Source organism: Metabacillus sp. RB-C-LZQ-3-1, from assembly GCF_058315175.1.
In genome coordinates this window covers 346,030-403,700 of sequence record NZ_JBZFLI010000003.1, presented here as the reverse complement: position 1 = coordinate 403,700, position 57,671 = coordinate 346,030, and the positions used below count along the sequence as shown (strand labels likewise).

Annotated in this window: 48 protein-coding genes and 1 other annotated feature (1 of these 49 running past the window's edge); of the genes, 6 read left to right on the top strand and 42 right to left on the bottom strand. The window is 36.2% G+C overall.

Annotated elements, in window-relative coordinates; genetic code table 11:
• Positions 1–405 precede the first annotated feature (405 nt).
• The 9 genes from AC4GZ8_RS07270 to AC4GZ8_RS07230 all read right to left on the bottom strand — a co-directional run bounded on the left by AC4GZ8_RS07270 (position 406) and on the right by AC4GZ8_RS07230 (position 11,027).
• On the bottom strand, positions 406–849 hold the full coding sequence (locus AC4GZ8_RS07270; protein WP_491081151.1) for a hypothetical protein: 444 nt from the start codon (positions 847–849) through the stop codon (positions 406–408).
• A 114-nt stretch (positions 850–963) separates the two neighbouring features.
• Positions 964–2,211 carry a glutamate-5-semialdehyde dehydrogenase gene (locus AC4GZ8_RS07265; RefSeq protein WP_491081150.1) on the bottom strand — a complete coding sequence of 416 codons (1,248 nt, stop codon included), beginning with the start codon at positions 2,209–2,211 and terminating at the stop codon, positions 964–966.
• A 14-nt stretch (positions 2,212–2,225) separates the two neighbouring features.
• On the bottom strand, positions 2,226–3,326 hold the full coding sequence (gene proB, locus AC4GZ8_RS07260; protein WP_491081149.1) for a glutamate 5-kinase: 1,101 nt from the start codon (positions 3,324–3,326) through the stop codon (positions 2,226–2,228).
• 100 nt (positions 3,327–3,426) lie between these two features.
• Positions 3,427–3,652: a binding site (T-box leader), on the bottom strand.
• A 56-nt stretch (positions 3,653–3,708) separates the two neighbouring features.
• Positions 3,709–5,049, bottom strand: a complete 1,341-nt coding sequence (locus AC4GZ8_RS07255) for an MATE family efflux transporter (protein WP_491081148.1) — start codon at positions 5,047–5,049, stop codon at positions 3,709–3,711.
• A 421-nt stretch (positions 5,050–5,470) separates the two neighbouring features.
• Entirely contained in the window at positions 5,471–6,040 is a 570-nt protein-coding gene (locus AC4GZ8_RS07250; RefSeq protein WP_491081147.1) for a TetR/AcrR family transcriptional regulator, read from the bottom strand.
• Positions 6,041–6,055: 15 nt separating this feature from the next.
• Entirely contained in the window at positions 6,056–6,766 is a 711-nt protein-coding gene (locus AC4GZ8_RS07245; protein WP_491081146.1) for an MBL fold metallo-hydrolase, read from the bottom strand.
• Between the two features lie 142 nt (positions 6,767–6,908).
• Positions 6,909–8,585 carry a glycoside hydrolase family 13 protein gene (locus AC4GZ8_RS07240; RefSeq protein ID WP_491081145.1) on the bottom strand — a complete coding sequence of 559 codons (1,677 nt, stop codon included), beginning with the start codon at positions 8,583–8,585 and terminating at the stop codon, positions 6,909–6,911.
• 178 nt (positions 8,586–8,763) lie between these two features.
• Positions 8,764–9,783: a LacI family DNA-binding transcriptional regulator gene (locus tag AC4GZ8_RS07235; RefSeq protein ID WP_491081144.1), complete on the bottom strand. Its 1,020-nt coding sequence runs from the start codon at positions 9,781–9,783 to the stop codon at positions 8,764–8,766.
• Positions 9,784–10,043: 260 nt separating this feature from the next.
• A complete protein-coding gene (locus tag AC4GZ8_RS07230; protein ID WP_491081143.1) occupies positions 10,044–11,027 on the bottom strand; it encodes a DUF3231 family protein in 984 nt (327 codons plus the stop codon).
• A gap of 174 nt (positions 11,028–11,201) precedes the next feature.
• On the opposite strand from AC4GZ8_RS07230, the gene AC4GZ8_RS07225 reads away from it, so the two are divergent.
• Complete coding sequence (locus AC4GZ8_RS07225; RefSeq protein ID WP_491081142.1) at positions 11,202–12,044, top strand: dimethylarginine dimethylaminohydrolase family protein; 843 nt, start codon at positions 11,202–11,204, stop codon at positions 12,042–12,044.
• A gap of 56 nt (positions 12,045–12,100) precedes the next feature.
• Here AC4GZ8_RS07225 and AC4GZ8_RS07220 read toward each other — a convergent pair whose 3' ends face one another.
• Entirely contained in the window at positions 12,101–12,943 is an 843-nt protein-coding gene (locus tag AC4GZ8_RS07220; protein ID WP_491081141.1) for an aldo/keto reductase, read from the bottom strand.
• Positions 12,944–13,012: 69 nt separating this feature from the next.
• Positions 13,013–14,194: an MFS transporter gene (locus AC4GZ8_RS07215; RefSeq protein ID WP_491081140.1), complete on the bottom strand. Its 1,182-nt coding sequence runs from the start codon at positions 14,192–14,194 to the stop codon at positions 13,013–13,015.
• 197 nt (positions 14,195–14,391) lie between these two features.
• Between AC4GZ8_RS07215 and AC4GZ8_RS07210 the strand changes: the two genes are divergently transcribed.
• A complete protein-coding gene (locus tag AC4GZ8_RS07210) occupies positions 14,392–14,760 on the top strand; it encodes a winged helix-turn-helix transcriptional regulator (protein ID WP_491081139.1) in 369 nt (122 codons plus the stop codon).
• Positions 14,761–14,809: 49 nt separating this feature from the next.
• Here the strand turns inward: AC4GZ8_RS07210 and AC4GZ8_RS07205 are convergent, their stop codons facing one another.
• The 12 genes from AC4GZ8_RS07205 to allC form a co-directional block, all read right to left on the bottom strand.
• Positions 14,810–15,337: a chromate transporter gene (locus tag AC4GZ8_RS07205; RefSeq protein WP_491081138.1), complete on the bottom strand. Its 528-nt coding sequence runs from the start codon at positions 15,335–15,337 to the stop codon at positions 14,810–14,812.
• A complete protein-coding gene (locus AC4GZ8_RS07200) occupies positions 15,334–15,909 on the bottom strand; it encodes a chromate transporter (RefSeq protein ID WP_491081137.1) in 576 nt (191 codons plus the stop codon). Before AC4GZ8_RS07200 ends, AC4GZ8_RS07205 begins: the two co-directional genes overlap by 4 nt.
• 297 nt (positions 15,910–16,206) lie before the next feature.
• Complete coding sequence (locus AC4GZ8_RS07195) at positions 16,207–16,656, bottom strand: Lrp/AsnC family transcriptional regulator (protein ID WP_491081136.1); 450 nt, start codon at positions 16,654–16,656, stop codon at positions 16,207–16,209.
• Positions 16,657–16,929: 273 nt separating this feature from the next.
• On the bottom strand, positions 16,930–18,510 hold the full coding sequence (gene ggt / locus AC4GZ8_RS07190; RefSeq protein WP_491081135.1) for a gamma-glutamyltransferase: 1,581 nt from the start codon (positions 18,508–18,510) through the stop codon (positions 16,930–16,932).
• A 101-nt stretch (positions 18,511–18,611) separates the two neighbouring features.
• Entirely contained in the window at positions 18,612–19,991 is a 1,380-nt protein-coding gene (locus AC4GZ8_RS07185) for an allantoinase (protein ID WP_491081134.1), read from the bottom strand.
• A 34-nt stretch (positions 19,992–20,025) separates the two neighbouring features.
• Positions 20,026–20,982 (bottom strand): YfcC family protein, encoded by a 957-nt coding sequence (locus AC4GZ8_RS07180; protein ID WP_491081132.1) that lies wholly within the window; start codon positions 20,980–20,982, stop codon positions 20,026–20,028.
• Between the two features lie 50 nt (positions 20,983–21,032).
• Positions 21,033–21,467, bottom strand: coding sequence for a hypothetical protein (locus AC4GZ8_RS07175; RefSeq protein WP_491081131.1), 435 nt, complete (start codon positions 21,465–21,467; stop codon positions 21,033–21,035).
• Positions 21,468–21,588: 121 nt separating this feature from the next.
• Entirely contained in the window at positions 21,589–22,962 is a 1,374-nt protein-coding gene (locus AC4GZ8_RS07170; RefSeq protein ID WP_491081130.1) for an NCS1 family transporter, read from the bottom strand.
• A 269-nt stretch (positions 22,963–23,231) separates the two neighbouring features.
• Positions 23,232–24,092, bottom strand: a complete 861-nt coding sequence (locus AC4GZ8_RS07165) for a fumarylacetoacetate hydrolase family protein (protein WP_491081129.1) — start codon at positions 24,090–24,092, stop codon at positions 23,232–23,234.
• Positions 24,073–25,263 carry an amidase gene (locus AC4GZ8_RS07160; RefSeq protein ID WP_491081128.1) on the bottom strand — a complete coding sequence of 397 codons (1,191 nt, stop codon included), beginning with the start codon at positions 25,261–25,263 and terminating at the stop codon, positions 24,073–24,075. Before AC4GZ8_RS07160 ends, AC4GZ8_RS07165 begins: the two co-directional genes overlap by 20 nt.
• 113 nt (positions 25,264–25,376) lie before the next feature.
• Entirely contained in the window at positions 25,377–26,576 is a 1,200-nt protein-coding gene (locus tag AC4GZ8_RS07155) for a pyridoxal-phosphate-dependent aminotransferase family protein (RefSeq protein WP_491081209.1), read from the bottom strand.
• A 54-nt stretch (positions 26,577–26,630) separates the two neighbouring features.
• A complete protein-coding gene (gene allC / locus AC4GZ8_RS07150) occupies positions 26,631–27,878 on the bottom strand; it encodes an allantoate deiminase (RefSeq protein WP_491081127.1) in 1,248 nt (415 codons plus the stop codon).
• Between the two features lie 203 nt (positions 27,879–28,081).
• Here allC and AC4GZ8_RS07145 point away from each other — a divergent pair, with 203 nt between their 5' ends.
• Both AC4GZ8_RS07145 and AC4GZ8_RS07140 read left to right on the top strand, forming a co-directional pair.
• Positions 28,082–29,701: a PucR family transcriptional regulator gene (locus AC4GZ8_RS07145; RefSeq protein WP_491081126.1), complete on the top strand. Its 1,620-nt coding sequence runs from the start codon at positions 28,082–28,084 to the stop codon at positions 29,699–29,701.
• A 121-nt stretch (positions 29,702–29,822) separates the two neighbouring features.
• Entirely contained in the window at positions 29,823–30,986 is a 1,164-nt protein-coding gene (locus AC4GZ8_RS07140) for an iron-containing alcohol dehydrogenase (protein WP_491081125.1), read from the top strand.
• 181 nt (positions 30,987–31,167) lie between these two features.
• On the opposite strand, the gene uraH is transcribed toward AC4GZ8_RS07140, so the two are convergent.
• Genes uraH through AC4GZ8_RS07125 form a run of 3 tightly spaced genes read right to left on the bottom strand, consistent with a single transcriptional unit; the run spans position 31,168 to position 34,354 of the window.
• Positions 31,168–31,521, bottom strand: a complete 354-nt coding sequence (uraH, locus tag AC4GZ8_RS07135) for a hydroxyisourate hydrolase (protein ID WP_491081124.1) — start codon at positions 31,519–31,521, stop codon at positions 31,168–31,170.
• Between the two features lie 13 nt (positions 31,522–31,534).
• Positions 31,535–33,016: a factor-independent urate hydroxylase gene (pucL, locus tag AC4GZ8_RS07130; protein ID WP_491081123.1), complete on the bottom strand. Its 1,482-nt coding sequence runs from the start codon at positions 33,014–33,016 to the stop codon at positions 31,535–31,537.
• 27 nt (positions 33,017–33,043) lie between these two features.
• Entirely contained in the window at positions 33,044–34,354 is a 1,311-nt protein-coding gene (locus tag AC4GZ8_RS07125) for a nucleobase:cation symporter-2 family protein (protein ID WP_491081122.1), read from the bottom strand.
• 310 nt (positions 34,355–34,664) lie between these two features.
• On the opposite strand from AC4GZ8_RS07125, the gene AC4GZ8_RS07120 reads away from it, so the two are divergent.
• On the top strand, positions 34,665–35,042 hold the full coding sequence (locus tag AC4GZ8_RS07120) for a VOC family protein (protein ID WP_491081121.1): 378 nt from the start codon (positions 34,665–34,667) through the stop codon (positions 35,040–35,042).
• Positions 35,043–35,237: 195 nt separating this feature from the next.
• On the opposite strand, the gene AC4GZ8_RS07115 is transcribed toward AC4GZ8_RS07120, so the two are convergent.
• The 3 genes from AC4GZ8_RS07115 to AC4GZ8_RS07105 all read right to left on the bottom strand — a co-directional run bounded on the left by AC4GZ8_RS07115 (position 35,238) and on the right by AC4GZ8_RS07105 (position 39,524).
• The gene (locus AC4GZ8_RS07115) at positions 35,238–37,427 is read right to left on the bottom strand and encodes an alpha-galactosidase (RefSeq protein ID WP_491081120.1); all 2,190 of its coding nucleotides are present in this window, start codon (positions 37,425–37,427) and stop codon (positions 35,238–35,240) included.
• A 314-nt stretch (positions 37,428–37,741) separates the two neighbouring features.
• Entirely contained in the window at positions 37,742–37,900 is a 159-nt protein-coding gene (locus AC4GZ8_RS07110) for a hypothetical protein (RefSeq protein ID WP_491081119.1), read from the bottom strand.
• Between the two features lie 145 nt (positions 37,901–38,045).
• A complete protein-coding gene (locus AC4GZ8_RS07105) occupies positions 38,046–39,524 on the bottom strand; it encodes a SulP family inorganic anion transporter (protein WP_491081118.1) in 1,479 nt (492 codons plus the stop codon).
• 260 nt (positions 39,525–39,784) lie between these two features.
• Here AC4GZ8_RS07105 and AC4GZ8_RS07100 point away from each other — a divergent pair, with 260 nt between their 5' ends.
• Positions 39,785–40,204, top strand: a complete 420-nt coding sequence (locus AC4GZ8_RS07100) for a universal stress protein (RefSeq protein ID WP_491081117.1) — start codon at positions 39,785–39,787, stop codon at positions 40,202–40,204.
• 57 nt (positions 40,205–40,261) lie between these two features.
• On the opposite strand, the gene AC4GZ8_RS07095 is transcribed toward AC4GZ8_RS07100, so the two are convergent.
• From AC4GZ8_RS07095 to AC4GZ8_RS07035, 13 genes are all read right to left on the bottom strand, one after another.
• Positions 40,262–41,023, bottom strand: coding sequence for a polysaccharide deacetylase family protein (locus AC4GZ8_RS07095; RefSeq protein ID WP_491081116.1), 762 nt, complete (start codon positions 41,021–41,023; stop codon positions 40,262–40,264).
• 462 nt (positions 41,024–41,485) lie between these two features.
• On the bottom strand, positions 41,486–42,940 hold the full coding sequence (locus tag AC4GZ8_RS07090; protein ID WP_491081208.1) for a glycoside hydrolase family 32 protein: 1,455 nt from the start codon (positions 42,938–42,940) through the stop codon (positions 41,486–41,488).
• A 69-nt stretch (positions 42,941–43,009) separates the two neighbouring features.
• Entirely contained in the window at positions 43,010–44,383 is a 1,374-nt protein-coding gene (locus AC4GZ8_RS07085) for a sucrose-specific PTS transporter subunit IIBC (RefSeq protein ID WP_491081115.1), read from the bottom strand.
• 235 nt (positions 44,384–44,618) lie between these two features.
• Entirely contained in the window at positions 44,619–45,440 is an 822-nt protein-coding gene (locus tag AC4GZ8_RS07080) for a PRD domain-containing protein (RefSeq protein WP_491081114.1), read from the bottom strand.
• Between the two features lie 291 nt (positions 45,441–45,731).
• Positions 45,732–47,315, bottom strand: a complete 1,584-nt coding sequence (locus AC4GZ8_RS07075) for a response regulator transcription factor (protein ID WP_491081113.1) — start codon at positions 47,313–47,315, stop codon at positions 45,732–45,734.
• Between the two features lies 1 nt (position 47,316).
• Positions 47,317–49,113: a sensor histidine kinase gene (locus tag AC4GZ8_RS07070; RefSeq protein WP_491081112.1), complete on the bottom strand. Its 1,797-nt coding sequence runs from the start codon at positions 49,111–49,113 to the stop codon at positions 47,317–47,319.
• Between the two features lie 83 nt (positions 49,114–49,196).
• Entirely contained in the window at positions 49,197–50,480 is a 1,284-nt protein-coding gene (locus AC4GZ8_RS07065) for an ABC transporter substrate-binding protein (RefSeq protein WP_491081110.1), read from the bottom strand.
• A gap of 96 nt (positions 50,481–50,576) precedes the next feature.
• Positions 50,577–51,404 carry a carbohydrate ABC transporter permease gene (locus AC4GZ8_RS07060; protein ID WP_491081109.1) on the bottom strand — a complete coding sequence of 276 codons (828 nt, stop codon included), beginning with the start codon at positions 51,402–51,404 and terminating at the stop codon, positions 50,577–50,579.
• On the bottom strand, positions 51,404–52,294 hold the full coding sequence (locus tag AC4GZ8_RS07055; protein ID WP_491081207.1) for a carbohydrate ABC transporter permease: 891 nt from the start codon (positions 52,292–52,294) through the stop codon (positions 51,404–51,406). The genes AC4GZ8_RS07060 and AC4GZ8_RS07055 overlap by 1 nt, the downstream gene beginning before the upstream one ends.
• Before the next feature lie 252 nt (positions 52,295–52,546).
• On the bottom strand, positions 52,547–53,779 hold the full coding sequence (locus AC4GZ8_RS07050) for a dicarboxylate/amino acid:cation symporter (protein ID WP_491081108.1): 1,233 nt from the start codon (positions 53,777–53,779) through the stop codon (positions 52,547–52,549).
• A gap of 175 nt (positions 53,780–53,954) precedes the next feature.
• Complete coding sequence (locus AC4GZ8_RS07045; RefSeq protein ID WP_491081107.1) at positions 53,955–54,707, bottom strand: DeoR/GlpR family DNA-binding transcription regulator; 753 nt, start codon at positions 54,705–54,707, stop codon at positions 53,955–53,957.
• A 272-nt stretch (positions 54,708–54,979) separates the two neighbouring features.
• Complete coding sequence (locus AC4GZ8_RS07040; protein ID WP_491081106.1) at positions 54,980–56,686, bottom strand: PucR family transcriptional regulator; 1,707 nt, start codon at positions 56,684–56,686, stop codon at positions 54,980–54,982.
• A 456-nt stretch (positions 56,687–57,142) separates the two neighbouring features.
• On the bottom strand, positions 57,143–57,671 hold the end of the coding sequence (locus AC4GZ8_RS07035; protein WP_491081105.1) for a BCCT family transporter. The gene runs 1,022 nt beyond the window's last position; 529 of the gene's 1,551 nt are visible here — the last part of the coding sequence; its start codon lies beyond the right edge, outside the window; its stop codon occupies positions 57,143–57,145.

Below are 57,671 nucleotides of genomic sequence, written 5' to 3'. Positions count from 1 at the left end.
GTAAGTTTGGTATATGATAGAGGAAAGAACATATACTAACAGACGATTGGTGCACACACACCAACCGCCTTTTAAGCTTTAGTTACTCCGCAGTGTAAAGTTGCGGTGGCTGAGGCAAGTAGAACACAGACTAGCTCCACTACCCTCATCGCCAAATGTCAGGGTGGGCTAGTCGTTTTTATTATTCCCGCTGTTTCTTGTTGCGACAATAATCGAAACGACCAAAGCAGCAAAAGCGATCATTGTATCCAATTCATCTCTTGTGATATACACGGCACCACCCCCGATCTGCCTCGGGAGTACCACCGCTGCCCATACCCAGCACAGTAACTTACTAAATTATACCATATCCACATCAAAATCCCGTTATTATCCCATCTATAACGTAAAATCACATCTTTTGTCTTATTTATCGGATCGAATAAAATGCAAATGCCATCTAATAAAGAAAAACGATGCAACATAATAAGGAGCTGAATACCAAATTTTCCAATCGAAAAAATGAATAAATTCCGTATAAATTAATAACCCTTCAAATAAAAGGGAATATACTAGCCATGCCAAACAATATAAAATAAAACTGCTCATTTTTTGGGGCATAAAATTCAGAAAAATAATCCCATAAGATGCTCCTAAGGTGAGTTCAAGAAAATGAACACTTAACTGAATACCTCCACCATTTAATTCATAAAAACGAAAATACAAACTCAAAATGAGATCTGAACTTATGTTAATTAATGCTACAACAAACCAAGATATATAAATTTCTTTTTTCGTTAAATGTTTTGGCATGAAACGAATAATAATAAGATTAATAAACAGAGAAAGATAAGGAATTAGCCACCACAATTTCATCACCAACTTTGATCATATCTTTACCATTATGATCCTTCGCTAATGAAAATATAGGTTTTCCAAAATAAAAAATCTCCTAAGGAAAAAACCTTAGAAGATCTTCTACCATTAATGACGGACTTGACCATTTCCATAAACAAAAAACTTACTTGATGTTAAAGCTTGTAACCCCATTGGGCCTCTTGCATGCAATTTTTGTGTGCTTATCCCGATTTCTGCACCATATCCAAATTCAGATCCATCCGTAAAACGGGTAGAAGCATTATGATACACTGCAGCAGCATCGACTTTATTTAAAAACCTTGCAGCATGCTGTTTATTTTCAGTCACAATTGCTTCAGAGTGATTTGTGCCATACGTGTTAATGTGCTGAATGGCTTCTTCAACATCTTTCATCACTTTTACGCTTACTGATAAAGCAAGATATTCTGTGTACCAATCTTCCTCTGTGACAAGCTTTGCTTTTCCAAAGATCCTCTGCACCTTGTCATCTCCGAAAATTTCAACTTGGTGCTCATCTAATTTTTCAAGTAACTTCTTTCCGTATTGTGAAAACCATTTTTCTTCTATTAGAATAGTCTCAATCGCATTACATACTGAAGGTCGCTGTGTTTTACCGTTTATCACAATATTCTCAGCCATTTGATAGTCAGCTGTTTCATCAATAAATACATGGCAATTCCCTGCTCCTGTTTCAAGCACTGGAACAGACGCCTCTCTTACAACCGTATCAATTAAATTTTTTCCCCCTCGTGGAATTAGAACATCTAAGTACTCTTTAAGATGAAAGAGCTCTTTCGCTGTTTCTCTGCTTGTATCTTCAATAAGTTGAATAGCATTAACTGGTACGGCGCTTTTTTCAAGTGCTTTATGAATAGATTGGATAAGAGCTTGATTCGAATAGCTTGCAGAAGAGCTGCCTCTTAAAATAACAGCATTCCCTGTTTTTAAAGCAAGTGTTGCGGCATCTACCGTAACATTTGGACGTGCCTCGTAGATCATTCCAATCACACCAATAGGTACTCTGTTTTTCTTAATAAGCAATCCATTTTCTTTTTCAATTTTTTCAATTGTTTCTCCGATTGGATCTTGCAGTTCTATTAATAAGCGAATTGCTTCTGCCATATCATGGATTCGCTTTTCATTCAGCATAATTCGATCTAAAACACTGTCAGTTAGACCATTTTTCTTTCCAGCTTCAAGATCTTTTTTATTTTCTTCAATAATTGTTTCTTGATCTACTATAAGCTGATCAGCTATTTTAGCTAGTGCTTCATTCTTCTCTTTTGTAGATATATCAACCAATTCAAAACTTGCTTCTTTAGCTGTTTTTCCTTTTAATTGAACCTCACCCATCTGATAATCCTCCTTTATGCTTTTACCCATTTATTTCGGTGAATCACAACGATTGATGATAAAACATCATCTTTGTATAACTCTTCACTTCTTTTCCCCATTGCTTCTTTTAGTTCCTCTGATGAAAAAAGAACTTCCCCCTTGCCAAGTATGCCATTTGGGCCTACAACTTCTACGACATCATTTTTTTGGAATGATCCTTTAATATCATAAACTCCAGCAGGAAGAAGACTTTTTCCTTTATACACAAGTGCATCTTCTGCCCCTTGGTCAACGTAAATGGTCCCAGATATTTCAGAATGAAACGCAATCCATTGGCGGCTATTATTGACTGCTTGAAGACCATCCTCTCCAATGTATGTGCCATCCCCATTGCCAAGCATAATATCAACAAGCTTATTTCTGCCTTTACCTAATCCGATAAATACCTGTACACCTAATGAGAGGGCTGTTTTAGCTGCCATTAGCTTCGACTTCATCCCTCCAGTACCAACCTTTGATCCAGATCCCCCTGCAACCTCCAGCATGTCATCTGTTACTTCTTGTAGAAAATCTATTCGTTCCGCAAATGGGTTTTTTGAAGGATTTGAATCATAAAGTCCGTTAATATCTGTTAAAATAATAAGCTGATCAGCGTGAACAAGACCACTAACAAGAGCTGAAAGCATATCATTATCACCAAATGTTAACTCCTCAACAGAAACTGTGTCGTTCTCATTAATAATTGGTAAAATTCCACGTTCTAATAACTCTGTTACAGTTGCATAAGCATTTTTATATCGCTCCTGTTTTGAAAAATCATTTCGAGTAAGCAAAATTTGTGCAGGAACGATATCATAATGACTGAATTGTTCGATATAAGATTGAACCAATAGACTCTGACCCACTGCGGCTGCCGCTTGCTTTCCTTTTAAAGTAATCGGCCGTGTTGGATATCCTAAACGAGCAAATCCAGCAGCCACCGCTCCAGATGAAACGAGCAGTACTTCATGACCTGCTTCACGAAGCGCTGCAACAGCTTCTACATGATCTGTGAATTTCTCTTGATCGATTTGTCCTTTTGCATTTGTTAAGGAGCTGCTCCCAATTTTGACAACAATTCGCTTCTTATCCATTTCTTTGTCCTCCATTTTAAAAAAGCGTTGGCGCCTATTCAGCCTCTTGACTTCATTCGTGCCATCATTATCCAATTAAAAAAGCTCCAATCATCCTAAAAATAAGGACGAAAGGAGCTTAGCTTCCGTGGTACCACCTTGATTGGATATGATGAGTTTTCATTCACATCCCACTTTGCCCTTTTAACGCCAGGGTTTGCGCCTATGTTTTCATAGGACTCAAAAGGTAGGTTCAACGGATTTTTTATATGAAGTCTTTCAGCTCATAAACTTCACTCTCTGTGATAAAAAGTTCCCGCATACTAGTCCTCTGTTAAAACGTTCACTGTGATTTTTATTTATTATGCCGAGTAATTGACGTACTGTCAAGACTCTAAATTCATTATTTATCTTTAGCCACTACCTCAATTTCATCCCATTTTCCAACCTTATAATAGGCAAAAGCAATGATACTGCTAATCACGAAACTAAGTCCCATTCCCACTGCAATCCCTTGTTCTCCCAGCCAAAGGGAGCACAAATATGATAATGGGTATCTAAGAACCCAAAAAGAAACTAGATTCAAGACCAATACTTGAAACATGGCCCCCGCTGCGCGGACAATCCCATTTAGGATGAAATTAATTCCGAGAAATGGATAGAAAAACGCAATCATTTTTAAATATTCTGTTCCAAATTGTACGGCATCATTTTCTTCAATAAAAAGCCTTATTCCCCATTCAGCAAATATAACCACAATCGTGCTTATCAAGACCATAATCACTAGATTAAACACAACACCATACTTCGCAATGTCATGAACACGTCCCCATTGGTTTGCCCCAATATTTTGCCCGGCCATACTATTAACTGCTGTACCAAGCGCCATAGCAGGTAGCATAATGATACTGTCAAGCCTTTGAGCAGCACCAAAACCTGCTACAACATCACTGCCAAACGAATTCACAACACTCATAATCGCCATAACCCCTGCAGAAATCACGGTCATTTGCAACCCTGAAGGTAATCCAAGCTTCATGATTGTTGACACTTCCTCATAAGAAGGCAGCTTAGGTTTTATAAAAGGAACCAACTTTCTTCTTAACGTATCCCAAATTCCATAAAGAAAGGAGATTCCTTGAGCAAAAATGGTTGCATAGGCAGCACCTGCAATTCCGAGGTCGAATACATAAATCAATAACGGATCTAAAATCGCATTTATGATCACTGCTATCATGACATATCGTATTGGTGTCTTACTGTCTCCTAACGCTCTAAGGACAGTACTAATAAAGTTATAGCCAAATAAAAAAAGAATTCCTATAAAATTGATTTGTAAATACGTTGTCGCACCAGGAATCATCGCTTCAGGGGTGGCCATCCAAATTAAAATCTGTTCTGATAAAAAATATCCAGCAACCCCAAACAAAGCAGATAATGCTGTTAGCACCACAACAAAGGCATTGAGATAATTTATTAATCCTGTTTCATTTTGCTTGCCTTTTTGTTGCGATAAAATGGTGAGTGTTGCATTATTAATCCCGATAATAAATGATAAGATCGTAAAGATAACTGTACTTGAAACAGCTATCGCACCTAGTGCATTGGCGCCTAATAAATTCCCGACCCATAGGCTGTCAATAAATTGATAGGAGATTTGCAATAAATTAGTAAACATTATTGGCAATGAAAACACCCAAATCTGCTTCATGATGCTTCCACTTGTGAAATCATGTTGTTTCATCCTGTAACTTCCTCTCATGTCGAATCAATTGGTTCAACATTCTTCATTACTTTTATGTTATCACAGCTGTTTAGGATCATGCACAAGGTAGGATTGAGTAAAAGGGGGCACGCTCACATTTATGAGCGTGCCCCCTTTTTAGTTGGAAGAGAGTTATATTTTCGATTTTTGACATTTATTTGCGATTCTCGAAAATTATATTCGATTCAGTAAATTTATTTTCGATTCTATGAATTTATTTTCGATTAGATAAATTCCAACAAAAATCGACATATATTATATACGATCTATAGGAATATACCTTGAAATGTTTTAACCCCTAATAACCAAATACAACTAGAGAACAAATTTCTAATAAAAACGTACCCCTATATTGATACCTTTTAAAAGAACCATTTCTCCCATCCCCTTGACTAGCGATCTACTTTTGCTTCATTTTATGAATACCAGCTAGAAAACTATCTATAAGTAAATGCAGACTTTTATCATGATCAAGAGGAAGTCCAAAGCCTCCTTTTTGCTCTAAGGATGAAAATCCATGTAGTATGCTTCGCAGCCCTCTTACGGCATGGATACTCTCATCGTCTTCTAGCCCATACCCACTCAGGATTTGAACAATTAATTCAACAATTTTGCGACTAATTCGTTGAAGCTCTTGGTCTTCTTGGTCTGATGAGTGCAAAGTAAGCTCATAGATTCCTGGATGTTCCCGGGAAAATTCAATATATGCATCTGATAAGGAATGAACAGCCTCATCCGTTGATTTCCCAATTGAAGCTTGTGCCAAGCGATCATATAAAACTTCCAACCCGTGTACAGCTAACTTTTTACGTAATCCTCCCAGTCCTTCAACATGATTGTATAAAGAAGGAGGGCGTACATTTAGGTTTTTGGCTAATGATGCTAATGTGACTGCTTCTAATCCTTCCTTATCAGCTAATTTTGTCGCTTCTTGTAAAATTGTCTGCAAATCTAGTCCCATTCTTGGCATATAAACTTTGACCCCCTACTTTTTTATTTTACGTTCAGCATGCTCAATTGCTCGTTTGATAGCTGCTTGAGGGCTCACGATCATTTCTCCATGACCAACAGCAAGTAATGTTGGTTCAAGTGCGATGATTTTCCTCACACTTTCTAGGGCAAGTTCTTTATTCCATGTTGCCATTGCCGGAAATGGAAAAAATGGTTGAAGCTGCCCGCTTACCGCTATCCCGCCTCTTGTTTGCATAGCATCTCCGGCAATAATCGTTTGATCTCGTGTATCAAAAAAAGAAATCGACCCTGGAGTATGACCTGGTGTTGCAATGACAACGAGAGAATCAATTTGATCCCCTTCGTGTAATAGCTGATCTGGTTGTAAATGGATGTTTTTAGGGATACCGCCTTTAATAGGTGTTTGCTGCTCGTGAGGTTCTAGCCCCATATCTCCTTTTAATAACCTGCTATCCCTTGCTGATATTGAAATCGGCACTTTCGGAAATAATGAATATAGCTTAACAAGAGAGCCAACATGATCGCCATGCGCATGTGTAAGCATAATATTTTTTAGCGGCTTTCCTATTTCATTTATAACCTTTACAATCCCTTTAAAACTATTTGGTATTCCTGTATCAATTAAAGTAAGGCCATTCAATTCCTCCACAAGATAACAATTCACCGGAAAGAATCCTGGTAAAAAAGTTAGTTGGTATAAATTCCCTTTTCTTGTCACTTTCATCTCAATCTCCCCTTTATGATCATTTGCATAAAAACTAACGCTATTAGTTTTATATTAAACTAATAGCGTTAGTTTTCTCAAGCCCTTTTTCTAAAGAAATGATAAAAGGCATATCACACGAAATGATACACCCTCTACAATATTATCTAACTGCATATACTCTTGCTTCAAATGGTTTTAATACCATGTTTTTTACAGGTTTGTGATCCTCTACTTCATAATTTGCTAACCATAAATCTTTAGCATCTAACGCAACATCTAAACCGCCTTCCCAGGTTGCACGTTCATCTGTTAAATTTGTCATAACGACTACTTTTTCTTTGTCCAGCGTACGTGTATAGACATAAATTTGAGGATGATCCTCTAAAAGTAAATCGTATGAACCATAAGTAAAGATGTCATGTTCTTTTTTTAGTTTAATCATTTTTTTATAGAAATGAAGAATTGAACCCTCATCCTGCAATTGGTTTTCAACATTAATCGTTTTATAGTTATCGTTAACACCTAGCCAAGGTTTCCCTGTTGTAAAGCCTGCGTTTGGTTCTCCTGACCATTGCATAGGAGTTCTGGAATTATCACGACTTGCTGCCCAAATGATTTCCATGATTTCTTCATGTGGTACTCCTTCAGCACGTTTAATACGGTACATATTCTTATCTGCAACATCATTATACTCGTCAATTGTGTCAAATTTAACATTCGTCATGCCGATCTCTTGACCTTGATAAATAAACGGAGTCCCTTGCATCAAGAAGTACATGGCAGCTAATGCTGTAGCACTTTCATACCAATATTCCTGATCATTTCCCCATGTTGAAACTCGGCGGGGCTGATCATGATTTTCAATAAATAAGGCATTCCACCCTTTATTTTCTAAGGTTTTTTGCCATTTTGTTAATACTCTTTTTAATCCTCGAATGTCTAGTTTATTTTCCTTTGAAGCATTCCACAATGCTAAATGTTCAAATTGAAACACCATATTAAATTTCCCGTTCTCTGTTCCAACCCATTGATCCAGATCCTCTTCATCCTCTACTTTCACTCCATTTGCTTCCCCAACTGTCATAATGTCGTATTTTGAGAAGGTCTCTTCTTTCAATTCTGATAGATAGTTGTGGATTCCCTTTACATTCATATGTTTGTCAAAGGATGGAACATATTTTAAGCCATATGGATTTGGCATATCCTCTAAGCCCTCTTCCTTATTAATATGACTAATTGCATCAACACGGAAGCCGTCAATTCCTTTATCAAGCCACCAATTAATCATACTGTACAATGCATGACGTACATTTGGGTTCTTCCAGTTAAGATCAGGTTGTTTGGTGGAAAAGATATGCATATAATACTGGTCTGTCTTCTCATCATATTCCCAAGCGGAACCACTAAAGATACTTTCCCAATTGTTGGGTTCTCTTCCATCTACTCCATCCCGCCAAATATACCAGTCGCGTTTTTCGTTATCCCTTGAAGACCGCGATTCAATAAACCATGGATGTTCATCACTTGTATGATTAATCACTAAGTCAATAATTAACCTCATGCCTCGATTATGAACTTCTTCAAGCAATTGATCAAAATCAGCCATCGCCCCAAATTCATCCATAATGGCCTGGTAATCACTAATGTCATAGCCATTATCATCATTAGGGGATTTATACATTGGACAAATCCAAATCACATCAATCCCCAGGTCTTGAATATAATCTAATTTTGATATCATTCCCTGAAGATCACCAATTCCGTCCCCATTTGAATCCATAAAGCTTCTTGGATACACTTGATAGGCAACTGCTTCTTTCCACCAGATTTTCTTCATATTTCGCCCTCTCTTATTTCACATCATATATTCATTGCTTTCCTTAGCATTATACCCACTTACGTTAGTACGTAAGCTTGAATTTCATAATGGCGCTGACAAAGGAAAAGGATAAAAGATAAAAATGTTTAACAAAAACCTACATTTCAATCCGTTATCCTTCTTCAACCTCAAATGTTTATCTTTTTTCACATGACTTTCTTTCAATAAATTTTGTTGGGATCGTTATCCTCTTAGGCAGTGTATCTGGTATTTTTATTTTCTCAATTAAGCAATTCGTTGCCTCGAGCCCTAGTTGATAGATACATATATCAACAGAGGTAATCGGCGGTTTGGAATGCTCAGACAACATAAGGTTATTAAAACTAACAATCGACATATCTTCTGGAACACGAATGTTGATTTCCTCTAAATGACTGATCATTTCATAAGCAATTAAATCATCCTGTGTGACAAGTGCGGTTGGAGGAGATGGTAATGACATAAGAGAATGGATCGCTTCTCTACCACTTTCCTTAATGTATTCCTCATGTACAATATACTCTTCTTTAAAAGAGATATCTGCTTCTTTTAATGCCAGCTTATATCCATTAAGCCGATCAATTGTTACGACAAAGTGAAGGCTCCCTCCTACAAACGCAATGTTGCGATGACCAAGTTGAATGAGGTAATTCGTCACTTGTTTTGTACTGTATATATTATCATTATCAACAAATGAAATTCGTTCCTCATTCTCATAAGGTCTGCCAACAACAACGAATGGAAAATGAGATTTTTGCAAAAAATTCATGGTCTTATCGTTCACTCTTGAATATAAAAGAACAATTCCATCTACTCGACGACCTTGTACCATAGAAACAACTTCATTATAGATTTCATCTTCTGTCGAACCTGTTGAAAGATAAATTCCATATTTATTAGTATGTGCACTCGTACTAATCCCTCTTAAAACTTCTGGAAAGAAAGGATTTTGAAATGCATGATAAGCAGAGTTCGGCATGATCACACCAATCGCTTGCGTGCTTTTAGCTGCTAAACTGCGGGCTTGAAAGTTTGGATGATACCCCAATTCCTCCATCACCTCGCGAACTCTTTTCTTTGTTTGTTCACTTATACGCGGGCTATTTGCAATAACCCTTGACACCGTTGAAGGTGCTACATTCGCTCTTTTTGCAACATCTTTAATTGTAACGATCATTACTGCCTCCTTACCAATTGCAGGCGTTACTATATATCGGAGATTCCTCCGTTTTATTCACACCATTTCCTGCTTCTATCATAATACGTAAAGAGGGATTATGGAAACGATTTCGTTATATATGTTATTTTAACTGATCAAATCAATTGCTTTCGTAATAAAAATTTTCAATTAATCTGGAAAACAAATGCATAATTTTTTATGCGCACAACAATACCAAATAAAAAAGGGCACATTGGCCCTTTTTAATAAACCTGAGATTAAACATCCATTTTTGGAGATTCCTCCAACCACCCTTTTGAAATCATGATTGAAATTCCTTCCCTCATGTATTCATATGTATCCTTACCAAATACACCAAATTTCACATTTAAGTCCCTACGTAAGCTAAATCCAGTACCAAAACCTGATGCTCCAATACTGAAATTACATAAAAGGTGTGCACAATACATCATAAGCTTCTCAGAAAAAGGAGCGACTTCGGAATTTGTAGTAGATCCTCCTGATGGAATCGGAGGTTGAATATCATTTGCAAGTAGAATTTTCTCTGTTTCTGAAATCACACTTTTTGAAAGCTCTTTTCCCCTTATAAAATAATTTTTCACTTCTTCATCTTTTGCACATTGAGAAAAACCTTCCATTAAATTCATGCCAATCACATTTGTTTCAATTGCATGATATAAAAATCCAAATTCAACAACATTTATTTGTCTCTTTTCACCAAATAAATTTGTTCCTTTTAAATAGTTTTTATCTGTAATAAAACTACTTGAGCTTGGCAAGTTTGTTGTAATAGGTGGTGGAAGATGCCCTTTTTCTAAGAGGTATTCTGTAAAAAGGGCATAATATGTTTGTGACAGTTCAGTTAGCTCCTTATAAAGCTTAATAATGTCTTCACGAGTAGATAATATAACATGTAGTGTGTACATACCTAAGCTGATTTCTTTTAAAATCCGACTGAACATGATGTCAAATCCACCAACAAATAATGGTGGAGCATTTAAATGAATATCTTCGCTCGTAAACGCAATGGGAACAACTGCGTTTTCGGCTTGAATGATCCCTTCCAACTTTTTTACTTTTGAATGAAGTTTTTCATGAAGCTCTGATAATAATTGTTTTGCTTTCTTATCATCCGATGTTTGAATAAAATGCTCTAAAATTCTTAATATCATTGTTTTTTTATGATATGTCACCCATACTGCTCCAAATTCCGCCGATCCTATTTTTGGTTTATTATGCAAGAGAAACTAACCTCCCTATATTGCTTACCTATACTTAATATAATTCGATATTCTTAAAAAAATATACAGAACTACTTATCAATGTGGCTCCATTTTTATTATAGAAAGTTAAATAGACATCATTCGTTTCGTTATAGGGAATAGTAAAAAAAAACAACTAGAGGAGGAAAATACATGGCTCATCGTTCAAAATGTTTTTGCATGAATGAATACGATTCACTAAAAAAAGTGGTACTATGTTCTCCTGATTTTATGACAATAAAGGAACCTATCAATGAAACACAAAAACAATATCTAAAAGAAAATATTGATACAAAGATAGCTCAAAAGCAGCATAATGTATTAGTCCAAACATTACGGGATCTTGGAATTGAGGTTCATTTATTACCCCCTCAAAAAAAATTCCCAGAGCAGGTATTTACTCGTGACATAGGATTTACATTAGGACATCAAGTTTTTGTTGCAGATATGGCTCATGATGTACGAATCGGTGAAGAAAAAGAGTTTATTACTTATCTCGAAAATGAAAAAATCACCTATACCAATCTTGTAGGAGATATTATTGAAGGTGGAGATGTCCTTATTGATGGTAAAACCATTTATGTCGGTGTTAGTAATCGGACAAATGTGGAAGCAATTCAACATTTACAATCACTTTTGCCTACATATGATGTTATCGAAATTCCTTTCACGGATACGTATTTGCATCTTGATTGTGTATTTAATATCATCTCTCCAAATGAGGCATTAATTTTTCCTGGTGAAATAGACAAAGACAAAGCACAATACCTAGCTTCACGATATGAACTTATTGAAGTTTCAGAACAAGAACAAGCAACATTAGGAACTAACGTTTTATCAATTGGTGAAAAAAGGATTCTAAGCTTGCCAATTAATAAAGATGTGAATGAAAAACTTAAAGATCGAGGGTATGAAATCATTGAAGTTGATATTACAGAGATTATTAAATCAGGTGGAGCCTTTAGGTGTTGTACTTTACCATTGTTAAGAGGTTAAAAGTCTAAGGGCAGTCTTTATTAGACTGCCCTTAAATTTAAATGCATTCATATTCTTTAAAAATCAAAATTATCTGGATCTGGCCCAACCCGCTTATTTTGATTTAAGGAATTTATTATTTGCATTTCCTCTTTTGTTAGCTCAAAGTCAAAAACCGATGCATTTTCAACAATTCTGTGTTCTTTTGTTGATTTTGGTATCGTGATAACACCGTTTTGCAGATCCCAACGCAAAATAATTTGTGCAATTGATTTTTGATATTTCGTAGCAATACCCCGTAAGGTCGCGTTGTCTAATAACCCACCTTGCATTAATGGTGACCAAGCTTCAAGCTGAATACTATGTTTCCGACAAAAATCTTGAAGTTCTTCTTGTGTTAAGCGGGGGTGATATTCCACTTGATTAATCATCGGTTTGATTTCGGCATCCTTCATTAAATCCTCAAGATGATGAATTTGAAAATTACTTACACCAATTGCCTTTACTTTCCCTTGTTTATAAAGAGTCTCTAACGCTCTCCACGCATCTTTATATTTACCTTCAACTGGCCAGTGAATAAGATATAAATCTAAATAATCCAACCCTAGTTTTTGCAAGCTATTTTCAAAAGCTTTTAGTGTTAACTCATAACCAAGATCATCATTCCAAACCTTTGTTGTCACAAATAATTCTTCCCTAGAAATATTTGCTTCCTTTTGACCTTCACGAATGCCTTCTCCAACGCCTGCTTCATTCTCGTATATAGCTGCGGTGTCAATACTTCGGTACCCATGTTTAATAGCAGTTTTTAGAGCACTCACTAATTCCGGACCTTCCTCTACCTTAAACACTCCAATGCCAAGCCAAGGCATTTTTACTCCATTATGCAATGTTGTTGTTGCTTGTAATCCTTTTATCATAAAAATCTCCTCCAAAAATCGGTAATATTCCCGCCCATTCCACCCATATAAAAACGTTTATTAAGAGCTTTATTGATCCTTTTTTTCTAACAAACGACTGCATCCGGTTAAAATAACTGCGCCAATTACCATGAGTCCACCAATCCAAGCAGTGTGAATCAATCCAATTGAATCTGTAATTATTCCACCTACATAAGAACCGATTGCAATCCCCGCATTAAATGCCGCAATATTAACTGCTGATGCCACATCAACCGCACTTGGAACAAATCTTTCCGCTAATGTGACAACATGCACTTGTAGACCAGGCACATTCATAAATGCAAGAAGTCCCATCAAAATAATGGTCATTAATCCCGCAATTTTGAATGGTGCTGTGAATGTTAGAACAATTAGGACAATAGCTTGGACAATAAACATATAAAACAATGCCTTAAGTGGGTCACGGTTTGCTAATCTCCCACCCATGACATTTCCGATTGCAATGGCTATTCCATATACAAGTAAAATAATGGCAACAACATTTTCTTTAAACCCTGTCACATATTGAAGCAATGGTGAAAGGTACGTAAAAACAACAAATGTCCCACCATATCCTAAAGCGGTAATACTAAATAATAGTAAAAGTCGGCCATTTGAAAGGAGCTTGAACTGATCTTTGAATTTTGTTCTTACTCCCTTCGGCAAGTCAGATGGAACAAGAATGCTGTTAGCAATAAGAGCCATTATTCCAACTACAACAATTGCAACAAATGCTGCTCTCCATCCAAATTGCTGGCCAATAAAGGTTCCTAGCGGCACCCCTGTTACGGTGGCAACTGTAAGTCCAGTAAACATTATCGAAATGGCACTAGCCCGTTTAGTTTCTGGAACCAAATTCGCTGCGATTGTTGAACCAATTGACATAAAAACACCATGTGAAAAAGCCGAGAGAACACGAGCAACAAGTAAAATTCCCACATTTGTTGCACTAGCAGCAATTGTATTCCCTACTATGAAAACAATCATGATCCAAAGCAATAAGCTTTTTCTAGACATACTTGATGTTAGGGACGTTAATATCGGAGCTCCAAATGTCACACCTAATGCATATAACGATACTGTTAATCCTGCTGTTGTCACAGGTATGTGTAAATCATCTGATATAAGTGGCAATAGTCCCACACTAATAAATTCGGTTGTTCCTATTGCAAAAGCACTGACTGCTAATGCCAACAACGCAAGCGTACTTCTTTTTTTATCTAATGACATTAATATCTCCTCCTCAAATAGAAATGTTTGTATGACTTACAATCCGCATGCAGACGATAAAATAAATTGGTGAAAATCAATCGGCAAATGTTATTATGAGATATACATTTCGAAATGAGAAGAACGCACTTTTAAGTACGATAGGTACCAAAAAGTTCTATAGATACTTTTTAGTTCCTATTAAATGGAGGAGAACTATGCAAAAGAAAAAATACAACATCGGAGTTGAAGCAACATTAGAAGTAATAGGGGGGAAATGGAAGTGTGTAATTCTTTGCCACCTTACCCACGGGAAAAAACGCACAAGCGAGCTAAAGCGTTTAATGCCTAACATCACACAAAAAATGCTCACTCAACAATTACGCGAATTAGAAGAAGACGGTGTAATCAACCGAATCGTTTATCATGAAATTCCCCCTAAGGTTGAATATGAATTAAGTGAATACGGAAAAAGCTTAGAACATATTTTAGATGCTTTATGTGCATGGGGAGAAAGCCATTTAACACAAGTATATGGCGATAAAAATGAAGTTTTAGAAGAAGGAATACTAAATAATAAAAAATAACTTTTGCCAAAATAAGTGAAAATCCCAAGCGTAAAAGGCTTGGGATTCTTTATATAAAAAACGCTCCGTAGCCCATTGCACCAACAATAACAAGTGCCGGATGGACCTTTAATTTTTCTAATAATAAAAAACTAGCCACAACAAGAAACAAGGTTTGCCACATTCCTGTATCATGATAAGAAGTAAAGAAAAAACTGAAAGCCATCACTCCAAGTAAAACAGCAATGGCAGGACGAATAAATGTTGTCATTCGTTTCACTTTAGGTGAATCTTTGTATTTATATAAAAAACCTAATAAAACAATCATCAATATAAGCGATGGTGCTACTGTGGCAAAAACACCAATAAAACTTCCTAAAACTCCACCTTGTTGATAACCAATATAGCCTGCCATTTTTGTTGCTATCGGACCTGGCAACGCATTCCCTAATGCAAGCACCTCGCTAAACTCATTCACATTCATCCAGCCATAACGGTCTACGACTTCATTTTCGATTAATGGAATTGATGAAGGTCCTCCACCATAACCTAATATCCCTGGGATAAAAAAGGCAAGAAAGATCTCCCAATATATCATGATGCATTCCCTCTTTCCACTTGATGCTCTTTTTCCGGCTTTTCATCTTTGATCATTATCGCTGAGATTAATAAGACAACAATTAAGATAGCTGGATGTAATCCAAGAACCTCCATTACAAGAAAACTTCCACCGACAAACACTAAAGATTTTACCCAGCCCATTGATTTTTGTGATTTTTTGAAAAAATCCCATGTTAACGTTGCAAGCATAACACCAACAACTGGAACTACCGCAGCTGTCATCCCCTGAACCCATGGGTAATCTTTTATAGAAGTGATTGTTGTTAATAACACAATCATCAAGATAATAGTTGGAAGGATTGAAGATATAATTGCATTGATAAGACCTAAAATACCTGCAACACGATAGCCGATATAACCGGCCATTTTCGTATTAATTGGTCCAGGCAACGTATTTCCTAGAGCCAACACATCTGCAAACTCATCATCATTCATCCATTTATATTTTAGGACGACTTCTTTATGAACAAGTGGAATTGAGGATGGACCGCCACCGTAACCTAACATTCCTGAACGAAAAAATGCTAAGAATATTTGAAGGTGTTTCATTTCTACTCACCCTTTATTATTTAATTTCTTGAAAACATACGAACATCTACTTGCTAATTAGTATCCCCCTCTCCCCATAAAATGTGCCTTTACAATAAGTATGGATCTCATTACTAATTTATGCTGTTTATTTTTCGTTTGTTAGTATTTTTGTATCTATTAACTAACAAACGAAACTTTTTTTTGATCATTTATGATTATATAGTATATTCACAACCATTTCTATACATTTTTTTGAAAATTTCACAAAATAAAAAGAGAATGCCTGCAGAAATAATCTCCATGCATTCTCTACTTTTATAATTTCATGCCGCTTCTGCTTTTAAAGCGTCTAAGCAAAATATGGCTTTCAACCCTTGTAATCCCTTCAAGCGCATACAACTCATTATTAATAAACTTCTCTAATGCCTCGAAATCATCGACTAACACATGCATATGTAATGTGCTTGGCCCTGTCATTTGATAGCAGCTGGACACACATGGATTATCCGCAAGCTTTTGGGCAACCTCAACCAAATAAGCTGGTTCACAATCTACTTCAAAAAATGCCGAAACATTTTTCCCCATTTTTTCCGAATTGATCACAACACTAAATTTTTCAATCACATCATTTTTTATCAGTTGATTCACTCGTTCTCGAACAGAAACTCGTGATAAATCAAGTTCCTTCCCTATATCTGAATAAGACATCCTGCCGTTTTTCGTGAGAAGTTCCAGTATTTTCTTATCAATGTGATCTATTTTCAATAAAAACCCATCCTTTAAGCATTATATAGTTTAAGTATAAATGATATAAGATGAGAGATAAAAGTGAAACATAAAGAAAATGGAGAGTAGATTTTCTAAAAAAGGAGTACTCCAAGAACACACTCCTCTTCGGCTTGCTTAAAATTTATCTTCGATTATGCTGATATATCTTCGATTTTAGGATTTTATCAACGATTATGGAGATTTATCTTCGATTTTCAGGATTTATTTTCGATTAGTCATTTTTCGCCAAAATCCCCTAACTTTAACACATTACCTCCCAACTGCTGCCCCATCACTTCTTGGGTCAACACCACCGTGAACAAAGCCCTGGTCATCGATCAGAATAGCGTTTGCGTGACCCATAATTCCATCAAAATCATCGACTTTAGTAACAACATGACCTGCTTTTGATAATTCCTCAAGAACATCTATGCTCACACGGCCTTCTATTTTCAGCTCTTGTGTTTGTTCTCCCCAAGTTCTTCCCCATACAAATCTTGGGGCGCTAATGGCAGATTGCGGATCCATGCCGTAATCAATCATTCTTGTAAGGATAGCTGTTTGGGTCTGAGGCTGACCCTCTCCACCTTGTGTTCCATAAAGGATTCGCGGCATTCCTTCTTTTAACACCATCGCAGGCATTAACGTATGAAATGACCTTTTTCCCGGTTCAAGACAATTAGCTTGAGTTGAATCTAAAGAGAAAAAGGACCCTCGATTTTGCATCACAATCCCCGTATCCCCTGCAACAACACCTGAACCAAATTCAAAATAAAGGCTTTGGATAAATGAAACAGCATTTCCTTCCTGATCAATAACAGCTGCATGAGCTGTATCACTTCCAACCGAATGGGTTTCAACATCCCTTACACTGTCATACCGAAGCTCTGCCGCCATCTTTTTTCCGTAAGATTTGCTTATTAATCGTTCTAATGGGATATCATAAAATTGTGGATCTGTTAGATGTTTGTTGCGATCCTGAAAACTTCTTTTTAATGCTTCTACTAGTAAATGATAATAATGATAAGATCCTTGCTCAACTGAGTTAAAATCAAAATTTTCTAAAATATTTAACGCCATTAACCCAACAAACCCTTGTGAATTTGGCGGCGCTTGGTATACATCATAGCCTCTGTAGGTTGTCGTAATTGGGTCAATCCATTCTCCTTCATGGTTAGCAAAATCCTCTAATGTTAAGCGGCTGCCTTTGTTTTTCAAGCTTGAAACAATACGTTCCGCCAACTTCCCTTTATAAAAATCATCTCTGCCGTATTCGGCTAGCTGCTTTAATGTTTTTGATAAATCGGATTGGATGAAACGTTGATATGCCTTAGGAATCTGCTGATTCGGTAAAAATATTTGTGCTGTATCACGATCTTCCTTTAACAATTCCTCCCTCTTTATCGTGTTTTCATGTTGATCAGGTGAGAGTGGAAACCCATTTTCAGCATACTCGATTGCAGGTTGCAATACTTCTTCTAATGTTAATCTGCCATATTCTTTTAAAACAGCATCCCAACTATCCACCATCCCAGGAACCGTAATGGCACTTTCGATTCCCCGAATTGGGATCGAATCTTTCCCACCATACAACTCCCGTGTCAAATTAATTCCGGATCGACCACTTCCGTTATAGACTCTAACCTTTTGTTCATTTCTGCTATATGTAAGAAAAAATGAGTCCCCTCCAAGTCCGGTCATATGTGGATACACTACTGCAAGACAAGCACTCACCGCTACAGCTGCATCAAATGCATTTCCCCCTCTTTCTAAAATTGAATTTCCCGCTTGGCTTGCTAAATAATGAGGACTAACGACCATTGATTTTGAACCTACGATTGCTTTGTTCACTCTTTATTCCTCCAATCTATTTAAATATATAACTAGAGTATTCTCGAAAGTAAAAAGCAAAACCTTTTTATTTATCAAAGGTTTTGCTAAACATTTTTTACTTAAATGTTTGCTGTTTCAACCTCAACCGGCTTCACCCAGCCCCCACCTGGAGCAACTTCTAGCACTCTCCCATTCTCATAAACCACATTCCCTCTATTAATAGTCCCGGTTATTTTACATGGAAACGTATGACCTACATAGAGGCTTTCTTTATGCTTTGCATAAAAATTTTCTTCTGTGACCGTAAACGATTCATTTAATGTAACAATCGCAAGATCTGCGTCTCTTCCCTCTGTTATTGCCCCTTTTCGATCTGAAAGTCCAAATCGCTCAGATGGAGCTTGTGCTGTCCATTTTGCCACCAATTCAAATGGAATTTTGTATTTTACAGCAAGCTCAATCATTGATAATAAAGTAAATTGACCACCGCTAATTCCTCCCCATGCCTGGAATAAGTTATGGATCTTGGGATCTTTTAATTCATATGGACATGGAGAATGATCAGAAGAAATCATATCGAATTTTTGATTGATTAAAAGATTCATTAATTTTTCTTGCTCTTCTTTTTCTCTAAGAGGGGGTGCACACTTTGCTACTGTTCCTAGTTCTCTTAAATGCTGGTGATTAAATAAAAGATAATGTGGACAGGTTTCAACCGTTATGTTTAATCCCTTCCTTTTGGCTTGTTCAATTATTTCAATGGCCTCTGCGGAGCTAATATGAACAAAATGGAGAGGACAGCCTGTGACCTCAGAGTAGTAGATAGCTCGCTGTACAGCCTCGACCTCAGCCATAATTGGGCGCGTCTCTAGATAGTCATCAGCTGTAAACTTTCCTTCCTTTTCCTTTTGCACCTTTAACCAATTAGTCACCGCCGCACTTTCAGAGTGCAGGGCCAAGATCTTGCCTAGCTTGGCAATCTGCTTCATTCCATTTAGTAAGGTAATATCATCAACTGCTTCAAATTCTTTATTCCCTGTTGTTGAAAGAAACGCTTTAAATCCGATTGCTCCTGATTCAGCAAGAGCTTCCAGGTCCCCTTCATTTCCCGGGACAAGTCCTCCCCACAAGCTAAAATCTACAAATGACTTTTCACAGCCTAGCTTTGCTTTTTCAAATAAAGCTTCCTCTGTAACTGTGGAAGGAATTCCATTTAACGGCATATCAAAATAAGTTGTACATCCACCTGCTGCCATCATCTGTGAACCTGTGTGAAAACCTTCCCAATGCTCTCTGCCAGGCTCACTAAAATGCACATGAACATCAATCATTCCGGGAAAAACGTATTGGTTTGTTGCATCCCAGATTTTTTCCGCTTTATTCATTAGATTCTTGCCAAGAATTTGAATGAGTCCATCTTTAATTCCTATATCAAGTTGTTCTGAACCAGCGGGTAGAACAACATTTCCGTTTTTGATTATTAGGTCCATTTTTTCCATAAGAACAACTCCCTTTAAAATTTTTTATATAGAATCATCCATTCCACTGAATTACTTGAGCGAATATTAAGAAAATTATTGCGACAATAAACCATATTGAAAACAACGGCAGGTAGAATCGTACCCATTTTTGCCATGAAACTCCCGCTAAAGCAAGTGTTGCCATGAAATATCCAGAGGTAGGGTACAAAATATTACCAATACCATCTCCAAATTGGTAGGCTAATACAGCAGTTTGTCTTGTAACCCCAATTAAATCTGACAATGGAGCCATAATCGGCATCGTCACTAAAGCTTGCCCACTCCCGGAAGGTACTAAGAAATTGAATAACATTTGCACAATAAACATACCGATAGCACTAAAAACTGCCGGGAATTCTCCTACAAACATACCAAGACTATTAACAATAGTATCCATTACTAACCCATCTTCCATCACTACAGCAACTGCTCTGGCAACACCTACAATGAATGCTCCAACTAACACTTCACGAAATCCTTCATTAAACCCTTCACAAAGCTCAGACAACGTTAATCCAGATATGCTTCCAACTATAATTCCCATAACAATGAACATGCCTGCCATCTCTAACATAAACCAACCTTGAGCAAGCACTCCGTAAACCAATAAGCCAAAAAAGACAAAAAGGAGAGCAGAGGCGAGTTTTTGCCTTGATGTAGCCTTATATTCTATGGATGTTGATGCTAAATGGTATTGTGATCTCTTTTTAGAATCTTCTACATATACAAGACTGTCCATTGGGTTTTTCTTAACTTTTTGAGCATACCGAATAATATAAACTACACCGATAAGGACAAAAACAATAAAAGCTGCAATCCTTAGTTCTAGACCAGAGAAAACAGGTAAACCAGACAATTTTTGACCCAGTCCTGTGTTTATCGGATTAAGAAAACCAGTTGTAAATCCAGCTGTGGTGGCTACCAAAGCAATAGCCACAGCAACCATTGAATCATAACCCAAAGCGATCATTAACGGGAGAATGACCGGAACATAAACTAAACTTAATTCCTGAGTTCCTATTAAACTACATACGTCGCAAATAATACTACTAATACAGGAATAACCATAACGCTTTTGGTTGAAAATCTCCTTGTAAGCTTATCTACCCCGATCTCAATTAGACCTGTTTTTTTTATGACTGCAAATAAACCGCCAATGATAAATGTAAAAAAGACGACTTCCCCAGCTGCTACTAAGCCTCTTGGTATGGCTGTCATAAAATCAACTATCCCAATAGGTGACTGTTCAACAGCATGATAGGAATTTGGATCAATTGTCGTCCTATCCTCAGGTCCTGGAACTCTCTCATAAACACCTGCTGGAATTAAATATGTGGCAACAGATGCCAATACAATAAAAATAAATAAAATGACATAAATATGAGGCATAATCACCTTGTTTTTTAACTTTGGATGATGATTTAAATTGATCTTCGAACTACCCTCTACAGACATTTTATCCTCCTTCATGTATATGTTAAATTCTGGTACAATCCCTACCCATAGATGAAAGTCTACAAATAGCTTGACTACAATTGGGTCCTCTAATAATTTAGAAAACCATCTTTTTTAAACCTTATACTGCTTGATCCTCAATACCAGCGTCTTCTTTAAAGCTTTGTTCTAATCCTCCTCTTACATAAGCATCATGCTTCATAATCCATACTTTCATCAGAATTGTATACACAAGTGCTGCAGGAATAATCCCTAACAACCAAGAGAGGTCGACATTAATAAATGAAAAGCAAGTACCAATCAATATTGCAATGATTGCTGCTGGGTTCCAGCCTTTGAATGTTGAAAATAAACTTTTCACTTCATAAAGCTTTGCCACATGATAATTTCCTCTGTGTACGAAATAGAAATCCGCAACCATTACCGCAAAGATAGGACCTAAAAATGCGGAAACAATTGAAATAAATGTTAAAAACGTCGAATCAGTCATAATCCACCATGGACAAGTGAAAACTCCTAATATTCCGACAATTATACATGCCTTTTCCCATGAAATTTTAAAAATATCCATCGCCACAAGAACCGGCGGCATAATATTGGCGACTAGATTTGTTGTAATTTGAGCAATCGCGATAAATAATAAGATCACAATACTCGCAAACAAGCTAGATATATGACCAGAGATGATATCAACTGGATTCCAAATTCCAACTGCTGCGGCCCCAAGAATCCCGACAAATGGTAGCAAAATCATCGGTGGAACGATTCCGACGATATGAGACCCAATAAATGTACCCGTTGAAGCTTTTCGGGGAAAATAACGTGTATAATCTGACACATTCAAGAGTAAAGCGGAGAATTGCCCAATCAATACAGCCATCGCAAGCCAAAAAGGTATACCCCAAGATCCATCAATATTCGCTGTTTGACTTACTTCAAAACCAAACGTAGATAAAAATAAGAAAATTAAATAAACAACACCTAACATGATGACAATGGAACCTACAACTTCAATCCACTTAATCGATTTAATACCTTTTGCCGATAAATAGATTTGTAAAGCTTGAAAAGCAAAAAACCATACCCACACATTACTGAACCCAATGATATCCATAAAAATTTGATTTAGAGCCTGTGCCCCAAGCCAGCTCTGGACTCCATACCAGAACAAAGCAGGCACTGCACGCATTAATGCAGGAATTTTTGAGCCCATCGGTCCGAATGAGGATCTAAGTTGAACGACCATTGGAATCCCATGCTTCCATCCAACTCTTCCATTTAATGCAAATAATAATGCAGCTAAAATGTTAGCCATGATTAATGCAAGAAAAGCTTGTGTTAAATTGAGTTTTCCGAAAGGTGGAATCAAACTTGAACCTAACATAAAGGATCCAACCATTACCGCGTCTCCCCACCACATTGCAACATAAGCTTTTGGACCAAGAATTCTATTTTTTTCACTTAAGATTGGTTTTAAATCGTAATTATTCTCCATAGTGTCTCCTTTACTATAAACTTTTCCCTAGATTACATAACATTAATTGTCAATAAACATAACATACATATAGTTTAATAGAGAGACTCTTATAAATCATTAGAAGAATTGTTATATTTTTCATTTTCTTTTGTACAATTTAACTAATTTTATTAATTTCACACTCAACTTGTTGATAAAAAACCTTACATAGAATTCTCAACTTCCTTTTACAGCATAAAAAAAGAGCAGTGTCCAAATTATTGAACAAACCGCTCTTTTCTCCATTTTTATGAACTAACAGAATTTCTCAATTCCCCTAAACCTTCAATCGTACAATCTACTACATCCCCATCACGTATCACCACTGATCCCGGAGTCCCTGTCATAATAACGTCACCTGGGTGTAGTGTCATAATTTGCGAGAAAAACGAAACGATCCACCAAGGTTGATACATCATATTCAACACAACATTACGATGATGAACCTCACCATTTAGAACTGTCTCTACAGAAATCCGCTTCACATCCTTCACCTCATCTAATGTTGTAAGATAAGGGCCAAAACTAAAAAATGTATCAAAGCTTTTCGATCTCTGTAAAAAACGAGGATTTTTCGCATGGATATCCTTCGCGGTTATATCTAACGAAGTGGTAAATCCAGCAATCACATCAGGAACATCAACTTCCTGTACATTCTTACATGCTTTCCCAATGATAATAGCAAGCTCAGCTTCCGCTGTAACTTTTGTTGATTGCGAAGGTAATGTTATCACGTCTTCTGGACCTATTAAACTACTGTTTGGCTTCATAAAAATAACCGGTTCCTCTTCAGGTAGTTTACCAGATAATTCGACCGCCTTTTCTATATAGTTCATCCCAACTCCCCAAATTTTATCCGGGTGACGGTAAAGCGGAGCAAATGATACATTTTCTAACGCCATTTGGTTTATCTCTTTTATTCCTTTATTTCCTTCTTGCTTATACCAGCTATTGATTTGAGCTATTTGATCATTCTGAAGAATTGAAAAAAGATCTTCACTCCAATTTTCACCAACAGCCTTATTTACATCTTTTATTAATATTATTTTTTGATCAATTAAAATAGCCGCTAATTCCTTACCGCCTGATTTAACGGTTGTTAGCTTCATTCCCTTTTCCTCCCAAAATCTCATTTACCCAATTCAATAATTTAAGATCTTGATGATGATTCGCGATAAACGATAATCCTATCGGCAAACCATCTACTTCAGCAAGAGGGAGTGTGACTTGCGGAACTCCTGCCAGACCGGCTATACAGGAGAGTTGCATCGTTTTAGCACGATACTGCTCGGCTTTTTCACCTCGCAAATGCAAAAGAGGAGCTGGTCCAGGCGCAGTCGGGATCACAAGTATTCCATTATCCCCCAGAAGGGTTGTTATGGATTTTCGGACCTCCGCTAGTAAATTCTCTTGCTTTGAGCTTTCATGACGCTTCAATGTACTCGTCCACTGAAACCTTTCAGTAATTCCTGGACCAAAGGAAGGATTTTCTTTTTGTATCCATTCGCCATGTTCCTCCCAAATTTCTAATCCTTGCAAAATACGAAATGCACTTGACCATTTATCCAAACCTTTCTCTGATAACACAACCCATTCCCGCTGAGAAATTTCTTTGATCACAGAAGCTGCACTTAGTAATTCTTCTTTACATCGCTCATCTAGAAGTTCCCATGCATCAACACTAAAAAACACTTGTTTAAATGGACCCCTTTTTTCTTGGTCATCAATCAAAACCTTTCCAATTCGGTATAATAACTCCGGATTTTTCGTCATCCATCCAACTGTATCAAAACTCTTTGCAAGCGGGATTACCCCCTCAATCGAAACAACACCATGTGTTGGACGAAACCCGTAAATCCCACAATAGGATGATGGAATCCTTACAGAACCACCTGTATCCGTACCTAAAGCAAAGTCTGTTATTCCAGCGGATACAACAACCGCTGATCCACTCGAAGATCCACCTGGTATGCGGTCAGGAGCTTTTGGATTAACGGGTGTTCCATAATGAGCATTCTCCCCATTTAAGCTATACATGATTTCATCTGTATGTGTTGTCCCTTTCAATTTTGCCCCCTGACTAAGCAGTCTTTCAATAACAGGAGCATGACGAAATGATTTTTCATGAGTGTTAAGCCAATCAGGGTTCCCAGCTCCACTTTTATATCCTTCAATTGAAAATACATCCTTTACAGCAAACACTGTACCATCTAATAAACCAGACCCTGTTGGTTCAAATGAAATCTCTTCCTCAACAAATGCATTTAAGTGATGATGCATCAACCATCCTCCTCCAACTCTGAAATAATTAAGAAAAAACCGGATTGTTGCCAAGCACAAATTACGAAAACCTTACTTCCTGATAGTAAAATAAAAACCCCGCTATTTCGGGGCTATTTTGTCATGACATGAACAGATTCGTATACATCAAGTGCAGCTTGCAGCCCTTCACCGAGTTTCAACTGTGCTCCATGGCGGAATAAAACACCTTCTAAGGCTGACAAAACAAATAACACATTTTCTTTTCGGCAACTATATCCCATTGTTCCAATTCGCCAAATCTTCCCATGCAAAGGTCCAAATGAACTCGCAATTTCAATCCCAAATTGTTCGAGAAGCATTTTTCTAACAGACTCACCATCCACCCCATTTGGTATTTTAATACATGTTACCATCGGAAGCTTCCAGTCTGCATCATTAAACAGTTCTAATCCCATCGCCTTAATACCTTCCACTAGTGCTTTTTCATGAAGCTGATGACGACGAAAACGCGCTTGCAAACCTTCTTGCAGGACAATTCGCACACCTTCTCGCAGCGCATACAACATTGAGGTTGCTTCTGTATGATGATTCAATCTTCTCGGTCCCCAATAATCCTGCAGCTGACTTAAATCAAAATAATTACTTCTAATTGGCTGACCTGCACCAAGACGATCCTCATCTGTCGCAATACCTTTTTCCACTTTTTTTCGAGATAAAAGTATCTGTTCAATCCGCTCATTATACGTAATAGGAGCCATACCGGAAGGAACAGATAAGCATTTTTGAGTACCGCCGATCACAGCATCAAGCTGCCATTCATCTACCTTCACATCCGTACCTCCGATTGTCGCAACAGCATCGACGATACACAGGACATCTAATTCACGACAAGCAGGACCGATTTGATCGAGGGGCTGCATACATCCAGTAGATGTTTCTCCATGGACAATGGCGAGAACCTTAGGTTTTACTCTTTTTATTTCACTAATCATTTCTTGCTGATTAAAAACCTCTCCCCACTCACAATGAATTGTATGAATTTCAGCTCCATTTCGCTCAGCAATTTCAGTAAGCAGATGTCCAAACCTCCCGAATATCGGAATAAGTACTTTATCTCCAGGCTCGATCACACTACTTAATACCGCTTCAATGCCAGATCTTGATGTTCCATCAATCGGAAATGCCCATTTGTTTTTCGTTTGAAAAACCTCTCGAAGCATTTCCATTGTTTCATTCATCATTTCTGTAAAAGCCGGATCGAACTGCCCAAGGATCGGCGTACTCATCGCACGCAGCACCCTTGGATCAACCTCAACAGGTCCTGGCGTCATAATTGTTCGTAACGGGGCATTTATTTCTTGATAAGCTGTCACCTTTTCTCCCTCCTAATACGCTAATTTATATAATACTTTTATCAACGTTTGAATACCTTTCTCTAAATCTTCTGTTCTTGTAAACTCCAATGGCGAGTGGCTGATTCCATTTTTACTAGGTACAAACAATAGTAAAGTTGGTATATATTGACCAAAAACCTGAGAATCATGACCAGCACCACTTGTCATTTTTTTATATGGTATATTCTCTTTTTCTAAAATAACTTCCGATAATTCATTTAAGTTTTCACACATTTTCACAGGTTTTTCATTCATCCAATTATTGATTGTTAAGCTTGTTTGCAGCTTACTCGCAATTAATTCAAGCTCTCGGAAGATTTCCTGACAAAAATAGTTCAATACTTCCTCATCACTATGTCGTATATCAAGACTAAAAATTGCCTTCCGCGGGATAACATTCGAGATATTAGGCTCTAAATTGATTTGCCCTACTGTGACAACGAGATCAGGTGACACTTCTTTGCCTTTTTCGATGAGAACTTGAATCATCTTGGCTGCTGCATACATCGCATCCTTTCGCCACGCCATCGGAGTTGTCCCAGCATGATTACTCTCACCATCGACTGTGATCGTGTACCTCCGCTGACCAACAATGTGACTGACAACACCAATGGATTTGGATTCTTTTTCTAAGACGATCCCTTGCTCAATATGCATTTCAATAAAACACTCAAGATCATTTCTCTTCGGTTTGCAGTGGTTACCTTGACCAAACCCGGCTTCATTCATTGCTTTAACAAAGCTTACACCCTGTGAATCTTTCACATTTATGACGTCTTCCAGTTTTTTCGTACCCGTAATATTACTCGAACCCCAGTATGTTAATGGAAAACGACTTCCCTCTTCCTCACAAAGAGATACCACTTCAATCGTTTTCTTCGGAGATCCAAAATGCTCATAAAGATACTGAAGAGCAATAATCCCAGCAATGATCCCATAAGCACCGTCATACTTCCCGCCATCTCTTACTGTATCGATATGCGAACCCGTGAGAATTGCTTTCGCATCCTCTTCTGTACCAGGGAGCCTGCCAAATAAATTCCCTACATCATCATAATACGTTTGCAGGCCAATATCCTTCATATACCTCTTAATACTTTGTTGAGCTTCCTGCCATTCTTTTGAATATAGCAATCTCGTAACACCATTACGTTCACTTCTACCAAAACAAGCTAACCACTCGACCATTTCTTCAATGTGCTCGAATAAGGCAGATGATTTTTCTTCATTTTCAACCAATTCAATCCCCCCTATTCTTTTTTCTATCATTTAATGTTATATTTATTGACATATAAAGTAATATGTTTCTATTTTAAAACAATCGTATCTTAAAATCATGTACATAAATGTAGAAGAATAGATAAATTCTTTAGTCATTTTAACTAAAATTAAATGTAGCTTAATGCTAGATACGTAAATTTTCTAACAAAGGATGACGAAACATGAAACTAAGTGAATTAATGAACTTACCTATTTTTTCCGGAACTACATTGGTCGCCGGGGCACAAGGTTCAAATCGCGAAGTGAACACTGTAAATATGATGGACGCTCCTGATATTATTCACTTTTTAAAACAAGACGAATTACTCGTTACCACTGCTTTTCATTTTAAAGACGATCTCAGCTCATTACTCACACTAATAGAAGCAATGGAAAAACAACATTGTTCCGGATTAGGAATCAAAACAAAACGATTTTTGCAAGAAATACCCGAAGAAGCTATTAACCTAGCAAATAAACTTCATTTACCTTTACTAGAACTTCCTGTTGAGACGTCATTAGGTGATATTGTTAATAAGTCATTAAGTCATATCCTTGATATTCGAACAAACGAGCTACATCAGGCGATGGAAACTCATCAGCAGTTTACAGATCAAATAATGAGCGGGCAGGGAATTCAAAAGATCATTGACAACGTCTCAAACTTAACACAATTACCTGTTTATCTATTAAATGATCATTTAATGCCAATGACCTTTTCAAATCGTACTTATCCTTTATTTTTACATTTAGAGACACTTTTATATAATGGATTTTCTTTTCACCTATCAGCATCATCTTTAACGACCTTTACTTTGTTAGATGAGAAACAACATACCGTGACTTTATTCCCTGTATATACACACAAACAATATCACTATCTTTGTATTTTAGGATTAATCCCCATTTCAGATCGAGCAACGATTTTAACGATTAAACAAGCAACAAATGTAATTGCATTTGAATTAATGAAGGAAAATGCATTAAAGCAACATACAAGACGTATTCAAAATGAGTTTTTCTCCAACTTCATTAATGGCACATTTTCAACCTCAGATGAAATTATCAGTCGCGGAAAAGAATTTGGACTTAAAGATGATCAACGGTATATTTGTGCAGTTGGTGAGATTAGTGAGGAAGATAAAAAACAATCATTTATGCAATATCAAACAGAAACAGAGTCTATCTACGACACGATTGAATTCGAACTTCAATATAGCCAGGAAAAAATCCACCTTTTCACAATGGATCAAACATTTATCCTATTATTAGAACTTAGAGGTGGATGGAAGGAAATTGAACAGCCTTTTTTAACACTATTAAAAAGGATTCAAATGAAAATTTCAGCACGCCTCAAAAAGAACCTTTCGTTCGGGATAAGCATGTACGCCGAGGAGCTCACACATGTGACAGTGTCCTATAAAGAAGCAAAAGATGCTCTTTATCATGGTAATATGTCAGGCAAAAAACAGTTTATTGAACTATATCAACCAAAAAAAGTTCCAGAAATCCTCAGGATGATCCCTTACGAGCAATTAAAGAAATTCTATGATGATACATTTCAGTCATTTACTGATGAAACAAAAAAAGACCACCAAGTCTTGTTGCACACATTATCTGTGTATCTTGAAACTCATTGCCAGCTTTCCGAAACCGCAAAACGTTTGTATGTTCATCGTAACACAGTCATTTACCGCCTAGAAAAATGTGAGGAGATTATCGGAAGAAGTCTAAAAGAACCTGATGAAACACTGAGACTCCGGCTAGCATTTCGTATTAAAGCATTAATTCAAGGTCAGTGAACTTGCATAAGAAATAAAGCTACGAGTTCGTTAAGCTTTGTTTCTTTTATTTTTTCAGTCAGCATGAAAGCGTTGCCTACAATTAACAAAAACGTTACTATCAATATATAGGAGGGATATTATGAGAGATTTTACATTTCAAAATGCAACTAAATTAATTTTCGGTAGAGATAAAGAGCAATTAGTCGGACAAGAATCAAGCCAATATGGCAAAAAGCTTCTTTTACATTATGGAGGGGGCAGCATTAAATCAAGCGGTCTTTACGAAAGAGTTGTTCAATCCTTAACAGAACAAAATATTGAAATTTTTGAGCTCGGCGGTGTACAGCCAAACCCAAGAGTTAATCTTGTAAGAGAAGGTGTTTCAATCTGCAAAGAACATAATATCGAATTTATTTTAGCTGTTGGCGGAGGAAGTGTCATCGATTCTGCCAAAGCAATCGCGGCTGGAGCTAAATACGAAGGTGATGTATGGGACTTTTTTGATGGAAAAAGTACAGTACAGGAGTGCTTACCAATCGGTGTCGTGCTAACAATTCCTGCAGCTGGAAGTGAATCAAGTAATGGAACTGTAATCACAAATGAAGACGGACTATATAAACGCGCAACAGGACATCCATCCATGCGTCCACAGTTTGCCATATTAAATCCTGTTCTTACATACACATTACCGCCATACCAAACAGCATGTGGTGTTACAGATATGATTGCACATATTTTAGAAAGATATTTCACAAATGAAAAGAACGTAGAATTAACCGATCGCCTCAGTGAAGGTGCTTTACGGACAATTATCAATAATGCACATACTGTGTTAGAAGATCCAACAAACTATGACGCAAGAGCAGAAATTATGTGGTCTGGTACAATCGCACATAATGATCTACTCGGAACAGGCAGAGAAGGTGATTGGGGAAGCCATGACATTGAGCATGAAATTAGCGGCATCTACGATATTGCCCATGGCGCTGGTCTAGCCATCGTATTCCCAGCATGGATGAAGTACGTCTACAAACATGATGTTAATCGATTTGCACAATTCGCTAATCGTGTGTGGGATGTTGAAATCAACTTAAACAATTTAGAAAAAACCGCTTTAGCCGGGATCAAAAAAACAGAAGAGTTCTTCCATTCTATCGGTATGCCCATTCGCTTACAAGAAGTAGAAATTGGAGAAGAACATTTTGAAGAAATGGCCAAAAAAGGAACCGAAAGAGGTCCATTAGGCAACTTTGTTAAATTGTACGAAAAAGATGTTTTAGAAATATTGAAGCTCGCTAGATAAAACGTAGCCTCCACCAATAAAAATTAGGTGGAGGCTTTTTTCATGTACATTCATTTTTGCAAGTTTACTAGATAATCTTGCAAACCTGGCTGGATTTTTGCGAATTTCCCAATATTTTTGCGAAAATCATATTAATTTTGCAAATTCACAAATATTTTTGCAAATCATCATGAACAACTATTTAGCTTCCTCTATAAACCTGATAACCCCAGGGTGATACTAATAATGGAACATGATAGTGAGCACCCTCTTCGGCAATTCCAAAACGAATGGATACTTTATCCAAAAATGCAGGCTCTGGCAAGGAGACATCTTTTCCGCGGAAATAATCCCCTATATAAAACAATAACTCATATTCTCCAATGTGCATCTCTTGTTCCGAAAGAAGCGGCTCATGTATCCGACCATCCTGATTCGTTTTAGCTGATCTTATAACAGTAGTTCCAGATTCCTCTAGTCTAGACAACTGCACAAGAACATTAGCTGCAGGGATACCATGCATTAAATCCAATATATGTGTTGTAAGACCCGCCATATCGATCAAATCCTTATTTAGAAATTTTCATCGTTTCGGAAAGTTTTTTGCTAGTTTCGAGATCTTCTTTTGTAACTGCAAAATGTTGAAAACCATAAGGTGGACGAGGTTCAGTATATACCTTACCTTCTGAGTTTGGTATTTCCTCTACAACAGGATCCCACGTATGGTTTTGTGATTGAAAACTCACTTCTCGAAGCTGCGGGAATCTTTCCAGAACCCGGCAACCAATAAGATAGATTAAATATTGTATCGAAGGTGTTTCGAGCTCATGGAATACAGATGTAGCAATATCTCGAACCTGTTCTGCACATACATAGCTATGTGGAGCAGAGCCTGCCGAATCTTCAATATTTTCATATTCCCACCCAATATTTAAATAGATAAAGAGCGGTCGATTACTATCTTCTGGCAGAGTTGTATATTCATCGCGAATAAAACCAACAAATGAATTCCCTCGAACTTTAATCAACTGCAAATCTAGAACACCACTACTTTGATGTACTATATCAATAGTCTCACCATCGCGAACCAGTTCAATTGTCGCTACCGCTTTTTCATTTCGCGAATGCTTAAACACAAGATCACTTTGTGTTAATCCATTGGCAGAGGCTGTTTTAGTTAGTTCAAAAGGAACCTCTTCGCCAATTAACTTAATGGTGTCAATATGATCATACTTTTTCAAAAACTCTTCGGCAACATATTGGAGAAACCCTTCAATTGTCGATCCGTCATAGCTCCCTAAATGTCTCTGCACAAAGTTTTTCATAGAATCTGTCGCAACGACTAGACTATTATCTCCTTCTGTAAATGAAGGCAATAGCTTTTGACCTCCCACTTCCATTTTCACATTGACTCCAAATACAGTATTACTTTTACCTGTAAAATCCGATTCAGGAATTTGTTTTATCCCTTCCAATGGAGCTAGAAATGTTCGATAGGCAAAAACATTACCTTTACCATATGATACAGTTCGTTGTTTTGACATATGAGCACCCCTTATTTTAATTAGATCTTTTAAACGAAAGTAAGCAATCTTTTCAATTTCATTTAACGCCGTTTCAAATTCTTCTGATTCACTATGGTTCATTCTCTGTTGCATAGATTCATAGATTATTGTTTTTGTTTGACCTTTTACAGCCATAATAAACGGAAAACCAAACTTTTCCATATACTGTTTATTCAATGCGGAAAATTGTACAAATTCCTCAGTTGTTAGTTGATTCAACCCTGCTCCAGCCTGCTCCTGCTCAGATGCACCGCTCATTTCAAGACGTGTCCCTAAGTTAGGATGAGCTTGAATTAACGCGAGTTTTTCTTCATAGGTTGCTTCCTTCACAATTAACACCATTTTTTCATGAAGATCTGTTAAAGAGTTAAACGGTCTATATGTCCACGCTTTATCAGGAACCCAAGGAGAATGCTCAAATATATCTTTCAGCAATTCAACAAACTTATCATGACTAACTTTGTTCAATTCATCTAATGTGACCAATACTTTTCCCCTTTTCTATAGAACTTTTTATGCAACAGACTGATCCCCTTCTATTGAAGTAGGTTTCTCTTTTGTACGAATCATAAAAAATAAATTTAATAAAATCGCTGTTAGACTTCCTGTAATAATCCCATCACTCACTATGATTCTAAGTGACTGCGGTAAGCCTGCGAAAAGATCAGGAACAACAGTGGCACCTAAGCCTAATGATATTGAACAAGCAATAACCAACAAATTTTGTTGATCACCAAAATCCACAGACCCAAGCATTTTAATTCCGGAAGAAATAACCATACCAAACATCACAACCGTAGCACCACCTAATACAGCTGGTGGAATTATGGTTGTAAAAGCGGCAATTTTCGGAACAAGTCCTAATGCCACTAAAATAAACCCTGCTGCAACAACGACATTTTTTGTTTTTACTTTTGAAAGCTGAACAAGCCCTACATTTTGAGCGAAGGTATTGTAAGGAAAAGCATTAAACAAACCACCTAACACAATCGCCAATCCTTCCGCTCGATACCCTCTAACAAAGTCCTTTTCCTTTAACTCTTGATCACAGATCTTGCTTAAAGCAAAAAACACACCTGTTGATTCAATCATGATAACAAGACAAACAATGATCATCGTTATGATTGGGCCGATTTCAAAAGACGGAACCCCAAAATAAAATAACTCTGGTAAATGAAGCCACGAGGCCTCCGCAACATCCGAAAAGTCAACTTTCCCCATAATCGTTGCTGCAATTGTACCTGCTATTATACCGATTAACACTGATAAAGCTTGGGCAAACCCTTTAAAATACCTATTCATGAATAAAATAGCTATCAGCACCCCAAATGACAGGAGCAAATTTGTTGCACTGCCGAAATCTTCACTCCCAGATCCTCCCGCCATATTACGAATTCCGGTCGGCACTAAGGATAAACCAATAATCGTCACAACTGAACCAGTTACAACCGGAGGGAAGAGTTTTATGATCTTTCCAAAAAATGAAGCGAAAACAAGGACAAATAATCCCCCGGCAATAATAGCTCCATAAATAGTTGAGACACCATATTGACTGCCAATCGCAATCATAGGTGTTACCGCAACAAATGAACTTCCTAGTACTACTGGCAACCCTATTCCGAAGTATTTTGTTTTCCACGCTTGTAAAAGTGTTGCTATTCCACACGTTAGGAGATCTATTGCAACTAAGTAAGCCAATTGCTCTGATGTTAAATTCAATGCTCTCCCAACAATTAGCGGAACCAAGATCGCACCAGCATACATAGCCAAAACATGTTGTAGTCCTAATGAGAAAATCTTCAGTCCACCATTTTTACTCTCCATACTACTCCCCCTAAGACTTATTTGTTAGTTTTTTTAACATATAATGTTATATTAATTAACATGATAGAAGTTTTCTCTTTAAATGTCATTGTAGGATTTGGAAAAAATCGTCGTATCTATTGTGTTATTTATCTAAATTTCTAGAAAATAGGGAATTTACATTTAAAAAACTAAGCAATTTTTATCCATAAGTCGTTTTTTGAACCATAAATTGTTGTAGCAGTTTACTTTCACAAGAAATGAATCGTATAATTTAATTAACTGACTAGAAAATACATACCTATTAATTCATTGAGATGGAGTGATCGTTTTGATTACCAAAGTAGGTCAAATCATGCTTTATGTTCACAATCAGGATGATGCAGTTAAGTTTTGGACAGAAAAAGTAGGCTTTCATGTAGTTGACGAGGAAGATAATGGTCAAGGAATGAGATGGATTGAAATTGCTCCAACACAAAAAGCAGAAACTAGCATCATACTCCATAACAAGGAGTTCATCGCTAAAATGGAGCCAGAACTAAATCTCGGAACACCCTCATTATTATTTTTCTCAAACAATCTCGATGAATTGCACAGCAAGCTGTCTAATAACGGGATTACGGTAGGCGAAATGGTAGATATGCCAAATGGCCGAGTATTTAACTTTGCGGATAATGAAGAAAATTATTTCGCAGTGTTGGAAAAATAATATCTATAAAGAACAAAAGCGCAATCACCTTGAACAGCCTCGGACAAATAAGACGCAATTTGCCGCTAAACCCTAGAGGAGCTAGGCGCTGGCAGTCTAAAGTTGCGACGTCAATCTCCGAGACTGCACTTGCACTTCCTAGACCAAAACAAAAACGATGATGACATTTACCTGTCATCATCGTTTTTGTTTTGATTAGATCTCTTTTAATCTCCACATACAACTTTTAAAATCACCATTTAAATTAGCTGGTATACTTAACCCGACATATTCTAATTCATCGCCCCCATATACCTTGCCAGTCCCTAATAATTGATAGTTTTTATCACGATCAAGACCTTTTAGTTTCAGCACACTCAACGGTCCATTTGCTTCAGCCAGTATTCGATAATAGAACACGACTGATTCAGTTTTTTCATCATTTACAAATAACCACGCTGTTTCATTCCCTTCAAAAGGACTTACTAATCGATAGAAATCACCATACTGAACAAGACGTCTAATTCCTTTATATGTCGCAACTTGTTTTTTGACTATTTCTTTGTCTTCTTCACTCATTTTCGTTAAATCAAGCTCATACCCGAAGTTTCCAGCCATCGCTACATCACCGCGTATATCCAGTGATGTTGTACGATGAACCTGGTGGTTAGGAACATCTGATACATGAGCACCCATTGAACTAATCGGATAGACAAGACTTGTTCCATATTGGATCTTCAGCCTGGAAATCGCATCAGTATTATCACTTGTCCATGTTTGGGGCATATAATACAAAATTCCCGGATCAAATCTTCCACCCCCGCCTGAGCAGCTTTCAAACAGGATATGAGGAAAATCTGTTGTTATTTTTTCCATCACTTTATATAAACCTAGCATATAACGATGTGCCGTTTCTCTTTGACGCTCTGGAGGTAAGACAGCTGAGCCAATTTCCGTCATATGACGGTTCATATCCCATTTCACATAAGAAACCGGAACCGTTGATAATACATCTGACACCATTTTTATAATTGCATCACAGACTTCATCACGTGAAAAATCAAGAATTAACTGATTTCTACTTTCTGAGCGTCTTCGATTCGGTACATGTAAACACCAATCAGGATGTTCTCGGTATAAATCACTATTAACAGAAATCATTTCAGGCTCAACCCATAATCCAAATTGCATATCTAGCTTTTCTACATTTTTTGCTAAAGAATCTAGACCATCAGGAAGTTTATTTCGATCTACAAACCAATCTCCTAATGATGTTGTATCATCATCCCTCTTACCAAACCAGCCATCATCTAACACGAATAGTTCAATTCCTAATTCTTGCCCAACTTTAGCAATCTCTTCAATTTTATCTGCTGTAAAATCAAAATACGTCGCTTCCCAGTTATTTACCAGAATTGGGCGTTCTTTATCCTTAAACTCTCCACGACATAATCGCGTACGATATAAATCATGGTACGTTCTCGACATATCTCCTAAACCTTGATTCGAATACACCATAACCGCTTCAGGGCATTGAAATGAATCGCCTGGTTGAAGCAGCCATTTAAAATCAAATGGGTTGATCCCTAATGAAACTCTCGTATTTTTGAATTGATCAACTTCCGTATTTGCAAGGAAGTTTCCACTATACACTAGATTAAAAGAAAAAACCTCTCCATTGTCTTCTGTTGTATTTTTCCTTACTAAGGCAAGGAATGGATTATGCTGATGACTACTCGCTCCCCTTGCACTACCAACAGACTGAATACCCCGCCTTAGAGGAGTTCGTTCGATTAGCCGTTCATTGCCCCAAGCTCCTGAAAGATGGAGCAGTTCAAAATCCGCATCTCGGATATCAACATTCACACTTAACGCTCTTAAAACATCAACAGAATCTGAACTATTATTAATGATTCTCGCAGTTCTCGTTATCACATTTTTCTTTTCAAAAACTGAATAGCTCAGTAAAATTTCAACATTAGCAACAGTATCCTCAAGAGTAATTTCCAGTGTTTCCGCCTCTTGCTCATCTTCCACATATGTTGCAGGCAACCCCTGTAATGCAGGCTTTCCCTTAAAAATTTTATGTGATTTATATCTCATATCACTAATAGTTGAACCGTTTCGGAACTGCAGCTGATAGGCTGGTGTTCGAAAATCTGTATTCCCATAAGCCGGGTATTCCTGCGGCAGTGTATCTAAAGAAAAAGTACGATCAGACGGATCTGGATTTCCTGAAAACGCACGATCTAAGTACTGAAGATCATTCGAATGATGATAGTTTTTTACTTTCTTCCCCCAGTAAAGATGTGATAAATACCCATCTCGTATAATTTGCATTACATAACTTGTATCTTTAGCTTGTAAATGAAAAACCTTGCTTTCTTCATTAAATTGTATGCCCACTTATTTTCCTCCCCATTGATAACAAGGTAAAATCTATCTTGTTATTTACTTATTCTTTACTAAACTTTCACTTTAAAAATATCTAATAATACGCTTTCATTCAAGTGTTTTTTTGATTTTTTTTTAATATATTTTCCCTTTTTAAATTCAAGTTAAAATAAGTGAAACTATTTTAGTAAAAACAAACGATTACCTAGTCTCCCCTATCAAGCTACTTCCACTGGAGTCTCGCATATCCCTTCCAATCAACCTAATCAGTTATTGTTCAATGAACTTATTAATAAACAACCTTAGAAAAGAACAAAAAAAGAACCTCAAGATAATTGAAGTTCCCAATACCAGTTATATTTTCTACCCTTTTTCAAAGCAAGAATCGTTTCAGCTGCAGCAAAAGCAGAAAAGGCTGCAGCTCCAACAACACCTAGAGTTAATGCTCCTGACAATACATAACTAAAGAACTTCATTTTATTCATTATTATTTCCTCCTGGTATTTGGTCTATTTACAATTGTTACTCTACTATTCAAAAGTGAAAATTAAGTGAAAATCATCAAATTAAACTTTTTAAACCGCAAAAAAGGACCTTCAAGTTCAAATTGAACTTGAAGGTCCTCATTTCTTAGTGATTTGCTACTTTATTTAATCCACCCGGTTTATTGTGAACAGCAATTTTTTCGAGTAACTGATTACTTTCTGTATTAACACCGATTAAATTCACTTTTACACCATTTTGATGATACTTAATCACCACTTTATCAATGGCACCTACAGCTGAATCATCCCATAGATGTGCATGTGTTAAATCTAAATCAATCTCTTTTACATTTTCCTTAAAGTCGAAACTCTCAACAAAATCAGTAACAGAGGCAAAGAATAATTGACCTGAAACACGGTATACTTTCTTTCCAGATCCGTCTGAAGATAAGCTTGTCACTTTCACCTTTGAGATTTTAGCCGCAAAGAAAATCGCACTTAAAAGGATCCCTACTAAAACACCTTTTGATAAATCATGAGTCATAATAACTGTTAAGACCGTTACGATCATTACTAATGTATCTGTTAATGGTACTTTATGGAGAGACCTTAATGACGACCAATCAAAAGTACCAATGGAAACCATAATCATAACGCCTACAAGTGCAGCCATCGGAATTTGTACAAGGAAATCATTTAACAATAGAATTAAAACCATTAGGAATACACCAGCTACTAATGTAGATAATCGTCCTCTTCCACCTGATTTAACATTAATTACAGACTGACCGATCATTGCACATCCAGCCATTCCTCCAAAGAATGCTGATACGATGTTTGCGATCCCCTGACCACGTGCTTCTTTATTCTTATCACTAGTAGTATCTGTCATATCATCAACAATTTGCGCCGTAAGTAAAGATTCTACTAACCCTACAATGGCAATCGATAAAGAATAAGGAAAAATAATTTGCAACGTTTCAAAGTTTAATGGAATATCCGGCAATAAAAACATAGGTAACGCTTGAGTTAATTCACCCATGTCCCCTACAGTTCGAACTCCACTGCCCGTCATTACCGCAATAATTGTAATCACAATAATTGCAACTAATGGTGATGGCACTGCCTTTGTAAAACGTGGTAAAATATAGATAATAGCTAAAGCACCAGCTACCATCGCATACATTGCCCATGATTCTCCCACAAAATGTGGTAATTGTGATGTAAAGATAAGAATAGCTAAGGCATTAACAAAACCTGTCATAACAGATCTAGGTACAAATTTCATTAATCTGCCTAATTTTAAAACACCCATAATAATCTGAAGAATACCCGTTAAGATTGTTGCTGCGAGTAAATATTGTAGTCCATAATCAGCAACTAACGTGACCATGATTAATGCGGTTGCACCTGTTGCTGCAGAAATCATTCCAGGACGTCCTCCAACAAAAGCAATTGTCACCGCAATACAAAAAGAAGCATACAATCCTACCATAGGATCTACTCCAGCAATAATCGAAAACGCAATAGCTTCAGGAATTAATGCAAGCGCAACGACAATACCTGCTAATACATCACCTTTGATGTTTCCAAACCATTCATATTTAATTGTAGTTGAATTCAAAAACGACACTCTCCCTTTTATTTTTTAGTTTATTTATGACTTTCAACTCTCATGAAAGTCGGGGCCGTTATTAACAACATGCATTATATACGGTTTTGTCATTTTTGTGAAACGTTATGTAAGCGATAACAACAATTGAATACTATCATTTTCTCTTAATATCTAGTACTATCAAATAAACATCATGAATTTATTAAAATGTGACATTTTCACTCTAGTAAATAATTCCTTGGAACAAAAAGTTGATAAGGGGGCTAATGATGTTTAAAAAAATCTTACTTGCTGCAGACGGATCCTTACATTCTTTGCGCGCAGCTGAAAAAGCGATAGAGATTGCAAAATTAAATCCTCATTCTTTTGTAGATGTGGTTTATGTTGTTGATGGGAAAACATCAAAAGAAGATGTTCTTCATAATTGGAATCAAATTGATACAGAGACCAAGCGAAGAAAGAAGATGGAAATGATCGAGAAAAAGGCTCAAAAGGATCATGTGAATTATGATGTAAAAATAATTCGAGGAGAACCTGGTCCAACAATCGTAAAGTTCGCTAATGATCATCAATATGATCTTGTCGTTATAGGTAGCCGCGGTTTAAATATGATGCAGGAAATGGTGCTTGGTAGTGTTAGCCATAAAGTTGCTAAGAGAGTAAAATGTCCTGTTTTGATTGTAAAATAAGCTGCCTAAGATATCATTAAAAAACTCCCAAATAGTTTTATTTAGGAGTTGTTACGTTTAATATCCTGTTTTCACCATTCTGATGAAGTCTTCAAGGGTATGCTCTTGAAGGATCATGATTCGAGGTAACTCTAATCGGTCACTTTGATCTGTACTAATTCCTCCACCTACTTTAAATGCACCTTTAAACCCTAATTCCTGAAGAACAGAAATTGTTTCTTCATTATAATTACCATACGGGTAAGCAAATACATTTGTTGTCTTACCTGTCAGTTCTTTTAATTCTATTGTTGCATTATTAATTTCAGAGTATTGCTCTTCTTTGCTTAAGCTAGCCAGGAAAGGATGAGTAACTGAATGGTTTTGAATATCAATGCCATTTTCCATCACTGTCAAGATCTCACTTGATGTCATATTCCAACTGCCATCTACCCAATCAGATACGGTAAATTGAGTTGCCTTCATCCCATACTTTTGTAAGATCGGATAAACATAAGGATAGAAATCATTTGAGTTGTCATCGAAGGTGAGGAGAATCGGTTTATTAGGCATAGCTGCTTTTCCATCAAGAATATTAAAATATTGCTTTATAGTTAATGTTCGATAACCATTTTCTTTTAAGTATGCCATATGCTTTTCAAATTCCGCTAAACTAAACTGCCAAGGATTTGTTGGATCAGGATTTGGCTTTACAACGTGATATAGTAAAACAGGAATTTCAATCGGATTTGATTTTGTTGCAGATGCTGTATGAGCAAAGGAGTGACTAGAGCCTATGACAAATAGAAATAAGAGAAGTATGGTTAATACTTTTTTCATTGAAAACATCCCCTCAAAAATTTTAATAAACCCTCGCCTTTAATCAATTGGTTTTTTAAGTAAATAAATAAATCTTAATTTCTCCAAAGCCTTTTTCCTTTATCAAAAATTATGAATTTTTACTACTATAAAAACCACCCTCCTTTTTTAAAAATGGATTAACCGCAAAAATGTAAGTGTTTACATTTTTGCGGTTAATCCCTGTTCACACTCAATAATTATAGGATAGAAAGTTAGTTTATACATCCAACAAACTAAGTGTTTTTATCTTTTTACAGTTTGGTAAATTTGGACTAAAAAAAATAGAATATTGTCGATACAAACTATAGTGAAAGTGCCTTAATCAGCCAACTGTAACAATTGAAAATTTTCCGCAAAACGAGTGCACTTTGTGGTATATTTCAAAAGCAAAAAAGCACTTCCCTTCTAACCAAATGAAAGTGCTAATTCACTCTATCATTTTTATTTAGTCTCTAGCGTCCATTTTTGAATTGTAAAGCACGCATTTTTTGATGCTGCAAATGTAATGGTTTCGTTATTTGGGGATGGAAAAATTCGTGAAGTAAACGTTTCTTGTCCAGCATTTATAAACATTTCTACCGATGAAGTATCAATATAGATCCGAAGTTCTGTAAGTTCGTTAAGTGAACATTGGCGTCTCTCCGTTGTACCATTGACATAGCTCTTTCTTTCAAACGTCATGACCTGTTCATCTGCTGAGTAGATGATTCTTCCTCCATCACTTATTGAGATTTCCAACCATCCCTCAGTTATTTCGATATCTTGAATAGTTAATTCCACTGACTTTCCGTGAATTCCGTAAAGTTCCTTCCACTCTTTTGTTAATTTCACAGAATGTGAAACAACTTCTCCACTTCTTAGTTTCTTTAGCTCATCAACAGGAACTTGATACACTTTCCCATTCACCAATTTCAATTCACGCGGCAACGTCATATTGTGAATCCATTTATATATTATCGTAGGGTGGTATTGTTCATTTTGGTCAGGTACACTCATCCAGCCAAAAAGGAGTCTTCTGCCTTGATCATCAATTGTTGTTTGCGGAGCATAAAAGTCAAAGCCACGATCAAGCTCATCGAACTCACCATGCTCGTAACCGCCAGTTTGAGGATTAAAATTTCCTATAACATAGCCGGCTTGGTATACATTTTGGTACCTCATACCTTGTGATTCTAAGCCCTGCGGTGAAAAGACGAGTATATCTTTTCCCTCAAGGTGAAATAAGTCTGGGCATTCAAACATATACCCAAATTTATCAAGCTTCCCTTTTCCGCCACCGGCTAATACTCCAGCATACGTCCACTCTAATAAATCTTTAGACTGAAACAAGACAACTGCACCTTTTGAGTTTTCTGTCTGAGCTCCAATTACCATGAAATAGGTATTCTCTTGCTTCCAAACCTTTGGATCTCGAAAATGAGCAGTGAACCCTTCAGGTAGATAAACAAGAGGACCTTTTTTATTAAAATGAATTCCATCTTCAGAAATCGCTAAACATTGGTATGTTTCACGGTTTCCTTGTTCATCTTTTACATTCCCCGTATAAAAGGCATATATTTTCCCATCGTTCTCAATGGCACTTCCTGAATAACAGCCATTTTTTTCATACCACTCTGAAGGTGTTAATGCAATGCTTTCATGCTGCCAGTCTACTAAATCTTTTGATGAATAATGTCCCCAAAACTTTGCTCCATGACCTGTTTTGAATGGCATCCATTGATAAAATAGATGATATACTCCATTTACCTGGATAAATCCATTTGGATCATTTAATAGCCCGACTGGAGGCATAAGGTGATAGGTCAATCGATATGGATCCTGTTCTACAAGATGTCTATGTTTTTCAATCTCTTCATACGCTTCTTGGCGTAATTGTTCATCCCTTGTCACGTTTATTCCACCTGCTTACTTGTACTTTTTAAAGGAAAGGGTTGACCCTTACATTCAAAGCCAACCCATTTTTTCTTATTTAGACTCTTCTTTCCACCCTAATAATAACGTGGAAATGAAGGCACCAACTACTGCAATGATAAATCCAATTCCGTAATTAATAGGATCTTGCACGATCGCAAACTGAGGGATTCCTGTTAACCCGATTCCATTGGCCATGACTTGAGTGAAAACAACATATGCTCCGCCAAGTGCTCCACCGATCGCTGCTCCAATAAACGGACGTCGATATTTTAAGTTTACCCCGAAGATAGCCGGCTCTGTAATCCCAAGAAACGTAGAAACTGCCGCTGGTAAAGCAATTTCCTTCGTTTTGCTATTTTTTGTTTTGAAGAAAACAGCAAGGACAGCTCCACCTTGAGCAACGTTTGCCATTGCCCAGATCGGTAACAGATAGTTTCCACCAACATTTAATAACTCAGCTTCAATTGCATGGAAGCTATGATGAACACCTGTTAATACAATTGTTGAATATAAACCACCGAATAATAGGCCTGCAATCGGTCCAGCCGAGTTATACACAACGTCTAACACCGTAGTAATCCCGTTTCCTAGCACTCTTCCTAAAGGACCAATGACTAGCAAAGCAACAAATCCTGTGAAAATTACTGTTAAGAATGGTGTTACAAGTAAATCAATCACATTTGGAATGACTTTTCTTAAGCCCTTTTCAATTTGCGCCATAATATAAACAGTCAACAAAACAGGGATGACTGTTCCTTGGTACCCCAGCATTTCCACACCAAAGCCAAAGAAATCAAGTGTAGATGGCTCAGCATTAGATAATCCCCATGGATTTAGTAAGTTAGGGTGTATCATAATTCCCCCTATTACAGCCCCAAGATAACCATTTGCTCCGAATTCCTTCGCTGCACTAAATCCGATTAAAATAGGCAAAATAATAAACGCAGCAGATGAAAACATATCTAGCATGACGAATAATCCGCTTTCAGGGTCTACCCAGTTATACGTTTTCATTAATCCTAAAAGCCCCATTAACATACCTGCTGCAACAATCGCAGGTATGATTGGCACAAAAATGTTTGATAATGTACGAGCGAAACGAGCAAACGGATTCATCTTACGCTTTGCTGCGTCTCCATGTGATTCACTTTTATTTGAATTATTTTCTTCCATTGAAACACCAACTAATGGTGCAAAGTGTTGATATACTTTATTCACTGTTCCCGTTCCAAAAATGATTTGAAACTGACCTGAGCTCGAGAAAGCTCCTTTTACACCATTTAATTCTTCAATGGCATTTTTGTCTATTTGACTTTCATCTTCAATCACAAGACGAAGACGAGTTGCACAATGAGCTGCACTAATTACATTGTTTTTACCGCCAAGCTTCGTAACAAGCTCTTCGGCTACTTCACGATGATTCATGTTGAATTCCTCCCTATCTTGCATGTAAAATCTTTCCGATAAACAACAAAAAGACCTAAAATATATAAGGAAAAATAGGTAGCAAAGAGCGAGATGATCTACCTATATCATCTTATATATTCTAGGTCTTGCCTGCATTATCAGTCACAATCCTACATATGAAATTGTTTGAATGAGTAAATTTTATAATAGTCATATGGAAACGTCAACAATAAAATTCAAATTTCGACAGTTATTATATTAAACGTTGAATATGGATCGCAATATATGCAATTTCAGATGATGGAAAAGCAATCTCATATTCCTCACTTAAATAATCTAATATTTTCTTTGAATATTCATAAGCCCTTTTATACTTTTCTTGTATAAGCTCCAGCATATCTTGATCGATAGGTTCAAACTGCTCTCCCTGTTGAATACGATTCAGGGCAAATCGAAGATGTGTGATTAGTCTTTGATAATTAATTGAAGATTCCTCAATCTTTTCACCAATATATGATTCAACCTGTTGGACAAAATCACTTAAAATAGAGGCTTGTTTTAAGGACTCACTCATCGATGGTGCATCCATTTTCGCTGTATGAATATGAAGAGCAATATGAGCGACTTCATCCTCCGGTATGTCGATCCCAAGTTTTTTCTTGATCTCTTCCTTTGCCCACAGCCCGATCTCGTACTCTTTTTTATAGAGCATCTTAATTTCGTTTACAAGCTTATTTTTAATTGGAATTCCTTGTTGGATTCTTTCCAAAGCAAAGGATAGATGGTCGGTTAAGGCAATATGAATATGATCACTTAAAGGTGCACTTAAATGGCCTTCCGCATAACTGATAATGCTTTCAGCCAGTTCAATATGTAACTCTGGTAATGTAGATAGTAATTGTTGAAACTTTTCAGATGAAGATTCACGTAAAATAAAGATTTTTTCTATTTTGCTTTTAGGGACAATATCGTTTCTTTGTTTTTGAAACGCTATTCCAGGGCCCATCACAATTTTTTCCTGTGGTCCGTCTATTACAACCACTGCATTGTTGTTTAGTATTCTAAAGATCCGCATATATGTCCTCCGAACAATTAATAAACATATATTAGCATTAATAAAGCAAATATTGTAGAAGCTGTTATCAGAAAAGCATAAGGCGAGTAGAAATAGAAGGTGTTCTTTACCTTCAATTCCTACTTGACTTATGACTCGAGGCAGTTATTAACAGGAATTCAACCGCCATAATGTATTTGTACTCCTGACTTCGCCGATGGCGCCTGGAGCTAGACACCAAAACTAAGCACAAAATTTTATGCTTTCTTACCTTTTAAAAAAGCGCAAGATGATCCTCTTATTCTAATATATTTATTTTGACATCACATGTACCCGATATTCATTTGGAGTTAATCCGACTAGCTTTTTAAACACTTTACTGAAATATTTTTCATTTTGATATCCAACTTTGTATGAAACTTCATATACCTTTAAATGCGGGTTTTCTAAAAGCTCTTTTGCTTTTTCAATTCTTATTTTCGTTAAATAGTTTGTTAATGTTTCATGATATTCTTGCTTGAACTTTCTAGAAATATATTCCCGACTTAAAAAAAATCGTTCCGCAATTTCCTGTAGCGTAATATCCTTCTCATAGTTTTTTCGTAAGAATGCTTCGATCTCTTGAATGCTGCTTGTTTCTTTTTTATACCTCACATCATTCAATTGATGGATTAATTCATAAAATTCCTTTCGCTTCTCTGCTTTAAACTTATCAAATGAGAATAACCCTTTTTCATCCCAATAATTCGTCCCTTTGTAAAAAGTCACATCTTCATTCGTGTTATATTCTTTCAACCAGTTTTTTCTTAGTATTTCAAACTGCTCTTCCCATACTCTCACTTGCTCGTATGATAAAACATGTTTTGATTCAAGGATATAAAAAATCTTTTGAATAATTTCTTCCATTTGCTCAATATTACTACTTTGGATAGCCCATTTGATATCTTCGGCGAAATCGAATAAATGGAGAAGAGGGCCTGAAGTAATGTCTTGATAACATACGATATTGCCACTCTTAGGACATTCAATCATATTATGTTTAAATAAAGTTTTTCGAGCTGAGTTATAGGCTTCTTTTATTGACGACAAAGGCTTACCAACTGAAAATAAAACATTAATACTGCTAAATTTATAGATTTCCATTTGTATTTTTTTAAGGATTTCTATTTCATTTTTGCTATTCCATAAAAGAACGACAATTTCATTTTCTTCATTTACATTCCGAAAGCAAAAGCCTCTTTGTTTGGAGCGAACAATTTCATTGGATATATTTAACAAGGTGAAAAAGGCTAAATTTTTATCACCATCAAACTTCTCGATGATATTAGGGCTGATAAATATTAAAGAGATTGTACACTCCAAATCATTTAAATCAACCCCAAATTCCTTATTAATTTTTTGAACCGTTTCACTTGAAATAGCTTGATTCGATACAACATTCGAAAAAATATGATCCCAATAAAGAGGTTTCACCTCATTTATAACTCTAGTTGTTTCGATTGTTGACTCTCTTTTAAGAGCTTCCCTTTTCCAATCTAATACCGCTCTTTCTAATGTCTCATTAAGTAAACTAGGGTCAATCGGTTTTAATAAATAATCATAGCTTCCATATGTTATTGCATTTCTCATATAATGAAAATCATCGTAGCCGCTGATAACAATAATTTTACTTGTTATTTCATTTTTATTAAGCCATTTTAATAGTTCGATTCCATCAAACCTTGGCATATTCATATCTGTAAATATAATTTCCGGCTGATGCTTGATAATCAGATTTTTTGCATCTTCTCCGTCCTTTGCCTCAAACACTTCTTGAATACCAAACCTCTTCCATTCTGCTAATAAAAGCAGTCCTTCTCTCACATGTGTTTCATCGTCAATTATGATTGCTTTCATTTCATGAACCTCCCGATTCTACTGGAAGCTTTATCGTAACCATAGTTCCTCCGTCTTCATGATTCTCTATTAAAAATGATGCTTGTTCACCAAAATAGAGCTTCAAACGTAAGTAAACATTCCTTAATCCTATATTTTTACCACTTAGCTTATTTTGCGGATCTTGGTTTAACGACTGATAAATTTCGTTAAGTCTCGTTTCTGTTATTCCATTTCCATTGTCGTGAACTGTCATTACCAGATGATTTCGATCTCTTTTTACAATAATCGCTAAATGACCAATCCTATCATTGCTTCGATCAAAGCCATGCTTAAAATAGTTTTCGATTATTGGCTGAAGAATCATCTTTGGAACCGTTATAAATAAATCTTCTTTATCAAATTGTAATGTATACTCAAATTCGTCTCCGAACCTTTCTTTTTGAAGCAATAAAAAGGCTTTTGTATAATCAATTTCCTTTGTTAAAGGAACAAGATCCTCATCAATATTCATCCCATATCTCATAATCTTCGAAAGATGGGTAACAAGGGTATAAACCTGTGGGACATTATTTTTTAATGCCAAAGTTCCGATGGACTGCAAGGCATTATATAAAAAATGAGGATTTAACTGCGACTGTAATGCCTTTAGCTGATTTGTTTTATTTTCAATCTCCAGTTTATATTCGCGATTAATAAGATGATTAATCTTTGCGATCATTTCTTTAAAACGCTCACCAAGAGTACCGATTTCATCGTTTCCAAGTGAATCAAACTGTACGTTCATATTCCCATTTTCAACCTGTTTTATATTTTGTAATAATACCCGAATTGGCGAGGTGATTTTAAATGATACAAACAAAGTAGCCATGATGACAAGTATTAACCCAATTACACCAAAAAGTATATTGATTTTAGCCACACTTAATGCACTTTCAAATACGGATGTAAATGGAATTCTTTTTACCAATATCCAACCGCCGGATGATTCATCAAGGGTTTCATAAATCATTAAACCGTGAAACGAATCCTTTTTCCATTCCATCATTCCATTTGGTTCGTTATTCTTGATTAAGCTTGTAATCCATTGTTGGTTCTCATTTACTTCATTGTTGGAGCGAAAAATCAATTCTCCTTCAGGACTTAATATATAAAATTCCTCTCTATCTTTAACATATAGCTTCTCTGCAATTCCTAGAAGGTGCTCTGAGTTGATGTCAAGTGAAATATATCCTAGCAAATCGTCTGACGGCACATCGATTAAAGCACGGTGCAAAGTAAACATATCTTTTTTTCTTTTTGAATTCTCGCTTATATTCTCTTCTTGTAAAACTTCCATCGGCTCAATATGAATACGATAAGGATTGTTTAATGCCTTTTCATACATATCTTTATTTTGATTTTTATTTAATGAGGAAAAGACAACAGCTGATTTTTTTGATACAGAAACATTATGCTGATCATCCATAAGTGCAATGTTCACTCTATTGATGTTCTCTTCAGCATAAAGAATCGTTAAAATAACACTTTTAAAGCTTTCTTTTGCAAGATAATCCTTGTCGAAATCAGGATTATTCCGCATGTACCTCATAAAATCAATATTATTATAAAATGATAACGTTAAATTTTTAAGTTCCCCCATATAACCTTCAATGTTTAACTTCCCTTGGTAAAGGAGATTGACGTTCTCCTTTACAAATTCATCTTTTAATGATTCTTTCGTATAAAAGAAAGTGATCACAATTGAAGTTCCAAATGGAACAATGGTAATGAGTAATAAAAGAACAATTAGCTTGTTTCTTATGCTTGTTTTTTTCACAGGGGAACCTCCTAACTTTTTGACTGTAACCACTATTATAGGTGAAAAAGCATGCCTATGATAGACATGCTTTTTCAGGGTTATTATTTCATATTATCCCAAGTTGCTTGGAATTTTTCTAATGCTTGTTCGTAAGTAATCTTACCTGCAGCATATTCCTGGATTGTAGCTGCAAATTCTTTGTTTGCCCCATCTGGCCATCTGAACCAGTTCCAAGAAATTGTTTTTTCTTCTTTAGAGTATTCTAGGATTGATTGACCTAAGTCACCTAAACCAGAAGCTTCAATGTTATCGAATGCTGGAATGAAGGCAAATTCTTCCGTGATATAACGTTTACCAGTTTCAGAAGATACCATCCAGTTTAAGAAAGTTTTTGCTTCTTCTAAGTGCTCAGAGTTTTTGTTTAATACCCAGTTATTTGGAACACCTACTGGTAATGCATCAGCACCTGCTTCATCATTTAATGGGATTGGTAAGAAGCCCATATTAATTTCAGGGTTGATTTCAGTAATCATGTTTTCAGTCCAGTTACCTTGTTGCAGCATTGCTGCTTCACCTGATGCAAATAATGTTACTTGAGTGTTGTAGTCAGTCGTAATTGGGTTACCTACTGCATTTTTCACTTCTAGATCAATAATATCTTTAAATTGTGTGAATTTCTCGTTACCAACAAATTTTTCAGAACCATCGTTTAAACCTGCAATAAAGCTTTCTGGATCATCTTGTTGTGCAAATGGAATATTCATTAAATGTTGACCAATTACCCACCACTCGCCATAACCAGCTGAGAATGCTTTAATTCCAGCAGCTTCAAGTTTTTTTACAGCATCTTTTAATTCAGATAACGTTTTTGGTGTTTCTGTAATCCCTGCTTTTTCAAATAAATCTTTGTTATAAATAAATCCATATCCTTCAAGGTTTACTGGCATACCATATAACTTACCATCTTCATCTGTCGTTGGAACTTTACCAATAGGAAGTACATGCTCTGCCCACGGTTCATTTGATAGATCTGCTAAATGCTCTTTCCATAGCTCAAGCTCTTTAAATCCACCGTTGTTAAAAATATCTGGCTCTTCACCTGATGCAAACTTAGCTTTTAAAGCTGCACCATAATCTGCTCCACCACCAACAGTTTCAAGTTTTACTTTGATATTTGGATGCTCCGCTTCAAATTCTTTGATCATTTCTTGAAGCTGATCAGCTATTTCAACTTTAAATTGGAATAAGTTTAATGTTACAACTTCCCCATCACCTGAACCTTCTTTCTTTCCTTCAGATGAGCTTTCTTGGCTACCTGAATTACATCCAGCCAAGATACCTAAAACTAATAATAATGACATTCCTAAAAGCATAAGCTTTTTCATGAATAATAGACCTCCCTAATGTTATCTTTTTAATTTTATATGAATCTCATGGCTAGGCTACTAGCCATGAAATTATATACTGCTTAAGTTAAGAATCTATTTAATAGATCCTGCAGCAATTCCTTTAATAATGTGTTTTTGCAAGAATAGGAAGAATACAATAATTGGTGCTATACCTAATACTAATGCCGCAAGTCCCATATCCCACTGTTTTGTATATTGAGCAAAGAAAGAACTTGTCGCTAACGGAATTGTTCTTAATTCTGCATCTTGCAACACAAGTAATGGCAGAAGGTAATCATTCCAAATCCATAATGTATTCAGGATGATAACGGTTACAGTTATTGGCTTTAATAATGGGAAAACGATTCTCCAAAACACGCCAAATTGTGTACATCCATCTACTCTAGCGGATTCTTCAATTTCCATTGGAATTGTTTTGACAAAGCCATGGTATAGGAAGAGTGATAGTGAAACCCCAAAGCCAAAATACATAATAACAATACCAGGTATACTATTCATAATTCCAAGTGTTCCACCTAATTTCATTAATGGAATCATTACCGTTTGGAATGGAATAACCATCGCTGAGACAAAAAAGATAAATAAAATTTTACTTAGCCTCCCTGGCGTTCTCACCATTTTCCATGCTGCCATAGAACTAATGACAACAATTCCTGCAATACTAAACACAGTGATAATAAGAGAATTTAGAAAAGCATCTTGGAAGCTGAGAATATCCCAAACCTTAGTATAGTTACTAAATAAGATTTCTTTCGGTAAAGCTGCGGCATCAATTAATATCTCTGAAAACCCTTTTACTGAATTGATTAAAACAAAGTAAAATGGCACTAAGAAAATTAAGGCAAGCATAATGGCAATGATCTCAAGTACAAATGTGCCCTTTGTATAACCTTTATTCATTATGCTTCAACCTCCTTCTTCTTTGTAAATGTTACTTGAAGTGTTGTAAACACGGCTACTACGATAAAGAATAGGATAGATTTTGCTGTTCCTAGACCATATCTATTGTTCATAAATGCTTCCTGGTAAATATTAATGGCAACAGATTCTGTTGAATTAAATGGACCACCGCCAGTTAGCGATAGATTTAAGTCAAAGATTTTAAATGCCATTGAAATCGTTAAGAAGAAACAAATCGTGAACGCAGGTAAAATTAATGGAATAATGATCTTAGTTAACAATGACCAATTCGTTGCACCATCCATTTTTGCTGCCTCTAATAGGGAAGTATCAACCCCTTGCAGTGCTGCAATATAAATAACCATCATGTAACCACTAATCTGCCAAGCAAAAACGATCACAATGCCCCAGAACGCTGTTGCTTCATCCCCTAACCAAGGTAATTTAAAGAATCCAATGTCGGTCATGTTTCCAATTGATGCGAATCCTTTAACAAAGATAAACTGCCAGATAAATCCAAGAAGGAGTCCTCCGATTACGTTTGGAATAAAAAATACAGTTCGTAAAATATTCTTTGTTTTTAATGCAGCATTTAGTAATAAAGCAAAACCAAATCCTATGATATTACTTATTAAAACGGCTGCAAACATAAATTTTGTTGTAAAGAGAAATGAATTAAAGAACTTTTGATCATCCGTAAAGATTTTCACATAGTTATCTAACCCAACCCATTCAACAGCTGAACTAACACCGTTCCATGATGTGAAGGAATAATAAACCCCCATAAAAAATGGAATGATTTGAATTAAAATAAAAAATAAGATTGCTGGTCCAACAAACGCAGCGTACCCTAAAGCCTTTTTCAATTTAGTTTTTTTACTGGTTTGTATTTGTTGTTTCACATACGTTTCTTTTGTTGCCAATGTATTTGTATTTGCTTTGGCACTCACTTCATCAACACCACCTAGTACTTTTGTAATCGCTCGCTTTGATTATAAAGCGTTTTCAAGGTAGGTACTATAAACTGTATTGACTAAAATGGTGCACTATTTTGATCTTTGTTAATTCTGTATACTAAGATCCCCACTAGATTGTAGTCAATTTTACTTATTAAAAACCTCCATTAAATAAAAACAGCTGCATTATGAAGCAGCTGTTGTGTCAGTAATTTTTTCAGTTTTATCAATAACGGCCGTTCCGACCAAATCTCCAGTAACATTCAAGGAGGTGGCACCCATACCTATAAGAGCATCTACCGCAGTAAGGAGTCCAACCACTTCTAACGGTAATCCAAGTTGAGCAAAGACGGTGGCTATCATAATAATACCAGCTCCAGGTACTCCAGCGGTACCAATTGATGCTAATGTCCCAATTAACACAATTTGTGCCATCTCAGGAAATCCTAAAGATAATCCGGTCATATTTGCTGCAAACACCGCAGATACCGCTATTCTTATTGATGCCCCATCCATATTGATCGTTGCACCAAGCGGCAGACTAAAACCATATAAAGATCTAGATATCCCTAAGTTCTTTGCAGCATTTAAAGTTAATGGAAGTGTTCCTGTACTACTTTGTGTTACGAATGCTGTTATCATCGGTGTTCTAGCCTGTGAAAAGAACTGTCTAAGTGGTACCTTTGAAAGTAGTAACACAATTATATATAGTCCAAATTGAACAAGGAGAGCAATATAAAGCACTCCAACCATACCACCTAATGATGCCAATGTATCGAATCCAGTCGTCCCAACAGTTTGTGCAATAATTGCAAAAATACCAATTGGGAGGTATTGTAAAATAGCCTTCATCACAATAAGGGCTAGCTCATTAAGTGCCCTGATGCCTCCATATAAGGTTTCTCCTAATTCAGAGAACTCATTTATAGTTCTGATATAGGAAAGGGCCATTCCAAACACAATGGCTGTAAAGATTATGCCTAAAAGATTCATCTCTGTAAAAGCTGTTACAATATTTGTAGGTACAATATTAAGTAATACACTTGTAAAACCAGGATTTTCGGGAACCTCTACTTTATCTCCTAACCCAAGAGATATACCGCTGCCTGTTTTAAACAAATTAGCAACCAATAACCCCAAGATAATGGCAATACCAGAAGTCACAATATAGTACACAAATATTTTTCCACCCATACTACCAAGAGATGATAATTTAGTCTGGTTCACACCAACAATTAACGTAAAAAAGATTAATGGAAGAATAATAAAATTCAATAAGCGCATTAACAAAGCTCCAAGCGGCTCTAAAACAACTACTTGTTCTCCAAACACTAATCCTGTTATAATTCCAAGGATTAATGCCATTGTTATTTTTATAGCAAGGGAAAGATTCAGATATCCATTCCACAAACGGTTCATCAATTTAGCCTCCTCTACTCAATATCCTATATCCCAATAAGTTTACTTGGTATTATACTAAACTAAAATAATGCATTTTCTTTAGTTTGTCAAAAGTACTGCTTAATGATGGATGTGGGTTATTTACTGTAAATAAAAACTTCCTCATAATGAGGAAGCTCTCAAAATTATTTTTTCATTTGTTTACTATTTCAATCTCTGTTATTCTATGATATTTATCTAACTCGATTGTATCACTTTCATTTGTTATTACCTTTACTTGATCTAGTTCAGCAAACTTCGCAAAGGATACTTCACCAAATTTCGTATGGTCAGCTAAAACAAAGGTCTCTCTTGACAAAGAAATCGCCCTTTCTTTTATTTGTGCCTCATCAGGATCTGGGGTTGTTAATCCTAACTCATAGTGGATGGCATTTGTTCCAATAAAACATTTATCGAAACGGTAATTTTTAATACTTTCGTATGCATCACGACCGATCGTTGCTTTCGTAACCTTTTTTACATAACCGCCAATGAGATAGGTTGTAATATCTTCTTCCAGCAAGGCATTCAGGTGATCAGTCCCATTTGTAACAACAACAATATCTTTCTGTTTTAAATATCGGATCATCTGAAAGGTTGTTGTACCAGCATCTAAATAAATACAATCACCATCCAACACTAATTGTGCTGCATACTGTGCAATACTCTCTTTTTCTTCTAGATTTTTTGTTGTCTTCTCTAAAACACTCGGCTCAGATCGCTTTTGTTGCAGCAGTGATGCTCCACCATGAACACGTTTTAAATAGTTCTGCTTTTCTAATTGATCAAGATCACGTCTTAACGTAGATTCAGAAGTTGAAGTTAATTCTACAAGTTCTTGTATTTTGACATTTTCCTTTTCTTTCAATACATCTAATATAAGTTTATGTCGTTCCGAAATTAGCAAGCCGTTTCCTCCTGGATCTTATTCATCTATCTCGTTATCCTATAACGAATGTCTTATCATGATTCTAGTATATAAAAAATGCTCGGGAAATGCATATTAGAAAAAGATTGCTATTGAATAGTAAAAAAGTATAAGGAGATCATTATTCGTTTTCCTGTACTTTGCTGATATAGTCTGAGGATAGACGTAAAAAAGAAGACAAAAACTCATACTGTTTCTCTATAAAAATACTGTAACTTCCTTACTAAAGAAATTACAGTATTTTGTCATATTTATGATTGTGGTACCTTTTCGAAACTTATTTTCCATGTTTTCACACTAAGATCCAATAGAAATAAATCATCCGGGTCAATTAGCGAAAGCCCTGTTAATGATTCTATTTTTCTTAAACGATATAATAAAGATTGCCTATGTAAATTTAACGACCTAGCTGTTTGGCTGACGTTTCCGTGAAACCTATTATATACACTAAAGGTTTCAATTAAATCCATACTTCGTTGTTGATCATACTTAACGAGTGGCTCAATCGTAGACAGGATTAAATCTTTCATGTCATTGTTTTGAGCAAGGTTTAACAGAACCCGATCCACTCTAGTATGTTCATATAACATGCGATGGCCGATTCCCTTTTTCCGTCTTCCTATTTTAAGTGCAGTCATTGCATTTTGGTAACTTTCAGCAAATCCTTCAAAATTATAAGCATAGTCCCCTATTCCCCAAGAAATGATGACTTCAGGTAACAAATTCCCCAGCCTTCTTTCAACTAAGTCCAAGAAGTTTGTGGCAATTTCATTTTCCTCTTTAGAAGGGATTTCAAGATAAATTAAAAGTTTATCATCCTGGTAGGTCATCATGACTTCTTTTCTCAATGATTGTGCAGCATAAAAAATTTCCTCTTCAATATATCGAATCATATTATCGAGCCATTGTTCAAACGATAAATAATCTTGTTTTCTTTTTTGGAATAATGAATCAAGGTTTTCTGGGTAGCCTGTAATACATACGTACGTAAGTTTAATATTATATCCAAGTAATTTAGCCCTTGAATTTGCATGATCAAATGAAATAAATTCCCCTTTAGCAAGCTCTTGGACAAAATCACTGCGAAGTTCCATTTTCGTTTCCTCTATAGCATTTTTTCTTGATAGCCACAGAGCAATTGTTGTTGCCGAATGTTCCAATACATTTACATTATACTGTGTCAAAAAAGAGTCAATTGATCGCTTTGGTGGAATGATGACAAATATATATCCCTGTGCATCCCCTAGCACTTGTAAAACCGGAAGTTGAAGGATAACCTTATCCTCTATTTCAACCATTTGAAACTTTTGAAACATAGGATCCCGTGTAAGAAAAGCTGTATCTTTACAAGCAGGTATCATTCCCTTTAATACATAATGATTCCAAGTCGTATTAAAAGAATTTGTGTGACAACTTTTTTCTAGTATCGATCCTGTTCTATCGGTAATGATAATTGAACAACCAATCTGTCTTTCAATAAATTTTGATATATGTTTAAGATCTGTCTCCTTAAGAATTAGCTGTAGTAACTCTTGCTGAACTTTCTCCGATTTTTCAAGCTCCTTAATCTGCATATGATTCACTTTTTTCATAACCGCTTCTATAATACTAGCAAATCGGAGCTCCCAAGGAAGCTCTATCACAATTAGGTTATGTTTTTCTGCTAGCTCAATTACTTCACTAGGAATATCATAAATATATCTTCCAGTTGCAATCATAAGTGCAGATGCTTCTGAATCAATAATGTCTTGTACAAAAGATAATAATAAATCAACATCTTTATGGCAGCCTATTGCAGTTGTTAAAACAGCTTCATCTTTACGAACAAAGTTTTCAACAGGCATCTCAATTACGGAAATCCATTGAACAAACTTTTCAACAACAATGCTTTTACCAGTGATAACCCTTACATTTTTCATTATCTCTAAATCTAAAATATCTGCTACTGATAGTTTCATTGTTGTCCCTCCAAATCACATAAAACAAGTATTTTATAATGTTTAAAACTTTCACTTACTTTAAAACAAATAAATGAATTTTAACTAAAATCATAATCGTAAAATAGAATGACTACTATTTCTTTGGTATATCTTCTTACATTGTTTTTTATGAAAAGGCTTTAAACAGGTAAACATGCTAACTAAACTGCATTTCAGATAAAATATTATTCTCACTATACTTTTTATACAACTATATCATTAAAACTCCATTTTCAAAATCCTACTAACTTATCTTTTTATAACAAATTTCCTATGATTCTATTCTCTTTATTTATTATACTAAGAAAACTGCAAGCTCACTACCAATATTTCGTCAATGTCGTATGGAGCTGTGCACAGACATATAAAAAACGACAAGCTCGATGTCATTTACCTTTGCTTGTCGTTTCCTTACCTTTATCTATTTTTTTCTTATTACTGTGCTTTCCTTTGTATCTCTATCTGATTATGGGTATCCTCTAATATGCCTTTCTCCTTATATATGCTTTTAAATAGGGATATACTAATCAAGATCAATATAATCGTAAACGGAAGTGCCGAGACTAAAGAAGCCGTTTGTAATCCTTTTAACCCACTACTCACAATTAATACTGCAGTAATGGCTGCCATTAATACTCCCCAAATGACTTTTACTACTCTTGAAGGGTTCAAGCTTCCATCTGACGACATCATTCCAAGCACAAAGACTGCAGAATCTGCCGAAGTAACTAAGAAGATAACGATTAATAGCATCATTATCACTGATAAAAGTGTATACAGAGGGAATTCCTTTAATAAAACAAATATTGCTGTTGCTACATCATTTGAGACAGCCTCTGAAATAGCTGTACCTGTAAATAAATCCATGTACAGACCTGTACCGCCAAAGATGGCCATCCAAACAAAACCAATAACTGGAGGTACGATCATAACACCTATTACAAACTCTCGAATCGTTCTTCCT

Bases quoted from the DNA above. Each gene is read 5' to 3' on its own strand.
- AC4GZ8_RS07210 (WP_491081139.1), top strand. From the start codon at position 14,392: ATGCAAAAGAAAAAATACAACATCGGAGTTGAAGCAACATTAGAAGTA.
- AC4GZ8_RS07080 (WP_491081114.1), bottom strand. From the start codon at position 45,440: ATGCGGATCTTTAGAATACTAAACAACAATGCAGTGGTTGTAATAGAC.
- AC4GZ8_RS07220 (WP_491081141.1), bottom strand. From the start codon at position 12,943: ATGATAAAAGGATTACAAGCAACAACAACATTGCATAATGGAGTAAAA.
- AC4GZ8_RS07170 (WP_491081130.1), bottom strand. From the start codon at position 22,962: ATGGAGAATAATTACGATTTAAAACCAATCTTAAGTGAAAAAAATAGA.
- AC4GZ8_RS07225 (WP_491081142.1), top strand. From the start codon at position 11,202: ATGGCTCATCGTTCAAAATGTTTTTGCATGAATGAATACGATTCACTA.
- AC4GZ8_RS07235 (WP_491081144.1), bottom strand. From the start codon at position 9,783: ATGATCGTTACAATTAAAGATGTTGCAAAAAGAGCGAATGTAGCACCT.
- uraH (WP_491081124.1), bottom strand. From the start codon at position 31,521: ATGGCGGGTCTTACAACACATATATTGGATTTAATGCATGGTATCCCT.
- AC4GZ8_RS07215 (WP_491081140.1), bottom strand. From the start codon at position 14,194: ATGTCATTAGATAAAAAAAGAAGTACGCTTGCGTTGTTGGCATTAGCA.
- AC4GZ8_RS07255 (WP_491081148.1), bottom strand. From the start codon at position 5,049: ATGAAACAACATGATTTCACAAGTGGAAGCATCATGAAGCAGATTTGG.
- AC4GZ8_RS07240 (WP_491081145.1), bottom strand. From the start codon at position 8,585: ATGAAGAAAATCTGGTGGAAAGAAGCAGTTGCCTATCAAGTGTATCCA.
- AC4GZ8_RS07075 (WP_491081113.1), bottom strand. From the start codon at position 47,315: ATGAAAGCAATCATAATTGACGATGAAACACATGTGAGAGAAGGACTG.
- AC4GZ8_RS07085 (WP_491081115.1), bottom strand. From the start codon at position 44,383: ATGAATCATCGTGAAGTAGCCGAAGAGCTTGTTACGAAGCTTGGCGGT.
- AC4GZ8_RS07065 (WP_491081110.1), bottom strand. From the start codon at position 50,480: ATGAAAAAGCTTATGCTTTTAGGAATGTCATTATTATTAGTTTTAGGT.
- AC4GZ8_RS07050 (WP_491081108.1), bottom strand. From the start codon at position 53,779: ATGAACCGTTTGTGGAATGGATATCTGAATCTTTCCCTTGCTATAAAA.
- AC4GZ8_RS07100 (WP_491081117.1), top strand. From the start codon at position 39,785: ATGTTTAAAAAAATCTTACTTGCTGCAGACGGATCCTTACATTCTTTG.
- AC4GZ8_RS07040 (WP_491081106.1), bottom strand. From the start codon at position 56,686: ATGAAACTATCAGTAGCAGATATTTTAGATTTAGAGATAATGAAAAAT.
- AC4GZ8_RS07185 (WP_491081134.1), bottom strand. From the start codon at position 19,991: ATGGAAAAAATGGACCTAATAATCAAAAACGGAAATGTTGTTCTACCC.
- AC4GZ8_RS07140 (WP_491081125.1), top strand. From the start codon at position 29,823: ATGAGAGATTTTACATTTCAAAATGCAACTAAATTAATTTTCGGTAGA.
- AC4GZ8_RS07175 (WP_491081131.1), bottom strand. From the start codon at position 21,467: ATGTCTGTAGAGGGTAGTTCGAAGATCAATTTAAATCATCATCCAAAG.
- AC4GZ8_RS07165 (WP_491081129.1), bottom strand. From the start codon at position 24,092: ATGAAGCTAACAACCGTTAAATCAGGCGGTAAGGAATTAGCGGCTATT.
- AC4GZ8_RS07245 (WP_491081146.1), bottom strand. From the start codon at position 6,766: ATGAAAGTGACAAGAAAAGGGAATTTATACCAACTAACTTTTTTACCA.
- AC4GZ8_RS07155 (WP_491081209.1), bottom strand. From the start codon at position 26,576: ATGACGCCAGGACCTGTTGAGGTTGATCCAAGGGTGCTGCGTGCGATG.
- AC4GZ8_RS07205 (WP_491081138.1), bottom strand. From the start codon at position 15,337: ATGATATATTGGGAGATCTTTCTTGCCTTTTTTATCCCAGGGATATTA.
- AC4GZ8_RS07060 (WP_491081109.1), bottom strand. From the start codon at position 51,404: ATGAATAAAGGTTATACAAAGGGCACATTTGTACTTGAGATCATTGCC.
- AC4GZ8_RS07095 (WP_491081116.1), bottom strand. From the start codon at position 41,023: ATGAAAAAAGTATTAACCATACTTCTCTTATTTCTATTTGTCATAGGC.
- AC4GZ8_RS07250 (WP_491081147.1), bottom strand. From the start codon at position 6,040: ATGCCAAGAATGGGACTAGATTTGCAGACAATTTTACAAGAAGCGACA.
- AC4GZ8_RS07110 (WP_491081119.1), bottom strand. From the start codon at position 37,900: ATGAATAAAATGAAGTTCTTTAGTTATGTATTGTCAGGAGCATTAACT.
- AC4GZ8_RS07160 (WP_491081128.1), bottom strand. From the start codon at position 25,263: ATGCATCATCACTTAAATGCATTTGTTGAGGAAGAGATTTCATTTGAA.
- AC4GZ8_RS07125 (WP_491081122.1), bottom strand. From the start codon at position 34,354: ATGGAGAGTAAAAATGGTGGACTGAAGATTTTCTCATTAGGACTACAA.
- AC4GZ8_RS07180 (WP_491081132.1), bottom strand. From the start codon at position 20,982: ATGATCGCTTTGGGTTATGATTCAATGGTTGCTGTGGCTATTGCTTTG.
- proB (WP_491081149.1), bottom strand. From the start codon at position 3,326: ATGGATAAGAAGCGAATTGTTGTCAAAATTGGGAGCAGCTCCTTAACA.
- AC4GZ8_RS07265 (WP_491081150.1), bottom strand. From the start codon at position 2,211: ATGGGTGAGGTTCAATTAAAAGGAAAAACAGCTAAAGAAGCAAGTTTT.
- AC4GZ8_RS07145 (WP_491081126.1), top strand. From the start codon at position 28,082: ATGAAACTAAGTGAATTAATGAACTTACCTATTTTTTCCGGAACTACA.
- AC4GZ8_RS07200 (WP_491081137.1), bottom strand. From the start codon at position 15,909: ATGAAACACCTTCAAATATTCTTAGCATTTTTTCGTTCAGGAATGTTA.